A 44,100-nucleotide genomic window follows, 5' to 3' on the forward strand; every position below is an offset into this window, starting at 1 on the left:
TCGCCACGGCGGGCGGCTGGAACCTGTACGTCGGCGGCAACGGCGGCGCCACCCCGCGCCACGCCGACCTGCTCGCCCAGGACCTCTCCGACGCCGAACTCGTCCGTCTCATCGACCGGTTCCTGATGTTCTACATCCGCACGGCCGACCGTCTTGAGCGCACCTCGACCTGGCTGGAGCGGATCACCGGCGGCCTGGACCACGTCCGGGACGTCGTGGTGGACGACTCGCTGGGCATCTGCGCGGAGTTGGAGTCGCTGATGACGGCGCACGTCGCCAACTACCGCGACGAGTGGGCCGAGACCATCAACGACCCGGAGAAGCTGTCCCGCTTCGTCTCCTTCGTGAACGCCCCCGACACCCCCGACCCGGTCGTCGGCTTCGTCCCCGAGCGCGACCAGATCAAGCCCGACCTGCCGCTGCTGACCATCGGCACCCGCCCCCTGGAAGGAAGCGCCCAGCGATGACGCTCGCACCCGAGACCACGACGCTCAGGATCCAGCTCAGGCCGACCGCCCCGACCGCCGTTTCCGCCGCTGCCTCCGCCGCCGTCTCCGACGACGACTGGTTCGCGGTCTGCGACCTGTCCGTGCTGATCCCCGGCCGCGGGGTGGCCGCGCTGCTCCCGGACGGGCGTCAGGTGGCGCTCTTCATGGACCGCGCGGGCCGGATGTACGCGATCGACAACCGCGACCCGTTCTCCGGCGCGGCCGTCCTCTCCCGCGGGCTCGTCGGCTCGCACCGGGGCCGCCCGTTCGTCGCCTCCCCCCTCCTGAAGCAGCGCTTCGACCTGGAGTCGGGCCGCTGCCTGGACGACGACACGGTGACGGTGGCGACGTACGAGGTGCGGGCCAGGTAGCCCCCGGCCGGACCTCGCAGGCGCAGGTCACGCGCCCGGGGTCCACGGAACGCAGGCCCATGACCGGAGAGTTACCGTCCGGTCACGTCACGTTCGCATCACGGGTCCGCCGTTCCGCCGCGACACCAGTGGCCTCTCTCATACTTTCGTCCCCTCAAATCCGACTGATCGCCTTTCCATGATCATCCATACGGATATCCACCGAGATCGACGACGATCGACGTACCTCCGAGGGGCTCTTCCCGTGAACCAGTTCCGCAAGCCCGCCGCCGTGGCTCTCACCGCGCTGGCCCTGGCCGCCCTGCCCGTCACCGCCGAGGCGCACGACGGCCTGCACCCGTTCAAGAACTGCACCGAGGCGTACCGGAACGGGTACGCCGACATCCCCAGAGGCGACGACCACTACGGCGACCATCTGGACCGGGACCAGGACGGCGTCGGCTGCGACAAGCCGCCCGCGGACTTCGTCCCCGCGGACGACAAGGGCGGCGCGGACGGCGGGGGTTCAGGCAACTCCGAGGAAGCCTCGCCGCAGCCCTCGTCCGGCCCCTCGGAGCAGCAGGTCACCGACCTGGCCGAGACCGGCGGCAGCGGTGTCACCCCGTACCTCGCGGGCGGCGGTGCCCTCGTGCTCCTCGCGGGCGGCGGCGTGCTGGTCGCGGCGCGCAGGCGCGGCAACTCCGGCTGATCCGGGCCCGGCGCGGCACGCGGAAGGCCCTCCCCCACCCTGAGCACCACGTGGGTACCAAGGGTGAAAGAGGGCCTTCCCGGTGTGCCCGGAGGCGCTCGGTGTCGCTCAGCGGCGGCGGTCGCGGTCGCGGCGGCTCGGCGGTGCCACGGAGACGATCCGGGGGGACGCCGACCGGCTGTCCCGATCCCGGTGGCGGCGCTCTTCCTCCTCGTACTCCCGGTACTCCTCCGGCTGCGCGGACGGGGAGAGGCCGCGCATGGTCCAGTGCGCGTAGCTCCGCTCCATGTCGTCGTGGATGGCGTGCCGCGACGGCAGGTCGCCGGCCCTTTCGCGCTGGCCGACGGGGCGGGTGTCGTAGGGGTCCAACCGCCTGCTGTAGCTGTCGTTCATCGGGTCGTAGGGCGAGCGGACGCTGTACTCCGCCTGGGAGTACACGTTCGGGGCGCGGCGTCCGCGCGTACCCATCTGCGTGATGGGCGCCCCGAGCATGTCGACCCCGCGCCCCGACGCGCCGGACTCGTAGCGCAGGTGCTCCATGTTGGTCTCCTGCGTGCCGGCGAGCATGTTGTCGCGGCGCTGCGGCGTGCCGTGCACCGGGTCTCCGTGGGACCAGGCGGTGTCGCGGTGGAGCCAGCTGTAGTGGCCGGGGTTCCGGTTGCCCGAGGCCCGCACCGCGTCGCCCGCCGACCGGCCCATCAGCGTGTTCTGGTCCGGGTTCCTGCGCCGCGGCACGCCCGCCATGGAGTCGCGGGTGACGTAGCTGACGCCGTTGTCCTCGTAGTCGTCGGGCTCACGGGTGACGGTGACGATGTTCGGGGCGCGCTGCACCGCGGGCGCCGCCGAGGCCGACGCGGTGGCGGTCTCCTGCGTGCCTCCGGAGGCCGAGGCGGTCAGGGGCCGCGCGGAGACGTTCCTCATGCTGGTGGCCCAGGACTCCGCGTCCCGCTCGTCCTTGTCGTTCTTGTTCGAGACGGAGATGCCACCGCCGTTGTCCGTGCCGGCCACGGAACCCTGCTGTTGCTGCCAGGTGTGGCGCAGTTCGTGCAGCATCGTGTGCTCGTCGCCGCCACCGGCGCCGACGACGATGTGCCGGCCCGTCGTGTAGGCGCGGGCGCCCAGCTCGGCCGTCGAACGCTGCGCGTCCGGGCCGTCGTGCACCTGCACGTCACCGAAGCTGGTCCCCATGCCCTGCTCGGCCTTGGCCCGGATCGCCGGATCCACGGGCCGCCCGGCCTTCTGGATGACGCTGAGCACCGACGAACGCTGCACGGGCTCGTTGTGGCCGCAGCCCGAGCCGTGTTCGTGCCGCTCCTCGTCGTGCCTGCGCTGCACCTCGACGAGGCGCGACACCGCGGCGTTCCCCGCCGCGCGCTGCAGGTCGAGGACGGGTGGGACCGGGGCGGCGGAACGCACCGAGCGCTGCACGGCGCTCCGTTGATGGGACGCCGGCTCCCGTTCGTATGCGGGCATGGGCACTCCCTGATGTACAGCGGACAGATATTGCCAACATACCCAACCGCCTCACAGGGGTCGGCGGCAAGGCCGGACGGGGCATTCCTGATGTACGGACAGGGCAGCTCCGAAGACCCGCCGGTCTCCACACATGCCCGGCATTCCGTCCAACTCCGCCGCATCGAGGCGGCGTTGGCGGACGAGCGGAGGCGGCACCCCCGCACAGGGTGCCGCCTCTTCTTCTTTCGTGCCCCGGTGCGTCGGTCCGGCGGTGAGGGTGGGCTGCGGACCGGGCGACCGGAGTTCTGCGGGCCGGAGTCGGGCCGGCCGACGCCGTCCGGCTACCGGTGGTCGCTGCCCTGGGCCGAGGACGCCGCGCGGCCTGCCTCCAGGCGGGCCACCGGGATGCGGAACGGGGAGCAGGAGACGTAGTCGAGTCCCACCTCGTGGAAGAAGTGGACCGACTCCGGGTCGCCGCCGTGCTCGCCGCAGACGCCGAGCTTCAGGTCGGGGCGCGTCTCGCGGCCGGCCTTCACCGCGTCGCGTACGAGCTTGCCGACGCCGTCCCGGTCGATCGTCTCGAACGGGGAGACCCCGAAGATGCCCTTCTCCAGGTACGCCGTGAAGAAGCTGGCCTCCACGTCGTCCCGGCTGAAGCCCCACACCGTCTGGGTGAGGTCGTTCGTGCCGAAGGAGAAGAACTCCGCCGCCTCCGCGATCTGCCCGGCGGTCAGCGCGGCACGCGGCAGTTCGATCATCGTGCCGAGCGCCAGTTTCAGGTCCACGCCGGTCTGCTGCCGTACCTCCGCGATGACCTGTTCGGCCTCGTCACGGACGATCTCCAGCTCCTGGACCGTGCCCACGAGCGGGATCATGATCTCGGCGCGCGGGTCGCCCTTGGCGTCCTTGCGCTCGGCGGCGGCCTCCGCGATGGCCCGTACCTGCATGGTGAACAGGCCCGGGATGACCAGCCCGAGGCGTACGCCGCGCAGGCCGAGCATCGGGTTCTGCTCGTGCAGCCGGTGGACGGCCTGGAGCAGCCGCAGTTCGTTCTCGTGCGGGTCCTTGCGGGCCTCCGCGAGGGCGACCCGCACCGACAGCTCGGTGATGTCCGGCAGGAACTCGTGCAGCGGCGGGTCCAGCAGGCGGATCGTGACGGGCAGGCCGTCCATCGCCTCGAAGAGCTCCACGAAGTCCCGCTTCTGGAGCGGGAGCAGGGCCGTCAGCGACTCCTCGCGCTCGGTGTCCGTGTCCGCGAGGATCAGCCGCTCGACCAGTTCCCGCCGGTCGCCGAGGAACATGTGCTCGGTGCGGCACAGGCCGATGCCCTGGGCGCCGAAGCGGCGGGCGCGCAGCGCGTCCTCGGCGTTGTCCGCGTTGGCCCGTACCCGGAGGCGCCGCTTGCGGTCCGCGAACGCCATGATCCGGTGGACCGCCTCCACCAGTTCGTCGGCGTCGTCGGCGCCCGCGTGCATCCGGCCCTCGAAGTACTCCACGACCGGCGAGGGCACGACGGGCGCCTCTCCCAGGTACACCTTGCCGTTGGAGCCGTCGATGGAGATGACGTCGCCCTCCTCGACGACGTGCCCGCCGGGCACGGTCATCCGGCGCCGCTTGGTGTCGACCTCCAGCTCCTCCGCGCCGCACACGCAGGTCTTGCCCATGCCGCGGGCCACGACGGCAGCGTGGGAGGTCTTGCCGCCGCGCGAGGTGAGGATGCCCTCGGCCGCGATCATGCCGTCGAGGTCGTCGGGGTTGGTCTCCCGGCGGACCAGGATGACCTTCTCGCCGGACCGGGACCACTTCACGGCCGTGTACGAGTCGAAGACCGCCTTGCCGACCGCGGCGCCCGGCGAGGCGGCGATGCCCCGGCCGATCTGCGAGACCCGGCCGGCCGCGGCCTGCGAGTCGTCGAAGCGCGGGAACATCAGCTGGGCGAGCTGGGCGCCGGTGACGCGCTGGAGCGCCTCGGCCTCGTCGATCAGGCCCTGGTCCACGAGCTGGGTGGCGATGCGGAAGGCGGCGCCGGCCGTCCGCTTGCCGACGCGGGTCTGGAGCATCCACAGCTGCCCGCGCTCGATGGTGAACTCGATGTCGCAGAGGTCCCGGTAGTGGTTCTCCAGCGTCTTCATGATCTGCATCAGCTGGTCGTACGACGCCTTGTCGATCCGCTCCAGCTCGGCGAGCGGGACGGTGTTGCGGATGCCCGCGACGACGTCCTCGCCCTGCGCGTTCTGCAGGTAGTCGCCGTACACGCCCTGGTGCCCCGAGGCCGGGTCCCTGGTGAAGGCGACACCGGTGCCGGAGTCGGGGCCCAGGTTCCCGAAGACCATGGAACACACGTTGACGGCCGTGCCCAGGTCGTGCGGGATGCGCTCCTGGCGGCGGTAGAGCTTGGCCCGCTCGGTGTTCCAGGAGTCGAAGACCGCGTGGATGGCGAGGTCCATCTGCTCGCGCGGGTCCTGCGGGAAGTCCCGCCCCGCCTCGGTCTTGACGATCTTCTTGAACTTGGTGACGAGCTTCTTCAGGTCGGCCGCTTCGAGGTCGGTGTCGACCGAGACCTTCTTGGCGCGCTTGGCCGCCTCCAGCGCGTCCTCGAAGAGCTCGCCGTCGACGCCGAGGACCGTCTTGCCGAACATCTGGATGAGCCTGCGGTACGAGTCCCACGCGAAGCGGTCGTCGCCGGCCTGCTTGGCGAGGCCCTGCACGGACGTGTCGGAGAGGCCGATGTTCAGGACGGTGTCCATCATGCCGGGCATGGAGAACTTGGCGCCGGAGCGGACCGAGACGAGGAGGGGGTCGTCGGCCTGGCCGAGCTTCTTGGCCATCTTCGCTTCGAGGGCGTCGAGGTGTGCACTCACCTCGTCACGCAGTGCCGCCGGCTCGTCGCCGCTGTCGAGGTAGGTCTTGCAGGCCTCGGTGGTGATGGTGAAGCCCGGAGGGACGGGAAGGCCCAGGTTGGTCATCTCGGCGAGGTTGGCACCCTTGCCGCCGAGCAGGTCCTTCAGTTCCTTGTTTCCCTCCGTGAAGTCATAAACGAACTTCACGCCCTCGACGCCGATTTCGCCGCTCTCAGCTACGTGGGGATCTTTGTTTTCCGACACGGGTCTCGACTCCTCGAGGACGCGGTGGCTGCCCTGACGACGGGGAACATACCCAGATCGAAGGCACCTGGGTACGTCCACTTACGCGTCATACGGCTGTAACCACCCGTCCGCCAGCAGATCGAAAGTCAAGGAAAGGTAAGGCACACAGCCGTACAGCGTTCACTTCTTGAAGGAATCAACGCACGTAGACACCACGAAGCGCTCACCTGAGCGCACTTCAGCACGCATGAGTTCACGTCGTAAACGAGAAAAGGATGGCACTGAGTGCCACCCTTTGGAGAAGTGCAATCGAGCAAGATCCGCTCATCTGAGCGAAACACCGATCAAGCGTGGCGAGAATCACCCCGTGCGCCACGCCAGGATTTCACCATGCGGACCGCGCCCCCCGAACGGAAACACGACCGTCACACCGCCCGGCATCGGGCCCGACCGGCCATGCGACACAACGCGAGCGGGCCGTGCCGGTACGTCGCAGCCCGTCGCGTAGGGCTCCTGCAAAAAAGCCGAACCTCCCGTCCCACGGCCGTACACCCGGAAGGCGACGGGCTCGACGTACCGGCACGGCCCCGACCCCGAAGAACCACACGGAGCAGACCTCGCACGACGCCACGCGACCTCACACGACCTCGCGCGGACGTCACACGACCTCACACGCCCAGGGCGAGCAACCGCTCCTCGACCCGCTCGGGCGCGTACAGATGCTCCACGACCAACGCACCCGCCCCGACCAGACCCGCCCGTTCACCGAGCCGCGACGTGACCACGTCCAAGTGAGCGGTGGAGCGGGGAAGCGCACGCTGGTAGAGCAGTTCGCGCACACCGGTGAGGAACGCGGTTCCGGCCAGATCTCCGGCGATCATCAGGACACCGGGGTTGAGCAGGGTCACCACGGTCGCCAGGACGTCACCGACCTGCCGCCCCGCCTCCCGCGCGAACGCGGCCGCGCCGGGGTGCCCCGAGGTGAGCAGATCGCGCACATCTGAGCCCGACGCCGCCGGAACCCCCGACTCCGCCAGCCTGCGCGCCACCGCGCCCCCGCTGGCGACGGCGGCGAGACAGCCGAACGACCCGCATCTGCACAGCGCGTCGGCGCCCTCCGGGACCCGGATGTGCCCGATGTCCCCGGCCCCTCCGTCGACCCCCCGGAAGATCGTGCCGCCGACGACCACGCCCGCGCCGATACCGGTGGAGACCTTCACCAGGACGAAGGCCGAGCAGTCGGGGTGGGCGGTGCGCTGCTCCCCGTACGCCATGAGGTTGGCGTCGTTGTCGACGAGGACCGGAACCGGCCCCGCGCCCGTGTGCTCGGTGAAGGCGCGGGTGAGGCGGCCCCTTATGTCGTAGCCGTCCCAGCCGGGCATGATCGGCGGCTGGACGACCCGGCCGGTGTCGGTGTCCACGGGACCCGGCACGGCGAGCCCGATGCCGCACACCTCCTGCGCCCGGTGCCCGGCCTTCTCCAGCAGTTCGGCGAACCAGCGGCCCAGCTCGCCGAGCACCACGTCGGGGCCGTCCTCCACGAGCAGCGGCCCGGCGTGCTCGGCCAGCAGCTCACCGGTCAGGGACAGCACGGCAGCACGCGCGTGCCGGGTGTCGAGGTCGGCGGCCAGGACCACGGCATGGGAATCGTCGAACTCCAGGCTGACCGAGGGGCGTCCGCCGAGCGGCGAGTCCACCGGACCCGCCGCGCCCTCGCGCAGCCAGCCGGCCCGGAAGAGCCGGTCGAGCCGCTGCCCGACCGTGGCCCGGGACAACCCGGTGACCTGCTGCAACGCCCCGCGTGTGGTGGCGCGTCCGCTGCGCACCAGCTCCAGCAGATCGCCGGAACTCGCCTGGCTCCCGGTCTTCCCGGCCTTCCCGGTCCGTGTGGTCATTCCACTACTCCCTGTGGTTCCGGTCGTGCGAACCCCTTGCGCTCACCAACTCTGCATTACATATTGAGTTTTGCGTGTTAAATAGACGTAACCCTACGGTAGCTACTGCCGAACTGGTCGGCCGCTTGTCTTCGGGGAGATCTGAGTGGATCGCACAACCCAGCTCACCGCCCGCCGCACTGTGCACCTGGATCCCGTACGCACCTCACCACCACCGCCCTTTTCCGGCCACGGTGAGAACGGCCAGGTCGGAGCGGCCGTATACGATCCGGTCCCCCGGGCGGAGCCGCTGCACCTCAGAGCGGCCCAGGTACTGGAGAACAACTGGACGGGCGCGTCCACGGTGCCCTCACGCAGTCTGTACCCGCACCAGTGGTCCTGGGACTCCGCGTTCATCGCGATCGGGCTGCGCCATCTGTCGCCGCTGCGGGCCCAGACGGAACTGGAGACGCTGCTCGACGGGCAGTGGGGCGACGGCCGGATCCCGCACATCGTGTTCAACCCCTCCGTCCCGCTCGACGCGTACTTCCCGAGCCCCGACTTCTGGCGCTCCTCGACCGCGGGGCGCGCCGCGGGCGCCCCCGGCACCGTACAGACCTCCGGCATCGTGCAGCCACCGGTGCACGCGCTCGCCGTGTGGCTGGTGCACTCCGCCGACCCGGGGCTGTCGCGGTCGCGGTCCTTCCTGGCCCGGATGTATCCGCGCCTCGCGGCCTGGCACCGCTATCTGCTGCACGGCAGGGACCTGGGCGGCGGGGGTCTCGCCTCGGTGGTCCACCCCTGGGAGCAGGGCATGGACAACGCCCCGAGCTGGGACGCGCCGCTGTCCCGCGTCACGCCGGCCCCGGCCCGCTCCTTCCGGCGCGCGGACCTGGACCACGGCGCCGCCGAGGACCGGCCGACGGACCTGGACTACGGCAGATACGTACGCCTGGCGACGGACTACCGGGACGGCGGGTACGCGGACGGAGCGGCCGGTACCGGTCGCGGTGGCGGAACCGGAACCGGCGGTCCGGGCGGCTTCGCCGTGGAGGACCCGGCGTTCAACGCCCTGCTGATCGCCTCCGAGCACGCGCTCGCGCGCATCGCCGGGGAGCTGGGCGCCACGGGCACCGCCCGGCACGCGCGCGCGGAGCGGCTGACGGCGGCGCTGGTGGAGCGGCTGTGGGAGCCGGCCGAGGGCATGTTCTTCTGCCGGGACGTGCGCACGGACGAGCTGATCCCCGAGCGCGGGGTCTCCGGGCTCGTCCCGCTGATCCTGCCCTCCCTCCCCCGGGAGACGGCCGCGACGCTCGTACGGACCCTGCTGGGGCCGCACTTCGGGCTCGGGGACACCACCCGGCTCGTACCGAGCTACGACCTGACCGGGCACGCCTTCGACCCGCACCGGTACTGGCGCGGCCCGGCCTGGTTCAACACCAACTGGCTGGTGGAGCGGGGGCTGCGGATGCACGGGGAGCACGCCCGCGCGGGGAAGCTGCGCGGCGCCCTGCTGGAGACGGCGGACGCCTCCGGGTTCGCCGAGTACGTGGATCCGTACACCGGTGAGGCCTGCGGGGCGCTCGGCTTCAGCTGGACGGCGGCACTGACGCTGGACCTGCTGCACGAGATGCCCGACGCGATGCACGGGACGGACAGCAGCTCCACACACGGCACCGACAGCTCGACGCACGGCACGACGGAAGAGTTCGGCGAGGGCTCCGAGGAAGGGGACCTGCGATGACGGACCGGCATCATCTGCTCGTACACGGCGGGACGTTCGCCACCGTGGACGACGGCGGGGACATCAGCGGGGTGCGCGGGGGCAGTTCGCACGCGGCCGCCCCCGACGGGCTGTTCGTGCGCGACGCCCGGCACCTGAGCCGCTGGCAGCTGACCGTCGACGGGGCGGTGCCGGAGGCGCTGTCGCCGGTCGCGGACGGGGACACGGCCCGCTGCGTGCTCGTACCGCGCGGCGGCCGGCAGGAGCCGCCCGCCCACACCCTCTTCCGCGAACAGGCCGTCGCGGACGGCTCGTTCGTCGAGTCGCTGCGGATCACCAGCAACCGCCCGGTGCCCACGACGATCCGGATCGCCCTCACCGCGGACGCCGACTTCACCGACCAGTTCGAGCTGCGCTCCGACCACCGGACGTACGCGAAGACCGGCGCGGTCCGCTCCCGTCAAGTCCTCGACGACGGTGTGGAGTTCAGCTATCAGCGCGGTGAGTGGCGGTCCTGTACGACGGTCACCTCCGAGCCCGCGCCGGACGGCGTCGAGGAGACCGGCACGGGTGCGCGGCGCCTCGTGTGGGCCTTCGACCTCGCACCGCACGGCTCGGCCGAGCTGGCCCTCCGGGTGGCGGCGCGTCCGCACGGTATGCCGCGCCCGGAGGTGCCCCTCGACCCGGCCGCCGCGAACGCCCGGCTGCGCGCGCTGGAGGAGGAGTTCACGCAGGGCGTGCCGCTCCCGGCGAGCTGGCCCGAGCTGGGCGCCGCGTGCGCTCGGGGGCTGGCCGACCTGGCCGTCCTCCAGGTGCCGGCGACGGGGCCCGACGGGGAGGAACTGCGGGTCCCGGCGGCCGGGGTCCCGTGGTTCCTCACGCTGCTCGGCCGGGACGCCCTCCTCACCTCGCTCTTCGCGCTCCCCTACCGCCCGCAGCTGGCCGCCGCGACGCTGCCCGCGCTCGCCGCGGCCCAGGCGACCGAGGTCGGGGTGGGCGCGGTCTCCCAGCCGGGCAAGATCGTGCACGAGGTGCGGCACGGGGAGCTGGCCCACTTCGGGCAGGTGCCGTACGGGCGGTACTACGGCTCGGTCGACGCGACACCGCTGTTCCTCGTCCTGCTCGGCGCGTACGTCGAGCAGACCGGTGACACGGCGCTCGCCCGGCGTCTTGAGCCGAACGCCCGCGCGGCGATCGGCTGGATGCTGGACCACGGCGGGCTGACCTCGCGCGGGTATCTCGTCTACCGCGCGGACGAGGGCGGGCTCGCCAACCAGAACTGGAAGGACTCCCCCGGCGCGATCTGTTCCAGCGACGGCAGCCGGCCGGCCGGGCCGGTGATGGCGGCGGGCGCGCAGGGGTACGCGTACGACGCGTTGCGGCGTACGGCGCATCTGTCGCGGACGGTGTGGGGCGACGAGGTGTACGCGGCGCTGCTCGAACAGGCCGCGGGGGATCTGCGGGACCGGTTCCAGCGGGACTTCTGGATGGCGGACCACGCGTTTCCCGCGCTCGCGCTGGACGGCGACGGGAACCATGTGGACGCGCTCGCCTCCGACGCGGGGCATCTGCTGTGGTCCGGGCTGCTGGACAAGGAGTACGGGGAGTTGGTGGGGCGGCGGCTGCTGGAGCCGGACTTCTTCTCGGGGTGGGGTGTGCGGACGGTGGCTTCGGGGCAGCCCGCGTATCATCCGCTGTCGTATCACCGGGGGTCGGTGTGGCCGCATGACAACGCGCTGATCACGTTGGGGCTCGCGCGGTACGGGTTGCACGACGAGGCTCGTACGGTCGCGCGGGGGCTGGTCGATGCGGCGGCTGTCGCGGGGCATCGGCTGCCGGAGGTTCTTGCGGGGTATGGGCGGGGGGTGCATGCGGAGCCTGTGCCGTATCCGCATGCGTGTGTGCGGGAGTCTCGGTCTGCGGCTGCGCCGCTGGCGTTGCTCACTGCGGTGGGGGGTGTGTGAGGGGCGTTGTGGGGTGGGGTGGGGTGGGGTGCGTTGTGGGGTGCGGGCCGGTGGGGGCTGGGCGCGCAGTTCCCCGCGCCCCTAAAAGATTGCGCCGTTCCCCGCGCCCCTGAGGACAAAAGCTTGCGCCGTTCCCCCGCGGCCCTGGTGGGACGGGTGGGGCTCCGTTTGTGTGGTGGGGCCCCACCCGGGGGGATCAGACTGCCAGTACTCGGATCGAGGGGTGTTCCTCTGTGTTCAGGTAGAGCTTTTCCCGGGTGCCTTCCTGTTCCAGTTCCAAGACCAGGCGGTAGCGGTAGAGGCCGGGCCTCGCGGTGCTCAGGACCGTGCCGGCCCAGTAGTAGTAGACCGGGGTGAACTTGTCGCGCATCCGGTCCGGGGCCCCGTAGATCTTCAGCTCGGTGAAGATCTTGCGTTCCGCCACGTCCTCCTCGTCACCGGACTCCGTGTCCAGGAAGACGATGCTGTTGATCTTTGGCATGGGCGGCCAGGTGTTGTCGATCCGCTTGTCCATGTCGATGGGCCGCACGATCCAGTTCAGTACCTGGCCCTGCTTGCAGAACGTCTGGAGGCGGTTGGTGCCCTGCCCGTCGCCGCCGATGCTGTTGTCCATCATGAACATCGACTCGCGCAGCGAACCGGTCTGCGTCGCCCGCTCCATGTCGATCAGGGTGACGATGTTGAGCTGGACCGAGTTCAGCTGGCCGGGGTTCTGCTTCTGCTCGACGGCGCTGTCGACCGTACTGGTACTCATAACTCCTCCTGGAATCAGCCGACGAGGCTCGGGGACAGCGTGGTGGCGAGCGGCTCGTCCCGCGAGCCGAGCCTGAACCTGACCTGGTAGAAGGTGTCCTCGGGGACGTCCTTCTTCACCGTCCCGATCCAGTACGCGACATCGGTGCCGGGATAGACCCTGCGCTCCGGCTCGACCAGCTCGTGGTCGATGTCGATGCCGTCGATCGCCGTGTACGCCTCGCACTCCAGGGCGAGCACCGACCACAGGACCTGGTCGCCGACGCGGACCCGGGTGCGCAGTTCCTCGGTGCCGAAGCCCGTGGACCCGCCGGCCTTGTTGGTGTCGTAGAAGTACAGGTTGCCGTGCACGGTGCCGGTGGCCAGCGCCCCCACGCAGTCCACCACGGCGGTGATCGAGATCGGCCGCCTGGCCGTGCCGTTGTCCGTCTCGCTGGTCATCTACCGCTCCTCCTCCACACCACCGGGCTGCTGCGCACCGGGCTGCTGGACGTACTCCGCTCCCTGCGCGGGCGCCCCGATCGGCAGCAGGCCCAGGCCCGTGCCGGTGAAGCCGTTGAACTTGGGCTCGGTGGTCACCTTGAGCGCGGACTCGCAGGTCATGTTCACCGGCTCCCAGAGCGCCTCGCTGCCCCGCTGCACCAGCCGGTGGAGCTGGACGCGCATCGAGTAGGTGTAGGTGCCGGGCCGGGACGAGTCGACCGTGGCGGACCAGTACCAGCCGTCGGTGACCAGGTCGGGGGAGCCGTACTCCGCGGGGTACATGATCTTCTCGTCGACGGCCTGGCCGTAGATGTCGGTGATCACCGGGGCGGGGTAGCTGTAGGCCCCCGCCGAGGCGTCGGTGACGACCTCTCCGGTGACGGAGATGACCTTCTGCCCCGAGAGCCGGCCGGTGGTGCGCCGGGTGGTCTTCACCCGGGTGCCGACCGCCTTGCGGATCTGGTTCAGGTCGGTCTGCGGGTCGGACGCGTCGGGCTTGGCGGCGAGAGCGTCCAGGTCCTCCAGCGCCTGGATGTCGCTCTGCCGGGCCCGGTCGCTCTCGTAGCCGCGCGGCACCGTCGGCGGTACGGAACCCAGGCTGTACGGGAGCCAGTTGAGCACCTGCTCCGTGGCCTGGGAGCCGTCGCGCCAGTAGGCGCCGTGGATCGCGGTCACCAGGTTGCCGGTGCCCTGCCCCTCGGATCCGTGCAGCTTCATGTTGTCGAACAGATAGATGTTGTCCTGCAGCGTGTTGGCCTCCAGCGCGTTGCCGATGTCCACGAGCACGATGATCGCCAGCTGTTGAGCCATGCTTCCACCTCGTCGTTCCGGGTTGTCTCCTGTCGGTCCGGGCCCGCTCTCGCGCTCATACGCCCAGCAGCGCCGGCGAGTCGACGTGCAGCACGCTGTTCCCGCCCTCGTACATCTGGAGTTCCAGGCGGTACTTGTAGGGCGTCCCGGCGGGCAGGGACGGCGGGACCACTCCGGCCCAGTGCGCCAGGTCGAGCTTGTCGCCGTCGCCGGCCACCGAGCCGCGGACCGCGGGGGTCTCCGTGCCGTCCGGGCCCAGGAACGTGATGCCCTTGATCTCGACGGGCGTCTGGAGGTCGACGGCGAGGGCCGACCACTGGACGACCTGTCCGGGGTGAACCGCGGTGCGCAGGTGCGGTGTGCCCTGGCCGGTGCTCTCCTCGCCGCTGTTGTCCACCATGCAGAGATTGCCGTTGAGCAGGGTGTCTCCGGAGAGTGCGCCGATGACGTCGACCACGGCGATGATGTTCACTTGCGGTTTGTAGGCCACTCTTCTCCTCCTGCGTTGTGTTTCCGGGTCCGGGTGGTGCACGGGGTGAGGGTGTCGGTGTCCGCGCTGAAGGTGCCCGCGCCGCGGGTGCGCCGGGATCGCGCCGAGGGTGCGAGGGGGCGGCCGGTCAGCCCTGGTCGCGGACCAGCGGCACCTTGCCGACCGAGGTGCGCTCGATCTCGGGCGAGTGACGCGGTACGAACCTGACCTCCAGGCGGTACCCCGTCTTCATGATCGACGCGGGGTTGGCCTCACCGTCGTTGAACAGGGACAGGGACCGCGGCAGGGCGTTGACGAGCACGCGCTGCAGTCCGGGCGGCCCGAGCATGGAATCGGTGCGGTAGGTCAGGCCGACCACGTCGTCCACGGCCGCGTACAGGGTGATGAGCCGTTCCTCGCGCCGGTTGACGAACTGGATCTCGTGAGCGACCTTGTCCAGGTCCACCACGCGTTCCGCCTTCAGTTCCTCGCGCAGCGCCTCGTAGGCGCGCACCGCGGAGTACTGGCTGTCGTTGAGGTGCAGGATGTCGCCGGTGCGCCCGGTGAACTCGAACTGCTGGGCCTTGGGCCCTGGGCCGTCCAGGCGGGGCCTGCGGATCATGCGGTCGCCCAGCTTCAGCCGCAGCAGCGGAGCCTCGTGGGCGTGCAGCCGGGTGACGACGAGTTCGCCCTCCGTGCCCTCGGGGACCCAGCGGCCGTTCTCGTCGACGATCTCGATGAGGTGCAGGCCCGGTACCGCGGTGAGGACGGGGCTGGACTCGGCCAGTTGCAGCCCGATGGTCTCCGCCTGGGTGGCGGCGAAGTAGCTGAGTATCGCCACGTTCGGGTAGAGCGCCTTGAGTTCGGCGCGGTTGCGCTGGGACAGCACACCGCTGCCGTAGAGCGCGACGCGGAAGCTCTCCTTGGCCCGCTGGCTCATGCCCTTGCCCAGTTCGGCGAGGATGGCGATGCCCGCCGAGATCCCCATCAGCGCCTTGGGGCCCCGGTAGGAGAAGACGTGCTCCAGGACGGGGGCGGTGACGGGGCCGGCTCCGATGTAGTTGACGCCGGGCACGCTCTGCAGCACTCCGCCGACCATCGTGCCGCTGCTCCACATCTGGTAGTCGGCGAGCGTGGTGAGCAGCCACTTGGGGTCCTCGCCCGCGAGGTGGCCGCCGATCTGGTAGGTGCCGAGGAAGCGGCCCGCCACCGCGTAGGTGTCGGCCAGTTCGCGCAGCGAGTACACGGTCTCCAGGGGGCTGCCGCTGCTGGTCCCGCCGCTGGCCACGACCTCGAAGCCGCCGCGGTCGTGCGGGACGACCATGCCGTGCCGGGAGCCCATGTAGAAGTCGCGCTGGGTCTCCTTGTCGGACAGCGGTATGCGCTGCCAGGCCTCGTAGCTCTCCGGGGGCCGGCGCACCCCGGCGTTCTCCAGGCGTTCGCGCCAGAGGGGATTCAGCCGAACCGTGTGGATCATCTGTTGCAGCCGGCGCAGCACCAGGGCGTCCTGGATCTCGTGGGAGATCTCGCTGTAGGGCTGCCCGCAGACGCGTTCACATTCACGCATCTTGCTCGCGAACGACGGCAGTTGAGCCACGGCCTCGGGGGTCGGCGGCGCCATCTCCCAGTCCGGGACGAGCCAGTTCACCAGGCCGTGGAGATCGGTGGGGGGCACGGGTGCCACTCGTGTGTCGGTCACTGTCCCCGTCCCGCCTTCCGTATCTCGCCGAGCAGCATCCGGAAGTGCTCGGTCGTGATCTGGTGGTTCATCATGACCACGCGCAGAGCGGCCACTCCGTCCACATCCACCTTGGATATGAAGAATTTACCGCCGTGTTTGATTCGATTCCTGATGTTCACCTGGAATTTCGCCACCTTGTCCTCGGCGAGCCATTCAGGCCGATAGCGAAAGCAGATGATGTTGGCCTCGGGGCGGTGCAGCGTCTCGAAGTCGTCCTGTTCTTCGAGAATCGCGTGCGCGTCTCGTGTCAGCCGGCACAGATACTCGATCTTCTCGGCGAAGAGCGCCTTTCCGTACATCGCCCACAACACCCACAGCGTCATTATCATGGGGCGCTTCGTGCATTCGAAGTTCTTGTCCCCGCTGTCGAGCGCCGTGTAGACGTCGGGCTGTTCGTCGAACACGTAGCTCGCGGTCTGCCGGAACGCGTCACGGCTGTGCTCGGCGTTCCGGTAGAAGAGCAGGGTGCACGGGGCCGGCACGAACATCAGCTTGTGCGCGTCCCAGGCCAGCGAGTCGACCTGGTCGATCCCGCGCAGCGTGTGCCGCAGTTCGTCGGAGAGCAGCAGGCTCGCGCCGTGCGCGCCGTCCACGTGCAGCCAGAGGCCGCGGTCGCGGGTGACGGCGGCCAGTTCGTCGAGCCGGTCGAAGGCGCCCACCGGTGTCGTACCCGCCGACGCGACCAGGCAGAAGACGCCCAGGCCCTGGCGTTCGGCCGCGTCGAGGGTGGGCGCCACCCGGGAGACGTCGATACGGCGTGCGGCGTCGAGCGGCAGGCGGACGATGCGGTCCTCGCCGATTCCGAGGATGCCGGCGGCGCGCGCGACGCTGTAGTGGACGTCGGCGCCGACCGCGACAGCGGGCCTTGCGGGGCCCGTCAGCTCCGAGCCACCGCGGGCCCAGACACCGGGAAACGCCCTGTTGCGGGCCGTGAGCAGGGCCGTGAGGTTGGCCAGGGAGCCACCGGAGGTGGTCACCATGGCGAAGGTGCCGGGCCTGAAGCCGATGAACCTGTTCAGTTCGTCGGCCATGATGCGCTCGACGACGCTGGGCAGCTGACCTGCCTCGTAGAAGGACGAGGGCTGGTTGACGACGGAGCTGACGAAGTCGATGACTCCGGAGAGCGGGACCACGCCCGAGAACTGGCGGCCCATGTAGCCGGGCGAGTGGACCTGGATCCCGGTCCTGATGTACAGGTCGACGATCTCCGAGAGCTTCGCCTCGTCGAACATGGCGGGTTTCTCGTGTTCGGTGGTCATCAACGCCCTGGCCCTGCGGGTCAGCTGCGAGGGGTCGGCGAGTTCAAGGCCGCGGATCGATTCGTCGGCCAGATGCTTCTCCAGCTTGGCCAACACGGATTCGGTGCTTTCCCGGAACAGTTGCACATCGAATGCATCGATCAGTGATCCGTTCTGAGGTAATTCTGTCACGCGGGCCTCCCTCGTACATTCCTTGGCCACTAAATGGTTGGAAGCGCAACGGAACTCGAACGAGCAGGGAGCGGCAGAACGGACCCATCGTAGGACCTTGTGACACGTGAACACACAATTCCTCTTCGACTGTCCAAAACTGGTTAACCTTCCTGACAGTCCGCCGGAACGCCCGTCACACACGTGCCGAGCACGGACAGACCGGCCGGTACCTTACGTCAATTCCAGGCCGCGGAGAACTCATCGTTCCGGTGTATACAGCATTGATCGGCGTTGTGGACACCGCAGGCGACCGCCGCACCGGCGTCCGTCACCACGCTCCGGAGGCGGGGTCGTTTCCGGCCATACGGAGGTTCTGGAATCCCTCGGCGGCGACAGCGCGACTCAGTGATCGTGACGCTTCTAGCAAGGCGCCCTTCAAGCCAAAGCCATCACATCTTGTCCACCGATTCGAGACACCTCTCCCCCATGCGGAAGGGGCCCCGGCACACGCCGGGGCCCCTCGTGGACAGCGGGACGAACAGGGGTCGGACGGCGGGATCAGCCGCCGGCCCCCTGGTGCCCGGCGTCGGTCGCCGCCGCGAAGTCCGGGCGGCCGAGCGGCGCCTTGGCGCGGACGGCGCCGATCCACTCGGCGGTCGTCGCCGTGTAGGCGAAGAACGACTGCATGACCACCAGCACCGCGTGGTGGATCTCGGCGGCGGACAGGCTGCCCGCCCTGTTGGCCAGGGCCAGCGCGCCGGTCGCGTCGGAGAGGACCTCGACGCGGTAGCCGAGCTGGACGGCGTGCCGGGCGGTCGACTCGTCGCAGGTCTGCGTCATGTAGCCGACGAGGGTGAGCGTGTCGACGCCCGCCCTGCGCAGCCACTGGTCGAGGTCGGTGCCGATGAAGGACGAGGGCAGGCTCTTCTCCACGTGGTGGTCGTGCGGCCGGGAGCCCACCACGTCGTGCAGGGCGAAGCCGTGCGTGCCCCGCGCGAAGAGGGGAGCACCGGCCGGGGCGGCGTGCTGGACGACCACGACCGGGACGCCTTCCTGGGCGGCCGTGTCGAGGGCCGCGGCGATGTTCACCAGGCTGAGCGCCGGCGCCGGGTAGCCGATCGGCAGACCGCCCGTGATGTATTCGTTCTGGACGTCTATGACCACGAGGGCACGTTTCATGACGGGGTTTCCCTCCAGCGGGGCTGCGGGTGATGCGGGTGAGCTGTGGGGCGTCCGGTGCATCGGCCCCGGACGCCCGGGGACATGGACACGGACATGGACACGGACACGGGCGCTGCGATCTGCCGAGGGACCGCCGGGCGGCGCGCCCCCGCGCGGCGCGCCTCACGGAGCACGGATCCACCACGCCCGTCCGGCCGTTCGCGGCCGGACGGGCGGACGCCGTCGGCCCGGCGCGGGCTTCACCTGCGCGGGCCTCACCGGCCCGCCCCCGTCCCGGTGGCCCGCACGAACGCCTCGAACAGGGCCTGTTGAGCGGGGTCGTGCCGGGCGGTGTGCTCGGGATGCCACTGCACACCGGCGAACCAGGCCCGTCGGTGCGGAAGTTCCAGCGCCTCCCGGGTGCCGTCGTCCGCCCGCGCGGTGACCTTGAGCCCCGCTCCCACCCGGTCCACGTGCTGGCGGTGGAAACAGGACGCCGTCACCACCTGGGCGCCCATGCTCAGTTCGAGCAGGGTCGCGGGCTGCACCGTCACCTGGTGGACGAGGTTGTGGTGCTGGCGCCGCCAGCCCGCCAGATGCTGCTGCAGCGTGCCGCCGAGGGCCACGTTGACGGTCTGGAGGCCCCGGCAGATCGCCAGCAGCGGCAGCTCCGTACGCAGTACGTGGTGGGCCACCGCCAGATCGAAGCCGTCCTGTTCGGCCTCGGCGTCGTACGCGCTGCCGTGCGTCGGTGTGTTCCCCCAGCGGCCGGGCGGCAGTTCGTCGCCGCCCGGGAGCAGGACGCCGTCGAACCGGGCCAGCCGGCCGGCGACGAGCGCGGGGTCGGAGCTTCCGTCGGGGGCGTGGGGGTGGAGGGCGACGGGTTCGCCGCCCGCCCGCCAGACGGCTTCGACCAGGGCACGGGCGACGATCTCCGCGGAGTGGCGCAGGGCCGAGGTCGAGGTGGCGAAACGTGCGGGGATGGCGATGAGGGGACGTGGGGGACGGGTCACAGGCGTTCCTCCGGGGAGGGGCGGTACGGCGTACGGCGGTTCAGGTCACGGCGGGTCCTTCTCGGAGGTCGCGGAGGCGGCGGAGGCCGCGGAGTCGGCGGCGGCCGGGCGCGCGGGCACCGGCTCCGTCGGACGGACCAGGTGCGCGGCGGCGCCCAGGAGCCAGACGGCGGGAACGGTCAGCGCCAGCCAGGTGGCGGTGGTCCGGTCGCCGCCGATGAGGGTGGTCAGGTTGGCCAGTACGAGCCAGATGGCCCCGGCGATGCCCAGGGCGCCCAGGGCGGGCGCGGCGGTGGTGTGCCACAGCCGCCGGTCCAGGCGGGCGCGGCGGAAGAAGACGACCACGGACACCGACGTCAGGAAGTACAGGAGCATGATCGCCAGGACGGCGACGCCGCTGAACCAGGAGAACAGCGTCACGACCGGATCCCGGCCGGCCAGTGCGAACGGCACGACCAGCAGCACCGCGATCGCCGTCTGGACGGCGCCGGCCGCCCAGGGGGCGCCGCGCCGGTTCACCCTGCGCAGGGCCCGTGGGAGGCGGCGCTCCCGGCCCAGGGAGAACAGATAGCGGTTGGCGGAGTTGTGGAAGGCGAGGATGCCCGCGAAGAGGGACGTGGCGAGCAGCACGGGCAGCAGGTCACCGGCCCAGCCGCCGAACAGGTCGGCGATCGGCCGGAAGACGAACGCCGACGAGTCCCCGTCCGCCAGGGCCCGCCCGGCCTCCGCGGCGGCCCGCGAGGCGCCGTGGGCGGAGACCACCATCCAGGAGGTGAGCACGAAGAACGCGGTGATCAGCGTGATGGAGAGGTACGTGGCCCGGGGCACGGTCCGCTCCGGAGCGCGGGCCTCCTCGCCGTAGACGGCGGTGGCCTCGAAGCCGAACATGGACGCGACGGCGAACATCACGGCCACCCCGGGAGCGCCGTCGAGCACGGTGTGCGGGGAGAAACTCGCGGCGGCGTCGAGCCCTTCGGGACCTCCGCCGCGCACCAGTGTGACGAGCGCGAACACCAGCAGGATCCCGGTCTCGGCGACCACGAAGACGGCCAGTACCCGGGCGCCCATGTCGATGCCCGCCACCCCGAGCAGCTGCACCAGCGCCATGGCGAGCAGCGCCCACACCCACCACGGCAGGTCGATGTCCGTGTGCGTGCGCAGCAGTTGCGCGACCGTCGCTCCGTAGAGCCCGTACATCGCGGCCTGGATGGTGCAGTACGCGAAGAGGGCGACGGCGGCGGCGCCGGTCCCCGCGGTGGGGCCCAGCCCCTTGCCGATGTACGTGTAGAACGCGCCGGGGGCGACGACGTGCCGGCTCATCGCGACGAAGCCCACGGAGAACAGCAGGACGACGGCGCCCGCGGCGACGTACGCGGCGGGGACGCCCGGTCCGTTGCCGAGCGCGACGGACAGCGGCACGGCGCCGGCGACACCGGTCAGCGGGGCCTGCGCCGACAGCACGAGGAAGAGGATGCCGACGACCCCCAGGGCGTCGGGCTTCAGCCGGTGGGTGGTGGTGGTGACGGGGCTGTGGGGTGCGGTGTCGGGCATCCCGGCTCCTCGGTTGGTCGGTGGTACGCCGCCGCTCCACCGGCCCGGCTCCGGTGCCTCATCGGCCGGCGCCGCCCGCGGCGGTGCGGCAGCCCCATGAGCCGCACCGCCGCGTCCCTGACGGCGCCTCGGACAGCGTGGCGTACGGCAGCGCGTGGCGCCGGGCGCCGGTCACGACGGCATGCCGTACCCGCGCTGTCCGTGGTCCTGGCACGTGTTCCTGTCGACAACGGCCTTCATCGAACGGTCCTCCCGAGGTGCGAAGCCTCAGAGCGAGGAGAGAGCGAGCTGCGAAGGGGCGGGGGGACCCCTGCCTCGCACCGTGATTCGTTTGGTACCAAACAACATAGGCGCGTGCCTGCGCCCGGTCAATCCCCACCGTCCTGCCCCGAGTTGGGTCGCCGTACTTGCGGGAGGGCGGCGGACGTCCCTACCGTCGACATACCGTTTGACATCAAACAAACGGCGGGCTGCAGCAGCCCCCGGGCCGCCCGGCGGCCCCGTTCCCATCTGCCCGAGGAGGCAGCGGTGAGCGCACACGACCTCTCCCGGACCCGAGAGCACGCCGAACGGCTCGCCGGGCAAGGCATCGACGTGGTCCGGGTGGTCTACCCCGACCTGCTCGGCACGGACCGGGCCCGTGACGTACTGCTCGACCATCTGCCCACGGCCTGCGCACACGGGCTCGCCTTCTGCCGGGCCGTCTACCACACCACCCCGCGCGGCGACGTGGTGCCGGTCACCGGCGGTCTGGAGGCAGGGCTGCCCGACATGCTGGTGCGGCCCGACCTCAGCACCCTGACCCCGCTGCCCTGGGAACCGGGGGTGGCCTCCTGCCTGGGCGACGTCACCGACGCCCGGACCGGCGCCCCCACCCCCGAGTCCCCCCGTGACCTGCTGCGCGCCGTGCTCGCCCGGTGCGCCGAGCACGGGCTCGACCCGGTGGCCGGGCCCGAACTGGAGTACTTCCTCTGCGAGTCGGCCCCGGGGTCGCCCGGCGGCTGGCGCCGCTACAGCACGGCCGCGGGCACCGTCTACACGGCGGGACTGCGCGCCGACCCGGAGAACCACCTGCTGCGCACCCTGCGTTCCCTGCGCGACCTGCGCATCGGTGTCACCACCGGAAACCACGAGTTCGACGGCTCGCAGTTCGAGATCAACCTCTCCCACTCCACGGCGCTGGACGCCGCCGACCGGGCCTTCCGGCTGAAGTCCGCCGTCAAGGAACTCGCCCGCGCGGAGGGCCGGATCGCCACCTTCATGGCCAAGCCCTTCAACGACGCCGGCGGCTCCGGCTTCCATCTCCACCTGTCGTGCGCCGACGGCGACGGGGGCAACGCCTTCGACGACCCCGAGGGCCGGTACGGTCTGTCGGCCACCGCGCTGCACGCCGTGGCGGGGCTGCTCGCGCACGCCCCGGCGCTCGCGGCGCTGCTGAACCCCACGGTCAACTCGTACAAGCGGTTCGGCCCCGACACGCTGGCCCCGTGGCTGATCGACTGGGGCCTGGACAACCGCAGCGCCATGGTCCGCGTACCGCCCGAGCGCGGCGGCGGCGCCCGGCTCGAACTCCGGCTCGGGGACGCCGCCGCCAACCCGTACCTGCTGGTCGCCGCCGCGAGCGCGGCCGTCCTGCTCGGTGTCATGGACGCCCAGGAGCCGCCCGCCCCGCTCCAGGGGTACGGCTACGACACCGCCGGAGCGGCCCTGCTGCCCGCGAACCTGCCCGCCGCGCTCGACGCGCTGGAGGCCGACACCGACCTCACCCGGCTCCTGGGCAAGGAGTTCGTCTCCGCGTACGTGACCTACAAGCGCGACGAGGTCGGCCGCTTCCACCAGCACGTCACCGACTGGGAGTTCGCCGAGTACGCGGACCACCTGTGATCCGCCCCGCCGGCCCCGCTCCCGCACACCCGCCCCGCACCCGCCCGGCCCTCGCACCTCCGCCCCTCGCACCCTCAAGGAGACCTTGATGGCGGCACCCGACCCGATCGAACCCCTCCCCCTCGACGACGTCGACCTCACCGACCTCGACGGCTTCACCGACGAGCTGACGCCCTGGCGCATGTTCCACACCCTGCGCCACCAGGACCCGGTCCACTGGCAGCCCGAGGCCGCGCCGCACTCCGGGTTCTGGGCGCTGACCCGGCACCGGGACATCGTCGCCGTCGACCGGGACCCGGACACCTTCACCTCGACCCGGTTCGTCAACCTGGAGGAGCTGGACGACGACCAGATCGCCCGGCGCGCCTCGATCCTGGAGCTCGACGGCACCCGTCACCGCGCGCTGCGCGGGCTGCTGCAACGGCAGTTCGGGCACCGGGTCATCAGCCGGTACACCGACTTCCTGCGCGGGCTGACCGCCCGCACCCTGGACGCCGCGCTGCCGCTGGGCACGTTCGACTTCGTCACCCACGTCGCGGCCGACTTCCCGATCAACGTGCTCGCCCGGCTCCTCGACGTGCCGCCCGAGGACAACCGCCGTCTCATCGACTGGGGCAACCGCCTCATCGGCAACACCGACCCGGACTACGCGGACGTCCTGCTCGGCAGCCCGGAGAGCGAGCGCTACCGCGATCTGCCGTTCCGCTCCCCCGCCGCCGCCGAGGTGTTCGCGTACGGACGGGAACTGGCGCGGCAGCGGCGCGGCGGGACCGGCGGCGACCTGGTCTCCCGGCTCGTGAACGAGACACCCCGCGACGGGGTGCCGCTGACCGAGCAGGACTTCGACAACTACTTCCTGCTCCTGGTCGTCGCGGGCAACGAGACGACCCGCCACGCCATCAGCCACACCATGCTGGCCCTCACCCAGCACCCCGACCAGCTGGACCTGCTCCGCCGGGACCCGGCCCTGATCCCCGTCGCCGTCGAGGAGTTCCTGCGCTGGGCCTCCCCCGTCTACCACTTCCGGCGTACCGCGACCCGTGACACCGAGCTGGGCGGCACCCGCGTCAAGGAGGGCGACAAGGTCGTCATGTGGTACGCCTCGGGCAACCGCGACGAGTCCGTCTTCCCCGATCCCTACGCCTTCGACGTGACACGCACCCCCAACGACCATGTGACCTTCGGCAAGACGAGCCCGCACCTGTGTCTGGGCAACCTGCTCGCCCGCACCGAGATCCGCGTCATGTTCGAGGAACTGATCCCGCGGCTCGCGGACATCCGCCTCAGCGGTCCGGTCCGCCGGGTCCGCTCCAACTTCGTCAACGGCATCAAGGACCTGCCCGTGACGGTCACGCTCACCTGACCGCCCGCCCGGCCGGGCGGCGGCGAAGGACCGGTCCGTGCGCGCCCCCGTAGGATTCGGAGCCGTACGACCGTGAGTCGGCAGTGACCACGGCCCTGTGACGATGCGAGGGAGCGCCCGTGCCCAGCCAGCGGTCCATCAGCGCGGCGGAGAGACTCGCGGAGGAGAAACTCGGCGGTATGGCCGTCCGGCGGGAGCAGATGGCGGCCGTGGCCAACATCTACCGGGCCGCGTCCGCCGTACGCCAGCATCTGGAGAACTCCGTACTGCGCGGCTCGGACCTGACCTGGACCGGCTTCGTCGTGCTGTGGGTGGTGTGGGTCTGGGGCGAGTCCGAGACGCGGCGCGTCGCCGAGGAGGCCGGCATCTCGAAGGGCACCCTGACCGGTGTGGCCCGCACCCTCCAGTCACGCGGTCTGCTGCGGCGCACCGGCCATCCCAGCGACGGGCGGCTGGTGCTGCTCTCGCTCACCGAGGAGGGCGAGGACTTCATGCGCACGGTGTTCCCGGCCTTCAACGAGGAGGAGGCGTTCGTCACCTCGCGGCTGAGCGACACCGAGTGCCGCACCCTCGCCGACGGGCTGCGTCAGGTGGTGCTCCAGGTCGAGGAGGGCGGCGAGGACCGGCGCCGGTCCCTGCTGAACGGCGAGGCGGCCACGCCCCGCCGCAGCGGCCGCCGCGCCCGAGGCTGACGCCCCCGACCCGCCGCTCCCCACGGCCCGTTTCCCCACGGCACCGTTTCGCACAGCCCGTTCCCCACGGGCGGTTCCCCACGGCCCGTTCCTCACGGCCGTTTCAGGCGGCCCGATCCCCACGAGCCGACCCCCACGGCCCGCCCCCCACGAGCCGTTTCCGGCGGCCCGATCCCCCGCGGCCGTCTCAGGCGGCCCCGTGTGCCGCTCCCACCAGCGCGTCGAAGAGGCGCTGCTGGGCCGGGTCCTCGGCCGCGGTGTCCTCCGGATGCCACTGCACGGCCATGAACCGGCCGTCGCCGCCCGCGAGTTCGACCGCCTCGACCGTGCCGTCACCGGCGCGGCCGGTGACCCGGAGCCCCTCCCCCAGCCGGTCCACCCGCTGATGGTGGTGGCAGGACGCCTCGGTCTTGTCGGTACCGGTGACCCGGGCCACCACCGACCCCGGGACCAGGAAGACGGGGTGCAGGACGTGGCGGTGCGCGTGCTCGGGGCGGCTCATGTCCTGGTGCAGGGTGCCGCCCAGCGCCGTGTTGACCACCTGGAGGCCGCGGCAGACCGCCAGCAGCGGCACCTCGTGCGCGAGGGCCTGCCGGGCGAGTTCCAGGTCGAACCCGTCCTGCTCGTCGTCCACGGCGTCGATACCACCCGCTCCGTCCGCGGTCCGGTACGTACCCGGGCTCGCCCCGTAGCGGTGCGGCGCCACGTCGCCGCCGCCGGGGAGCAGGAGCCCGTCGAAGCGGGCCAGCCGCGTGGCGACCTCGGCGGGGTCGGCGGCGCCGCCGGGCGCGTACGGATGCACGGTGCCCGGCTCGCCACCCGCCCGCCAGACCGCCTCGGCCAGTGCGCGAGCGGTGACCTCCGCCGGGTGTCTCAGGACCGAGGAGGTCGCGGAGAAGCGGGCGGGAATCGCTATCAGCGGGCGGGGGCTCACAACTGGATCCAGGTCGTCTTCAGTTCGGTGTACTTCTCCAGGGCGTGGACGGACTTGTCGCGTCCGTTGCCCGACTGCTTCACACCGCCGAAGGGCACGGTCAGATCGCCCTCCTCGTAGCAGTTGACCCACACCGTGCCGGCCCGCAGCGCGCGGGAGACCCGGTGGGCGGTGGACAGGTCGGACGTCCACAGGCCGGCCGCCAGTCCGTACTCGGTGGCGTTGGCGAGAGCGACCGCCTCGTCGAGATCCTCGAAGGTCAGGACGGACAGGACGGGCCCGAAGATCTCCTCGCGGGCCGGCGGGCTGTCCGGCGCGACCCGGTCGAAGACGGTCGGTTCGAGATAGGAACCGCCGGACCCGGTCAGGGTGCGGGTGCCGCCGGTACGCAGCCGGGCACCGCTGTCGACCGCGGTGCGGACATGGCCGAGTACGCGTGCGAGGTGGTCCTCGCCGGCCAGGGCGCCCATCTCGGTGGCCGGGTCGAGGGGGTCGCCCACCCGCAGCGCGCGGGCGTGCGCCACGACAGCGTCGGTGACCTGGCCTGCGACGGAGGCGTGGACCAGCAGCCGGGAGGGCGCGGTGCACATCTCGCCCTGGTTGAAGAAGATGCCCCAGGCGGCCGTGGCCGCGGCCTTCTCCAGGTCGGGGGCGTCGGGCAGCACGATGTTGGGCGACTTGCCGCCCAGTTCGAGCCAGACGCGCTTGAGGTTGGAGTCGGCCGCGTAACGCAGGAAGTGCCGGCCGACGGCCGTGGACCCGGTGAAGGCCAGCACGTCGACGTCGGGGTGCCGGCCGAGGGCCCGCCCGGCCACCGGGCCTTCGCCGTTGACGACGTTGAGCACGCCCGGCGGCAGTCCGGCCCGCAGGGCGACGCGTCCCAGCAGGGCGGCCGACAGGGGCGCGCGTTCGGAGGGCTTGAGGACGACCGCGCACCCGGCGGCCAGCGCCGGGGCGATCTTCCAGCCGGCCAGTGTCAGCGGGAAGTTCCAGGGGACGACCGCGCCGACGACGCCGGTGGGCTCCCGGGTGACGAGCGCGAGGGCGTCCGGCGCGGTGTGCGGCACCTCGTCGGTGAGTTTGCCGGCGAGCTGGCCGTACCAGCGGAAGGTGTCGACGACGGCCCGGAGTTCGATGTCGTGGGCGTCGGTGACGGTCTTGCCCATCTCCAGGCTGACGGTGAGCGCCAGTTCGGCCCGGCTCTCCTCCAGCAGGCCGGCGAGGCGGATCAGGACCCGGCCGCGTTCGGCGGGGGCCAGCCGGGGCCAGGGCCCGTGGTCGAAGGCGCGGCGTGCGGCGGCGACGGCGGCGTCCACCTCGGCGGGGCCCGCGTCGGCGACCTCGGCCAGCGCCCGGCCGTCGCGGGGCGAGACCGCGGCGAAGGTGGCGCCGCCGCCGGGTTCCTCCGCGCCGTCGATCAGATGCGTACCGACCGGGTGGAGCGCCTTCGCACGGCGGAGCCATTCCTCGTGGGTGACGGCGTTCGCGGCGTCCTGAGCGGCGACGGTCATGGGGTCCTCCTCCGGAGCACCTCGGTGGGGTGGGTTCGGATCAGCGTTTCGGCGGCCTGACGCCGCGGAACTCCCAGTCGCCGCCGAGCGCGGTGGACAGCACCTCCTCGGACTCGGTCGGCTGGGCTCCGAGGTCCGCGCGCACGGCGGTGGGGCCCCGTACGACATGGTTGGTGAGCCGGCCCAGGCCCTCGGCCTCGACCTCCACCACGTCACCGGGCTGCACGGGCCGGGAGTTGGCCGGCGTGCCGGACAGCAGGACGTCTCCGGCGTACAGCGTGATGGTGCGGGCGATGTCGGCGACGAGGTAGTGCATGTCCCACGTCATCTCGTCGGTGGAACCGTCCTGGACGACCTTGCCGTTGACGTACGTCCGCAGGCGTTTGCCGTGGAAGTCCCAGTCGGTGACGAGACCGGGGCCGAGCGGGCAGAGGGTGTCGGAGCCCTTGACGCGGAGCATGGATCCCGCGTCGGTGTCGCGGAAGTCGTGCAGGCCGTAGTCGTTGGCCACGGTGTAGCCGGCGATGCACCGCCCCGCCTCCGCCCGGGAGACGTTGCGCGTGGTCCTGCCGATGACGATGGCGATCTCGCCCTCGTAGTTGAGCCACTTGCAGCCCTCGGGCCGGACGACCGCGCCCCGGTGGGAGTTGAGCGCCGAGGTCGGCTTGTGGAAGTAGGTGGGGGCGGCCGGCAGCCCGACGCCGAACTCGTCGACCCGGCTGCGGTGGTTGAGGTGGACCGCGATCACCTTGGACGGGACGACCGGCGGCAGGTGCGTCGCGTCCTCGGCCCGGACCCGGCGCCCGTCCCCGGCGACCAGCTCGTCGCCGTCGCGGACGGTCTCCACGGCTGCGCCGTCGAGGAGGACGCGGCGGTACTCGGCCATGACGGAACCTCTCTGTGGGCTGGCTCGCTAGACGCTGTCGTGGCGCGCTCCGGTGCCCGTCCAGCCGTCCGCCGGGCGGTCGAACCAGAGGTGGACCTGACCGGTGCCGATGGAGTTCTCGTACGCGCCGTACTGGCGGGCCCCGGCGGCGCACGCCCGCTCGCCGAGCGCCCCGGCCATCATCAGGTAGTGGGAGAACCTCGCTTCGGGCTTGTACGCCCAGAAGTCGTCCATGTGGTCGAGGACCTGGTCGTGGCGGCCCTCCTTGAACCAGGCGATGCGCTCGTGGTCGGCCGCCCGTGCCTCGGGGGTGAAGATGTGGGCCGGGTCGCTCATCTCGTGGGCGCGCAGTTCCCGCAGCGGCCAGAAGGTGTGGGACAGGGCACCGGAGGCGATCAGGAGCACCCGGCGCCCCGGGGTGGCGGCGATGCCGTCGGCCAGCGCGCGGCCCAGCCGCAGATGGTCGTCCATGTCACCGGTCTGGCAGACGCCGATGGTGATCCAGCGTTTGTCCGGCAGCCCCTCGCCGAGGAACTTCCAGAGGTTGATCGTGGCGTAGTAGATCGGCAGGTACGCGTCGTCGATGGCGGTGATCCAGGTGCCGTGCCGGTCGGCGAACGAGGCGATGTGGTGGGCGAGTTCGGGATCGCCCGGGAAGTCGTAGGGCATCCGGCACATCCCGCGCGGCAGTTCCTCGGAGGTGAAGAGGCCGGCGCGCCGCGCGTGGGCGCTGACGACGAACTCGACGGTGGTCGCCCAGTGCGAGTCGAGGACGACGACGGTGTCGTAGTCGTCGCGCTCGAAGACCTCCTCGCGGAGCTGCCGCAGGCCGGTGACGAGGGTGGTCTCCTTGCCCTCGTTGAGCTCCAGCCGGTCGGCCTCGGGCAGCACGATGGTGGGGACATGGGCGAGGAGCCCCGCCCCGACGACCTCACCCATGACGTGTCCGTCCGTTCCGGTCCGTCGATCCGTTCCGGTCCGTCGGTCCGTTCCGCTCCGTCCAGCCGTTCGGTGCGGTGACAGTGTTCTTCAGGTCGCAGTAGAAGTCGAAGCTCCAGGTGCCGCCCTCACGGCCGACGCCCGACTGACGGGAGCCGCCGAAGGGCGCCCGCAGGTCGCGGACGAAGAAGCAGTTGACCCAGACCGTGCCCGCCACGAGCTGCGCGGTGACGCGCCGGGCGCGCTCGTGGTCGCCGGTGGCGACGACGGCCGCGAGGCCGAAGCGGGTGCCGTTGGCCAGCCGCACGGCCTCGTCCTCGGTGGTGAAGGTCTGGAGGGTCAGGACGGGCCCGAAGACCTCCTCCTGGACGATCTCGGAGTCCTGGGCGACATCGGTGAGGAGGGTCGGCGCGTAGTACCACCCCTCGCCGGTTCCGTCGCCGGTTCCGTCACCGGTCCCGTCGCCTGTCCCGTCGCCGGTCCTCTCGCGCGGGTGAGCGCCGATGACCGCGCGGGCACCGGCGTCCAGCGCCCGCCGTACGAACCCGTCGACCTTCTCCAACTGGCGCGGGTGGACGAGGGGCCCGAGGTCGGTGGCCTCGTCCCGCGGGTCGCCCTGCGTCAGCCGGGCCGCCCGGTCGGTGAGGCGGCGGGTGAACTCCTCGGCGACCGGCTCCTCGACCAGGAGGCGGGTGGCCGCGAGGCAGACCTGGCCCGCGTTGTCGTACTGCTCCACCGCGAGGTCGACGGCCAGGTCGAGGTCGGCGTCGGCGAAGACCAGCAGCGGGGACTTGCCGCCGAGTTCGAGGCTGAGCGGGGTGAGGTGGGCGGCGGCGCGCGCGGCGATGCGCCGGGCCGTGGGCACCGAACCGGTGAAGCTGACGCGGCGTACGTCAGGGTGCGTGACGAGTGGGTCGCCGACCTCGGAGCCGTAGCCCTGGACGACGTTGAGGACACCGGGGGGCAGTCCGGCCGCGGTGGCGATGTCGGCGAGCAGCGAGGCGGTGAGCGGGGACCACTCGGAGGGTTTCAGGATCACCGTGTTCCCGGCGGCGAGCGCCGGGGCGGCCTTCCAGGTGGCCAGCATCAGCGGGGCATTCCACGGGGTGATCAGCAGGCACGGCCCGGCGGGGTCCCAGCTGATGTGCTGGGTGTGCCCGCGGATCTCCAGCTCCTGGTGCTCCTCGTGCTCCAGTTTCGTCAACTGGTCGGCGAAGAAGCGGAAGTTGTGGGCGACGCGCGGCATCACGCCCCGGCGGTGGGAGCGCAGGAGAGCGCCGTTGTCGGTGGTCTCGACGGCGGCGAGTTCTTCGAGCCGTTTCTCCACACCGTCGGCGATCGCCCCGAGGAGGCGGGCGCGTTCGGCGCGCGGGGTGGCGGCCCAGCCCGGGAAGGCGGCCTTCGCGGCGGCGACGGCCGCGGCGGCCTCCGTCGCGGTGCCGCGGGCGATCTCGCCGAGGGGTGCGCCGTCGATGGGTGAGACGTCGGTGAAGGTCCCGGCGGAGGCGACCCGTTCGCCGCCGATGAGGTGCCGGGTGTCGACGGCGACTCCGGCGACGGTGACGAGGTGTTCGCGCACGGCGCCGGGGTCGGTGTTATCGGAGGCGGTGTTACCGGAGTTGGTGTTGCCGGGGCTGATGTTGCCGGTGCTGGGGTTCATGTCGATGGGGCTCCTGCTGTCGATGCGTCGGCGCCGGAGGTGCCCGACTCCAGCAGGCGGCCCCCGTCCCACACCACGCCGACCTGCCGGTAGTACGCGGCGATCGGCTCCCGGATCACCAGCCGGGCCAGTTCCTCGGTGGGTGCCTCGAACAGATCCAGTTCGGCGTCGCCCCGCCAGGGCGGGCCGCCTTCGAAGGAGGTGGCCGCGGACTCGATCAGTTCGTCGAGCGCCAGCCCCTTGCCCTTCTCGACGGAGGGCAGCCAGCGGTGGTGGGCCATGGGATGGGCGTTGACGAACCCGTTGGTCTCGGAGGGCTCGCGCAGGGTGACGACCGCCTGGGCCAGGCGCCGGTCGGCGGCGGCGAGGGTGGCTCCGAACCGGGCACCGGACTCGATGCGCGGGGCGGGCCCGTAGGGGTGCGGCCGGGTCTGGTGGATGGACCCGAGCTTCTTCGGATAGCCCTGGTGCAGACCGCGGGCGAGCGCGAAGTCCTTGTCCACCCAGATGTAGACGCAGCGCGTGTACGTCCGTCCGCGGTACGCGCACCGGACGACCGCGAACGCCTCCGCGTACTGGGCCCGCACCGGGTCGAGCAGTTCCCGCCCCGAGGCGGCGCAGGACTGCCAGTCGGCCCAGATCAGCGCGACGGCGCCGGGGTCCTCGTCGGCGAGTTCCAGCGGCTCGGGCAGCAGCTCCCGTACCCGGGCGGGGTCCGTGCGGTACTCGACGGTGAGCAGGTCGCCGGAGTAGCGCCACGGCGGCGGGGGGATGAGCGAGGCGGCACCGGTCGCCGTCTTCGGGTGGAAGTATCCGCGCAGACTGGTCACGGGAGTTCCTCACGTGGTGCGGCGTCGACGGCGGCGCCGGCGTCGGTGCCGACGGCTCCGTCGAAGGCGGTCTGTCCGAGGAGTCGGGCGCGATGACGCGCGGCGGCGGCCCCCGCGGCCCGGCCGCCGAGGGAGACGACACCGACGAGGCGTCCGTCGCGGTGGTACCCGGCCAGGAAGTCGCCGTCGGGGTCACCGCCGGGGTCGCCGTCCAGGACGCGCACATCGTCCTTGCCGAGGACGGGGGCGCCGAAGGACTGCAGCCGGAAGTCGTGCTGGTCGCTCCAGAAGGTCGGCAGGGGCGCGAACGGGGCGAGCGCGAGGGCGGTTCCGGTCAGGTGCGCGGCGAGCACCCTGGCGGCGTGTTTGGCGGTGTCGGCCGGGATGGACCAGTGCTCGACGCGGCGGGCGACGGTGTCGTACCGGGCGTTGGGAAAGCGCGCGACGTCGCCGACCGCGACCACGTCCGGACGGCCGCCGACCCGCAGGTGCTCGTCCGTCAGTACGCCGTCGGTGAGGTCGAGGCCGTTGCCCGCCAGCCATTCGGTGTTGGCGACGGAGCCCACCGACTCCACCACGACGTCGGCGGCGAGGGTCGTGCCGTCGGCCAGGACCACCCCGGTGACCCGGTCGTCCCCCTCGAACCCGGTCACCCGCACACCGAGCACGAACCGGACACCGCGCCGCTCGTGCCGGTCGAGCAGCGCCCGCGCGAGCAGGTCGCCGAGCGGCCCGATCATGGGCAGCGGCAGCGGGTCGACGGCTGTGACCTGGGCGGCTCCGAGGGCCAGGGCGGTCGCGGCCACCTCACAGCCGATGAATCCGGCACCGATCACGACGACGCGGGCGCCCGGCCGGATCAGCGCCTCGCGCAGGCCCTGGGCGTCGGCCAGGGTGCGCACGGTGTGCCGTCCGTGGACGGGGCCGGGGCAGGGCAGCCGCCGGGGCCGCATACCGGTGGCGACGACCAGACCGCGGTACGGCAGCCGCTCGCCGTCGTCGAGCTCGACGGTGCGCCGGTCGAGGTCGGCGCCGACCACCCGGGTGCCCAGGCGCCACCGCACGTCCGAGACGCTGGCGCGGGGCCGGAGGGCGAGCGAGGCGAAGGAGGCGTCGCCGGCCAGCGCCTCCTTGGACAGGGGCGGCCGGTTGTAGGGCATGTGGGGTTCGTCCCCGACGAGCACGACCGGCCCGTGCCAGCCCGCGGCGCGCAACTGCTCGGCGGCGCGCAGCCCGGCCATGGAGGCGCCGGCCACGACGACGGGTGTGCTCGTGGCGGATGCGCTCACGCCTCAGCCCCGATCCGGATGGCCTGGAGCGGGCAGACGTCGGCGGCCTCCTCGACCTCCTCGCGCAACGTGTCGTCCACGTCGGAGAGATGGGCGAGATGTCCGTCGTCGTCGAAGCGGAAGACGTCAGGAGCGGCGAAGACGCACTGGCCGTGGTCCTGGCACTTGTTCATGTCGACGACGACCTTCATGGGCGGTCCTCCAGATGACCAGATCCCGGAGGGCGGGCCCGGCCGAGGTGACCGGTCGGGGCCGCCCCCTCCCCCCATTTCATTTGACCCCAAACAAAATAGAAAGCAACGAGCCCGAGGTCAAGAGAACGAACACCGCCGGCTCGCACGACTTCCAGAAGACACAAGAGACGCCACACACCTTGAGGAGCAGGCGCCACGAGCCACCCCCTCAGGGGCGCGGGGAACTGCGCAATCTTTTAGCTTTCAGGCACGCGACAAACAACCCACACCCCAGAAACACGGGCCACAGGCCACCCCCTCAGGGGCGCGGGGAACTGCGCAATCTTTTAGCTTTCAGGCACGCAAGAAACAACCCACACCCCACAAACACCGGCCACAGGCCACCCCCTCAGGGGCGCGGGGAACTGCGCAATCTTTTGCCTTGCAGAAGCACGGCGAACTGCACACCCAGGCCCGCACCGGCACCGGCACCGGCACCGGCAGGACACGTCACCCCCCAGACGTGTCCAACTCCGCATCCGCACTGACCCCCGCACAGTCGTACGGATCCTTCAGCCACCCGTCCGGCAGGACAACCCGCCCGTTCCCCGACGTCCGCCCACGAGGCCCGTCCGCCCCCTCCGGCCAAGGCTGGTCGAGCTCCAACTCACTCAGCCCGTCCGCCAGTTCGGCGAGCGACGAGGTGACCGCCAGCCGCCTGCGCATCTCGGACCCGACGGAGAAACCCTTCAGATACCAGGCCACGTGCTTACGGAAGTCGATGACCCCGCGCGCCTCGTCCCCGATCCACTCCCCGAGCAGGGTCGCGTGCCGGACCATCACCCCCGCCACCTCACGAAGGCCGGGCCGCCCGTACTCACCCACCCGCCCCTCGAACGCGGCGACCAGGTCGCTGAACAGCCACGGCCGCCCGAGGCAGCCCCGGCCCACGACAACCCCGTCGCAGCCGGTCTCCCGCACCATCCGCAGCGCGTCGTCCGCGGACCAGATGTCGCCGTTCCCCAGCACGGGAATCTCCGGGACGTGCTCCTTCAGCCGGGCGATGGCGTCCCAGTCGGCCGTCCCGCCGTAGTGCTGCGCGGCCGTGCGCCCGTGCAGCGCGATCGCCGTGACGCCCTCCTCGACCGCGATCCGCCCGGCGTCGAGGAAGGTGATGTGGTCGTCGTCGATGCCCTTGCGCATCTTCATGGTGACCGGCAGGTCCCCCGCCCCGGACACCGCCTCGCGCAGGATCGCCCGCAGCAGAGGCCGCTTGTACGGGAGGGCCGAGCCGCCGCCCTTGCGGGTCACCTTCGGGACCGGGCAGCCGAAGTTCAGGTCGATGTGGTCGGCCAGACCCTCCTCCGCGATCATACGGACGGCCTTGCCGACGGTCGCGGGGTCGACGCCGTACAGCTGGATCGACCGCGGGGTCTCCGACGCGTCGAAGCGGATCAGCTGCATCGTCTTCTCGTTGCGCTCGACCAGCGCACGCGTGGTGATCATCTCGCTGACGAACAGCCCTTTGCCCCCGCTGAACTCCCGGCACAGGGTGCGGAACGGCGCGTTCGTGATGCCCGCCATGGGGGCGAGCACGACGGGCGGCTGGACGGTGTGCGGACCGATCCGCAGGGCGGTGTTCACCGTGGACGTGAGCGTGGGCATTCTCCCATTGTCGCGCACGCGGACCGGTGCCCCGGAGGCCACCGGCGAGGGCCCCTGCGAAGGCACCGGCGAGGGCCCCGACCGGGGGTCATTAGTTAGGCACACTACCGAAACGGGCGTAGGCTTGTCGCCATGCCTGAGCTCAGCCCCCGCCGGCGTCGGCTGGTGCTCGCGATCTGCTGTATGAGTCTGCTGATCGTGAGCCTGGACAACACCGTCCTCAATGTCGCGCTCCCCGCCATGCAGAAGGACCTGCACACCGACCTGGCGGGCATGCAGTGGACGATCGACGCGTACACGCTGGTGCTCGCCTCGCTGCTGATGCTCGCGGGCTCGACGGCCGACCGCATCGGCCGCCGGAAGGTCTTCATGGCGGGCCTGGTCGTCTTCACCGCCGGCTCGGTCCTCTGCTCGGTCGCGCCCAACCTCGAATCGCTGGTCGCCTTCCGCATGATCCAGGCGGTCGGCGGCTCGATGCTCAACCCGGTCGCCATGTCGATCATCACCAACACCTTCACGGACCCGCGTGAGCGCGCCCGCGCGATCGGGGTCTGGGGTGCCGTGATCGGCATATCCATGGCCGCCGGTCCGCTGATCGGCGGCCTCCTGGTGGACTCGGTCGGCTGGCGCTCGATCTTCTGGCTCAACCTGCCGGTGGGCCTGGCCGCGCTGCTGCTCACGCTGCGGTACGTGCCCGAGTCCCGCGCGCCGAAGGCCCGCCGGCCCGACCCGGTCGGCCAGCTCCTGGTGATCGCGCTGCTCGGCTCGCTCACGTACGCGATCATCGAGGCGCCCAGTTCCGGTACCGCGCTGGTCCTGGCCTTCGGCGGCGTCGCGCTCGTGGCCCTGGTCACCCTCCTGTGGTACGAGCGACGGCGCGACGAGCCCCTGATCGACCTGCGGTTCTTCCGGTCGGCACCGTTCAGCGGGGCCACGGTGGTGGCGGTGAGCGCGTTCGCGGCGCTGGGCGGGTTCCTCTTCCTGTCGACGCTCTACCTCCAGAACGTCCGGGGCCTGAGCGCGCTGCACGCGGGCCTGTGGATGCTCCCCATGGCGGCCATGACCTTCGTCTGCGCGCCGCTGTCCGGGCGGCTGGTGGGCAACCGCGGGCCCCGCCTGTCGCTGCTCGTCGCCGGTACGGCGATGACGGTGAGCGGGGTGCTGTTCGCCGCGTTCGAGGCGGAGACGGCGAACGTGACGCTCGTCGTCGGGTACGTGCTGTTCGGGCTCGGCTTCGGTTTCGTGAACGCGCCGATCACGAACACGGCGGTCTCCGGGATGCCGCGGGCGCAGGCGGGGGTGGCCGCCGCGGTGGCGTCCACGAGCCGCCAGATCGGGCAGACGCTGGGGGTGGCGGTGATCGGCGCGGTGCTCGCCTCCGGCGTGGGCGCGACGTCGTACCGGGCGTCGTTCGTCTCGGCCGCGCGCCCCGCGTGGTGGATCATCGCGGGCTGCGGGCTGGCGGTCCTGGTGGTGGGCGCGCTGTCGAGCGGCCGCTGGGCCAGAGCCACGGCGACCCGCACAGCGGCCCGCCTGTCACCCCCGGCCAACGAGAGCCCCTTGAACGACCCGGACAACAGTTTGCACAGTTCCCCGCGCCCCTAAAAACAGACCTACACCCCCCAGGGGCGCGAGGAACTGCGCACCCAGCCCAGAACAACGGCCACCCGAAACACAACCCCGACCACCCACCCCCCTCAGGGGCGCGGGGAACTGCGCGCTCAGCCCAAGGACAGCGACCACCCGAAACACACCCTCAACCACCCACCCCCTCAGGGGCGCGAGGAACTGCGCACCCAGCCCAGGACGGCGGTCACCCGACACACAACCCCGACCACCCACGCACCCCAGGGGCGCGAGGAACTGCGCACCCAGGCGTCGACGGGCCGCCACGCCCGGCAGAACCACCCGGCAGACCCGCAATGCGCGGAATGCGCACAGAACTCACCACCCATCACCCCCCGTTGATGTTGTTCTTGCTGCACACTCCTTAGCGCGCGCAAGCGGAGCGCTACCACACAGGAGGCGTCATGCTGCAGATCAATACCAGCAAAGTGAGCCGCTGGGACCAACACGGCCGCGAGCACGTCGTACAAGTGCAACGCACAGGCGTGCAGCGGACGATCAGATGCGACACGTGCGGCTGGCGCAAGGCCGCACAGTTCCTGCCCTGGCTGAAGGCCGAGGAACACCTCGCGGAGGCCCACCAGGCGACGGTGGACCCGACGGAGTCCTGAGAGACCTCCCCGTTCAGGCGCGCAGACCGCGCAGCACCAGGTCCACGACCGCCTCGAACTCGCCCTCGATCCCGGGCTGTTCCCACTCCTGGGCATGGCACGGGTCGTGGAAGCGGTCCGTGGCGTGGAAGAGGGCGAGGGCGGCGGTGGCCGGGTCGGCGGCGGCGAAGGCGCCCGAGTCGACGCCGGACCGGATGATCGTCGTCAGCTGAGCGGTCAGGGTGGCGATGTGCTCGCCGACCGCCGCGCCGCTCTCCCCGGTCAGCACCCGGTACGTCGCGAACAGCTCGGGGTCGTCGCCCGCTTTGCGGCGCTTGGCGGTGAACAGCGCCGCGAGCCAGTCGCGCAGGCGGGCCTCCGGGTCGCGGTCCTGCGCGACGATCCCGGACAGCGTGTCCGACGTACGGTCCAGCCAGCGCTTGGTGACCGCCTCCCGCAGCGCCGCCTTCGTACGGAAGTGCCGGTAGACGCTGCCGTGGCTGACACCGAGCGCACGGGCCACGTCCACCACGGTCGCCTTCGCGGGGCCGTGGCGGCGCAGCACCTCCTCGGTCACTTCGAGGATGCGCTCGGCGGTCAGGATCTCGGTGGTCGCCATGACGATGACCGTACCGGCGGCGGTGTCAGTGCTCGCTGTCGAGGTATGCCATCTGCGCGGACGGGTAGCGGTCGCCCGCCGCGGCCCCGGCCGGGACGACGCCCTCGATGGCGGTGAGGTCGGCGGCGTCGAGCGCCACGTCGAGCGCCCCGAGCGCCTCCGTCAGCCGCTCACGGGTCCGCGCGCCCACCAGCGGCACGATGTCCTCGCCGCGCGACAGCGCCCAGGCGATCGCGATCTGCGCGACGGACACGCCCTTCTGCTCGGCGATCTTCCGCAGCGCGTCGACGAGATCCAGGTTGTGCTGGAGGTTGTCGCCCTGGAAGCGGGGGCTGTGGGCCCGGAAGTCGTTGGCGGCGAGCTGCCGGTCCCGGGTGAAGTGCCCGGAGATCAGGCCGCGCGACAGCACGCCGTACGCGGTGACGCCGATGCCCAGTTCACGGGCGGCCGGCAGGATCTCGTCCTCGATGCCGCGCGAGATGAGGGAGTACTCGATCTGCAGATCCGAGATCGGGGCGGTGGCCGCCGCCCTGCGCAGCGTCTGCGCGCCGACCTCGCTGAGGCCGATGTGCCGTACGTGGCCCTTCTCGACGAGTTCGGCGATCGCGCCGACGGTCTCCTCGATGGGGACGTCCGGGTCGACGCGCGCGATCCGGTACACGTCGATGTGGTCGACGCCGAGCCGCTGGAGCGAGTACGCGGCGAAGTTGCGCACGGCGGCGGGCCGCCCGTCCTGGCCGGCCCAGCCGCCGTCCGGGTCACGCAGGGCGCCGAACTTCACGCTGACCAGTGCCTGTTCGCGCCGCGCGGCCGGGGCGCCGCGCAGCGCCTCGCCGATCAGCATCTCGTTGTGGCCCATGCCGTAGAAGTCGCCGGTGTCGAGCAGGGTGACGCCCGCTTCGAGGGCGGCGTGCACGGTGGCGACGGCCTCGGCCCGGTCGGCGTCGCCGTACAGCGCGGACATGCCCATGCAGCCGAGCCCGAGGGCGGAGACCTGGGGCCCGGTGGTTCCGAGGGAACGGGTACGCATCTGAAACTCCCTGACCGTCGACAAGAATGTCCACCCACCCTGACATGACAGCTGACAGATTTCAATATCTGTCAGCTGTCATGTGTCAGCTTCGGCCTCGCCGCACACAAAAGCCTCGGGCCCCCTCGCGAAACGAGGGGGCCCGAGGCTTTCCGCCTTCAGGGGCGCGGGGAACTGCGCGACAGGCCACAGCGGACCCGCACCACCCGGACAACGGCACCAGCCGGGCAGACGCCCGGCCGCACAAGAACTAGCAACCGGCGAGCCGGCTCGCCAGATACCCCTCGATCTGGTCGAGGGACACCCGCTCCTGCTTCATCGAGTCCCGCTCACGCACAGTCACCGCGTTGTCGTCGAGCGTGTCGAAGTCCACGGTCACACAGAACGGCGTCCCGATCTCGTCCTGCCGCCGGTACCGGCGGCCGATGGCGCCCGCGTCGTCGAAGTCGATGTTCCAGTTCTGCCGGAGCGCCGTCGCGAGCCCCTTCGCCTTCGGGGACAGCTCCGGGTTGCGCGACAGCGGCAGCACCGCGACCTTCACCGGCGCCAGCCGCGGGTCGAGCCGCAGCACGGTCCGCTTCTCCATCTTGCCCTTGGCGTTGGGCGCCTCGTCCTCGACATAGGCGTCGAGCAGGAACGCCAGCATCGCGCGGCCGACACCCGCCGCCGGCTCGATGACGTACGGCGTCCAGCGCTCGCCGGCCTCCTGGTCGAAGTAGGTCAGGTCCTGGCCGGAGGCCTTGGCGTGCGCGGACAGGTCGTAGTCCGTGCGGTTGGCGACGCCCTCCAGCTCACCCCACTCGTTGCCGCCGAACTGGAAGCGGTACTCGATGTCGGCGGTGCGCTTGGAGTAGTGCGAGAGCTTCTCGGCCGGGTGGTCGTACCAGCGCATGTTGCCCTCGCGCAGGCCCAGGCCGGTGTACCAGTTCCAGCGCTCCTGCATCCAGAACTCCTGCCACTTCTCGTCCTCGCCCGGCTTGACGAAGAACTCCATCTCCATCTGCTCGAACTCGCGGGTCCGGAAGATGAAGTTGCCGGGCGTGATCTCGTTGCGGAAGGACTTGCCCATCTGCGCGATGCCGAACGGCGGCTTGCGGCGCGAGGTCTGCTGGACCTGGGCGAAGTTGGTGAAGATGCCCTGCGCGGTCTCGGGGCGCAGGTAGGCGATGGAGCCGCTGTCCTGCGTGGGGCCCAGGTGCGTGGAGAGCAGTCCGGAGAACTGCTTGGGCTCGGTGAACGTGCCCTTGTTGCCGCAGTTGGGGCAGTTGAGGTCGGCGAGGCCGTTCTCGGGGGCGCGGTTGTGCTTGGCCTCGTACGCCTCTTCCAGGTGGTCGGCGCGGTACCGCTTGTGGCACGAGGTGCACTCGGTGAGCGGGTCGCTGAAGGTGGCGACGTGACCGGAGGCCACCCAGGTCTCGGTCGCCAGGATCACGGACGAGTCGAGACCGACGACGTCCTCGCGCGACGTCACCATGTAGCGCCACCACTGACGCTTGATGTTCTCCTTGAGCTCGACACCCAGCGGCCCGTAGTCCCAGGCGGCGCGCTGGCCGCCGTAGATCTCACTGGACGGGTAGACGAAGCCACGGCGCTTGCTCAGGCTGACGATGGTGTCGATCTTGTCGGCGGCCACGGTGCTCTCTTCATTACGACGACGGGCGACGAAGCGGTCGCTGCTTCACAGCGGGTGCCGCTTCACAGCGGTTGCTGCTTCACAGCGATTACCTCAGGGCGATTGCTGCAGAGCGAATGCTTCAGATTACCGGCGGCCCCGCCCCCCGGATCAAATCGGTTGGGGTCCTGACGGGACGCCGGTACCCAGCCGGTACCCCGCCGGCCGTCACACCCGTCACATACCGGGATGAAGCCCAGATCACAGGGCAGCTTATTGACAATCGTTTCCACACCAGCTGAAAATGACTGTCATGAACGTACGACGACGCCTCGCCGCCTCCCGAATAAACACAGCCGGGATCGCGGTGGCGGCGACCACCGCCCTCGCCCTCGGCTCCCTCTCCGCCTGCTCGTCCGACTCCAGCGCGGCCGACAGCGACGGCGGTGGCAAGCTCGACGTCGTGGCGTCGTTCTATCCGCTGCAGTTCCTCGCCGAGCAGATAGGCAAGGACCACGTCAGCGTCAGCACCCTGACCGAGCCCGGCCAGGAGCCGCACGACCTGGAGATCAGCGCCAAGCAGACCGCGCAGCTCCAGGAGTCGGACGTGGCGCTCTACCTGAAGAACCTCCAGCCCTCCGTCGACGACGCGATCGCCCAGTCCGAGGTGAAGGCGAAGGTCGACGCGGCCGGCCTGACCAGCCTGGAGAAGCACGGCAACGAGGTCGGCGGCCACGCGGCCGAGCACGACGACGAGCACGGCCACGAGGACGAGGAGGGCGAGGGCTCCGGCCTCGACCCGCACATCTGGCTCGACCCCGTGAAGTACGCCGAGGTCGCCGAGGGCGTGGGCAAGGCCTTCGAGAAAGCCGACCCGGACAACGCCGCGGCCTACCAGGCCAACACCGCCGCCCTGGTGAAGAAGCTGGACGGCCTCGACACCCGCTTCGAGGACGGCCTCAAGGACACCAAGAACAAGGTCTTCATCACCACGCACGCCGCCTTCGGCTATCTCGCCGAGCGCTACGGCCTCACCGAGGAGGCCATCAACGGCCTGGACCCGGAGAGCGAGCCCAGCGCCAACCGCGTCAAGGACCTTGAGAAGATGGCGAAGGCCGACGGTGTCTCCACGGTCTTCTACGAGACCCTCGTCAGCGACAAGACCGCGAAGACCATCGCCGCGGACGCGGACCTGAAGACGGATGTGCTCGACCCCATCGAGGGCATCACGGAGAAGTCCAAGGGCGACGACTACATCCAGGTCATGGATGCCAACCTCAAGGCCCTGCAGACGGCTCTGGGTGCGAAGTGACCGAGTGACGTGAAATGAGCGCGACATGATCAGCCTCCGGAGGACGTCGGCATGACGACCGAGCCCGACATCGAGCCCGCCATCGGCACCGGCACCGAGCCCGGCGCACCGGACACCGCCCCGGCGGTCGTCTCCCTGCGCGGTGTGACGGCCGAGCTCGGCGCACGCCCCGTCCTGCGTGGCATCGACCTCACCGTGCACCGCGGTGAGGTCGTCGCGCTGCTCGGCGCCAACGGCTCCGGCAAGTCGACGGCCATCCGCACGGTCATCGGCCAGGTCCCGGCCACGGGCGGCGAGATAGAACTGTTCGGCACCCCCCGGCGCCGCTTCCGCGACTGGGCGCGCGTGGGCTACGTACCGCAGCGCACCACCGCGGCCGGCGGCGTACCGGCCACGGTGACCGAGGTGGTGTCCTCCGGGCGGCTGTCCCGCGCCCGCTTCGGCATCCTGCGCAAGGCCGACCACGAGGCCGTACGGCACGCCCTGGAGCTGGTGGGCCTGGCCGACCGCGCCAAGGACTCCGTGAACGCCCTCTCCGGCGGCCAGCACCAGCGCGTCCTCATCGCCCGCGCCCTCGCCTCCCGGCCCGAACTGCTGATCATGGACGAGCCGATGGCCGGCGTGGACCTGGCGAGCCAGGAGGTGCTTGCGGCGACCTTGCGGGAGCAGGTCGCGGCGGGCACCTCCGTCCTGCTGGTCCTGCACGAACTGGGCCCGCTTGAGCCGCTGATCGACCGCGCGGTCGTGCTGCGCGACGGCTGCGTGCTGCACGACGGCCCGCCCCCGCGCGCCCTCGGCCAGCACGCGCTGCCCGGCCACGACCACGTACACCCCCACGCGGCTCACGACGCCGAACCGATCCGGACGGGACTGCTGAGCTGATCGCCATGAACCTCGAAATCCTCGATTACGCCTTCATGCAGCGGGCCCTGCTCGCCGCCGTCCTCGTCGGCATCACCGCGCCCGCCGTCGGCATCTACCTGGTGCAGCGCCGCCAGGCCCTGCTGGGCGACGGCATCGGCCATGTCGCGATGACCGGCGTCGGCCTCGGCTTCCTGCTCTCCTGGTCCCCGGTGTGGATGGCGACGGCCGTCTCCGTGGTCGGCGCGGTCCTGATGGAGCTGATCCGCTGGTACGGGAAGACGCGCGGCGACATCGCGCTGGCGATGCTCTTCTACGGGGGCATGGCGGGCGGCGTGATGTTCATCAACCTCGCGCCCGGCGGCTCCAACGCCAACCTGACCTCGTACCTCTTCGGCTCGCTCTCGACGGTCTCCGAGTCGGACGTGACGGCGATCTGCCTGCTGGCGGCCTTCGTGGTCCTCGTCACTGTCGGACTGCGCCGGCAGCTGTTCGCGGTCAGCCAGGACGAGGAGTTCGCCCGGGTGACCGGGCTGCCCGTGCGCGCCCTGAACCTGCTCACGGCGATCACCGCGGCGGTCACCGTCACGGTCGCCATGCGGGTCGTCGGCCTGCTGCTGGTCTCCGCCCTGATGGTGGTGCCGGTGGCCGCCGCGCAGCAGCTCACCCGCAGTTTCGCGGCCACCTTCGCGATCTCGGTGGCCCTCGGGGTCAGCGTGACCATCGGCGGCACGGTGACCTCGTACTACCAGGACGTACCGCCCGGCGCGACGATCGTCCTGCTCACCATCGGCGCGTTCGTGCTGCTCACCGTGTTGGCGACCCCGCTGGCCCGGCGCCGGGCGCGGGCCGCCGCGCTGGTCGCGGCGCGGGAGGCGGGCGATCCGGCGGAGTGCGCCATTCCTGCCACCCGCACCCCCACCGGCACACCGGTCGGCAAGACCGGCGTCTGACCGCGCCCTGCTCGGGCTGGCACAATGGCCCGGCACAGCCGCAGACGTTTGGAGGCAACGGTGACGACTGCTGGACCGCCCGTTCGGGGCCGTTCCACCCGGCAGCGTGCCGCCGTGGCGGCGGCGCTCGACGAGGTCGAAGAGTTCCGTAGCGCGCAGGATCTGCACGACATGCTCAAGCACAAGGGCGACTCGGTCGGGCTGACCACGGTGTACCGCACGCTGCAGTCCCTCGCGGACGCCGGTGAGGTCGACGTGCTGCGCACGTCGGACGGCGAGTCCGTGTACCGACGGTGTGTGAGCGGTGATCACCACCACCACCTGGTGTGCCGGGTGTGCGGCAAGGCCGTCGAGGTGGAGGGGCCCGCGGTGGAGAAGTGGGCCGAGGCGATCGCGGCGGAGCACGGGTATGTGAGCGTGGCGCACACGGTGGAGATCTTCGGCACCTGCGCGGACTGCGCTGCGCGCGGCCAGGCAGCCGACAACTGACCGTTGGCCCGGGGGTGCGGGCCGGCGCCCCCGCGGGGGCTGACCGCTCGCCCCGGGTGCGGGCCCGGTGGGGGCGAGAGGGCTAGGTCGTTTCTGATGGCTCTTGGACGGTGTCTCGGAGCCAGATGACGATCGCGGTG

38 protein-coding genes (1 of these 38 only partly in view) are annotated in these 44,100 nt (G+C 71.2%); 14 read left to right on the plus strand and 24 right to left on the minus strand.

The features are described 5' to 3' along the window. From nirB to ACLVWQ_RS12985, 3 genes are all read left to right on the plus strand, one after another. On the plus strand, positions 1 to 467 hold the 3' portion of the coding sequence (gene nirB, locus ACLVWQ_RS12975; protein WP_414108616.1) for a nitrite reductase large subunit NirB. It extends 2,170 nt beyond the left edge of the window; the window shows 467 of its 2,637 coding nt (coding positions 2,171–2,637); its start codon lies beyond the left edge, outside the window; the stop codon is at positions 465 to 467. Beyond that, complete coding sequence (gene nirD / locus ACLVWQ_RS12980; RefSeq protein ID WP_414108617.1) at positions 464 to 859, plus strand: nitrite reductase small subunit NirD; 396 nt, start codon at positions 464 to 466, stop codon at positions 857 to 859. The genes nirB and nirD overlap by 4 nt, the downstream gene beginning before the upstream one ends. A 244-nt stretch (positions 860 to 1,103) precedes the next feature. Further along, complete coding sequence (locus ACLVWQ_RS12985) at positions 1,104 to 1,547, plus strand: LAETG motif-containing sortase-dependent surface protein (protein ID WP_414108618.1); 444 nt, start codon at positions 1,104 to 1,106, stop codon at positions 1,545 to 1,547. 108 nt (positions 1,548 to 1,655) lie between these two features. Here the strand turns inward: ACLVWQ_RS12985 and ACLVWQ_RS12990 are convergent, their stop codons facing one another. The 3 genes from ACLVWQ_RS12990 to ACLVWQ_RS13000 form a co-directional block, all read right to left on the minus strand. After that, the gene (locus tag ACLVWQ_RS12990) at positions 1,656 to 3,020 is read right to left on the minus strand and encodes a DUF4157 domain-containing protein (protein ID WP_414108619.1); all 1,365 of its coding nucleotides are present in this window, start codon (positions 3,018 to 3,020) and stop codon (positions 1,656 to 1,658) included. A 323-nt stretch (positions 3,021 to 3,343) separates the two neighbouring features. Beyond that, positions 3,344 to 6,106: a pyruvate, phosphate dikinase gene (ppdK, locus tag ACLVWQ_RS12995; RefSeq protein ID WP_414108621.1), complete on the minus strand. Its 2,763-nt coding sequence runs from the start codon at positions 6,104 to 6,106 to the stop codon at positions 3,344 to 3,346. Between the two features lie 650 nt (positions 6,107 to 6,756). Next, on the minus strand, positions 6,757 to 7,983 hold the full coding sequence (locus ACLVWQ_RS13000; protein ID WP_414108622.1) for an ROK family protein: 1,227 nt from the start codon (positions 7,981 to 7,983) through the stop codon (positions 6,757 to 6,759). 145 nt (positions 7,984 to 8,128) lie between these two features. Here ACLVWQ_RS13000 and ACLVWQ_RS13005 point away from each other — a divergent pair, with 145 nt between their 5' ends. Both ACLVWQ_RS13005 and ACLVWQ_RS13010 read left to right on the plus strand, forming a co-directional pair. Beyond that, complete coding sequence (locus ACLVWQ_RS13005; protein ID WP_414108624.1) at positions 8,129 to 9,706, plus strand: MGH1-like glycoside hydrolase domain-containing protein; 1,578 nt, start codon at positions 8,129 to 8,131, stop codon at positions 9,704 to 9,706. Continuing rightward, positions 9,703 to 11,649, plus strand: coding sequence for a glycogen debranching N-terminal domain-containing protein (locus tag ACLVWQ_RS13010; protein WP_414108625.1), 1,947 nt, complete (start codon positions 9,703 to 9,705; stop codon positions 11,647 to 11,649). Before ACLVWQ_RS13005 ends, ACLVWQ_RS13010 begins: the two co-directional genes overlap by 4 nt. Before the next feature lie 196 nt (positions 11,650 to 11,845). Here ACLVWQ_RS13010 and ACLVWQ_RS13015 read toward each other — a convergent pair whose 3' ends face one another. From ACLVWQ_RS13015 to ACLVWQ_RS13055, 9 genes are all read right to left on the minus strand, one after another. Then, on the minus strand, positions 11,846 to 12,403 hold the full coding sequence (locus ACLVWQ_RS13015) for a hypothetical protein (protein WP_414108627.1): 558 nt from the start codon (positions 12,401 to 12,403) through the stop codon (positions 11,846 to 11,848). 14 nt (positions 12,404 to 12,417) lie between these two features. Then, the gene (locus tag ACLVWQ_RS13020) at positions 12,418 to 12,843 is read right to left on the minus strand and encodes a hypothetical protein (protein WP_414108628.1); all 426 of its coding nucleotides are present in this window, start codon (positions 12,841 to 12,843) and stop codon (positions 12,418 to 12,420) included. Continuing rightward, positions 12,844 to 13,695 carry a hypothetical protein gene (locus ACLVWQ_RS13025; RefSeq protein ID WP_414108629.1) on the minus strand — a complete coding sequence of 284 codons (852 nt, stop codon included), beginning with the start codon at positions 13,693 to 13,695 and terminating at the stop codon, positions 12,844 to 12,846. Positions 13,696 to 13,750: 55 nt separating this feature from the next. Then, positions 13,751 to 14,167: a hypothetical protein gene (locus tag ACLVWQ_RS13030; RefSeq protein WP_414108630.1), complete on the minus strand. Its 417-nt coding sequence runs from the start codon at positions 14,165 to 14,167 to the stop codon at positions 13,751 to 13,753. Between the two features lie 145 nt (positions 14,168 to 14,312). Then, positions 14,313 to 15,863: a hypothetical protein gene (locus ACLVWQ_RS13035; protein ID WP_414108631.1), complete on the minus strand. Its 1,551-nt coding sequence runs from the start codon at positions 15,861 to 15,863 to the stop codon at positions 14,313 to 14,315. Next, complete coding sequence (locus tag ACLVWQ_RS13040) at positions 15,860 to 17,260, minus strand: pyridoxal phosphate-dependent decarboxylase family protein (RefSeq protein ID WP_414108632.1); 1,401 nt, start codon at positions 17,258 to 17,260, stop codon at positions 15,860 to 15,862. Before ACLVWQ_RS13040 ends, ACLVWQ_RS13035 begins: the two co-directional genes overlap by 4 nt. Positions 17,261 to 17,875: 615 nt before the next feature. Further along, complete coding sequence (locus ACLVWQ_RS13045) at positions 17,876 to 18,496, minus strand: cysteine hydrolase family protein (protein ID WP_414108633.1); 621 nt, start codon at positions 18,494 to 18,496, stop codon at positions 17,876 to 17,878. A gap of 257 nt (positions 18,497 to 18,753) precedes the next feature. Continuing rightward, positions 18,754 to 19,491: a gamma-glutamyl-gamma-aminobutyrate hydrolase family protein gene (locus tag ACLVWQ_RS13050; RefSeq protein ID WP_414108635.1), complete on the minus strand. Its 738-nt coding sequence runs from the start codon at positions 19,489 to 19,491 to the stop codon at positions 18,754 to 18,756. Positions 19,492 to 19,536: 45 nt separating this feature from the next. Then, complete coding sequence (locus ACLVWQ_RS13055; RefSeq protein ID WP_414108637.1) at positions 19,537 to 21,042, minus strand: APC family permease; 1,506 nt, start codon at positions 21,040 to 21,042, stop codon at positions 19,537 to 19,539. Positions 21,043 to 21,570: 528 nt separating this feature from the next. On the opposite strand from ACLVWQ_RS13055, the gene ACLVWQ_RS13060 reads away from it, so the two are divergent. The 3 genes from ACLVWQ_RS13060 to ACLVWQ_RS13070 all read left to right on the plus strand — a co-directional run bounded on the left by ACLVWQ_RS13060 (position 21,571) and on the right by ACLVWQ_RS13070 (position 24,981). Next, complete coding sequence (locus tag ACLVWQ_RS13060; protein WP_414108638.1) at positions 21,571 to 22,926, plus strand: glutamine synthetase family protein; 1,356 nt, start codon at positions 21,571 to 21,573, stop codon at positions 22,924 to 22,926. Positions 22,927 to 23,014: 88 nt separating this feature from the next. Continuing rightward, complete coding sequence (locus ACLVWQ_RS13065) at positions 23,015 to 24,289, plus strand: cytochrome P450 (RefSeq protein WP_414108640.1); 1,275 nt, start codon at positions 23,015 to 23,017, stop codon at positions 24,287 to 24,289. Between the two features lie 119 nt (positions 24,290 to 24,408). Then, positions 24,409 to 24,981: a MarR family winged helix-turn-helix transcriptional regulator gene (locus tag ACLVWQ_RS13070; protein WP_414108641.1), complete on the plus strand. Its 573-nt coding sequence runs from the start codon at positions 24,409 to 24,411 to the stop codon at positions 24,979 to 24,981. Between the two features lie 187 nt (positions 24,982 to 25,168). On the opposite strand, the gene ACLVWQ_RS13075 is transcribed toward ACLVWQ_RS13070, so the two are convergent. From ACLVWQ_RS13075 to dusB, 9 genes are all read right to left on the minus strand, one after another. Beyond that, entirely contained in the window at positions 25,169 to 25,915 is a 747-nt protein-coding gene (locus ACLVWQ_RS13075) for a gamma-glutamyl-gamma-aminobutyrate hydrolase family protein (RefSeq protein WP_414108642.1), read from the minus strand. Beyond that, entirely contained in the window at positions 25,912 to 27,426 is a 1,515-nt protein-coding gene (locus ACLVWQ_RS13080; RefSeq protein ID WP_414108643.1) for an aldehyde dehydrogenase, read from the minus strand. The genes ACLVWQ_RS13075 and ACLVWQ_RS13080 overlap by 4 nt, the downstream gene beginning before the upstream one ends. A 40-nt stretch (positions 27,427 to 27,466) precedes the next feature. Next, positions 27,467 to 28,312, minus strand: a complete 846-nt coding sequence (locus ACLVWQ_RS13085) for a fumarylacetoacetate hydrolase family protein (RefSeq protein WP_414108644.1) — start codon at positions 28,310 to 28,312, stop codon at positions 27,467 to 27,469. 27 nt (positions 28,313 to 28,339) lie between these two features. Beyond that, positions 28,340 to 29,251, minus strand: a complete 912-nt coding sequence (locus tag ACLVWQ_RS13090) for a 3,4-dihydroxyphenylacetate 2,3-dioxygenase (protein WP_414108645.1) — start codon at positions 29,249 to 29,251, stop codon at positions 28,340 to 28,342. Then, complete coding sequence (locus ACLVWQ_RS13095; RefSeq protein ID WP_414108665.1) at positions 29,244 to 30,830, minus strand: aldehyde dehydrogenase; 1,587 nt, start codon at positions 30,828 to 30,830, stop codon at positions 29,244 to 29,246. The genes ACLVWQ_RS13090 and ACLVWQ_RS13095 overlap by 8 nt, the downstream gene beginning before the upstream one ends. Positions 30,831 to 30,907: 77 nt before the next feature. Continuing rightward, on the minus strand, positions 30,908 to 31,741 hold the full coding sequence (locus ACLVWQ_RS13100; protein WP_414108646.1) for an acetoacetate decarboxylase family protein: 834 nt from the start codon (positions 31,739 to 31,741) through the stop codon (positions 30,908 to 30,910). Then, complete coding sequence (locus ACLVWQ_RS13105; RefSeq protein ID WP_414108648.1) at positions 31,738 to 33,030, minus strand: NAD(P)/FAD-dependent oxidoreductase; 1,293 nt, start codon at positions 33,028 to 33,030, stop codon at positions 31,738 to 31,740. Before ACLVWQ_RS13105 ends, ACLVWQ_RS13100 begins: the two co-directional genes overlap by 4 nt. Beyond that, the gene (locus tag ACLVWQ_RS13110; protein ID WP_414108649.1) at positions 33,027 to 33,221 is read right to left on the minus strand and encodes a ferredoxin; all 195 of its coding nucleotides are present in this window, start codon (positions 33,219 to 33,221) and stop codon (positions 33,027 to 33,029) included. The genes ACLVWQ_RS13105 and ACLVWQ_RS13110 overlap by 4 nt, the downstream gene beginning before the upstream one ends. 492 nt (positions 33,222 to 33,713) lie before the next feature. Further along, positions 33,714 to 34,868 (minus strand): tRNA dihydrouridine synthase DusB, encoded by a 1,155-nt coding sequence (gene dusB, locus ACLVWQ_RS13115; RefSeq protein WP_414108650.1) that lies wholly within the window; start codon positions 34,866 to 34,868, stop codon positions 33,714 to 33,716. A 132-nt stretch (positions 34,869 to 35,000) separates the two neighbouring features. Here dusB and ACLVWQ_RS13120 point away from each other — a divergent pair, with 132 nt between their 5' ends. Beyond that, the gene (locus ACLVWQ_RS13120; protein WP_414108651.1) at positions 35,001 to 36,473 is read left to right on the plus strand and encodes an MFS transporter; all 1,473 of its coding nucleotides are present in this window, start codon (positions 35,001 to 35,003) and stop codon (positions 36,471 to 36,473) included. Between the two features lie 425 nt (positions 36,474 to 36,898). Continuing rightward, positions 36,899 to 37,105, plus strand: a complete 207-nt coding sequence (locus ACLVWQ_RS13125; RefSeq protein WP_414108652.1) for a hypothetical protein — start codon at positions 36,899 to 36,901, stop codon at positions 37,103 to 37,105. Between the two features lie 13 nt (positions 37,106 to 37,118). Here the strand turns inward: ACLVWQ_RS13125 and ACLVWQ_RS13130 are convergent, their stop codons facing one another. The 3 genes from ACLVWQ_RS13130 to ACLVWQ_RS13140 all read right to left on the minus strand — a co-directional run bounded on the left by ACLVWQ_RS13130 (position 37,119) and on the right by ACLVWQ_RS13140 (position 40,366). After that, on the minus strand, positions 37,119 to 37,703 hold the full coding sequence (locus ACLVWQ_RS13130) for a TetR/AcrR family transcriptional regulator (RefSeq protein ID WP_414108653.1): 585 nt from the start codon (positions 37,701 to 37,703) through the stop codon (positions 37,119 to 37,121). A 25-nt stretch (positions 37,704 to 37,728) separates the two neighbouring features. Continuing rightward, positions 37,729 to 38,733: an aldo/keto reductase gene (locus tag ACLVWQ_RS13135; protein ID WP_414108654.1), complete on the minus strand. Its 1,005-nt coding sequence runs from the start codon at positions 38,731 to 38,733 to the stop codon at positions 37,729 to 37,731. Positions 38,734 to 38,983: 250 nt separating this feature from the next. After that, positions 38,984 to 40,366 carry a glycine--tRNA ligase gene (locus tag ACLVWQ_RS13140; RefSeq protein ID WP_414108655.1) on the minus strand — a complete coding sequence of 461 codons (1,383 nt, stop codon included), beginning with the start codon at positions 40,364 to 40,366 and terminating at the stop codon, positions 38,984 to 38,986. Positions 40,367 to 40,658: 292 nt separating this feature from the next. On the opposite strand from ACLVWQ_RS13140, the gene ACLVWQ_RS13145 reads away from it, so the two are divergent. Genes ACLVWQ_RS13145 through ACLVWQ_RS13160 form a run of 4 tightly spaced genes read left to right on the plus strand, consistent with a single transcriptional unit; the run spans position 40,659 to position 43,960 of the window. Next, on the plus strand, positions 40,659 to 41,657 hold the full coding sequence (locus ACLVWQ_RS13145) for a metal ABC transporter substrate-binding protein (RefSeq protein WP_414108656.1): 999 nt from the start codon (positions 40,659 to 40,661) through the stop codon (positions 41,655 to 41,657). A gap of 51 nt (positions 41,658 to 41,708) precedes the next feature. Further along, positions 41,709 to 42,539: a metal ABC transporter ATP-binding protein gene (locus tag ACLVWQ_RS13150; protein ID WP_414108657.1), complete on the plus strand. Its 831-nt coding sequence runs from the start codon at positions 41,709 to 41,711 to the stop codon at positions 42,537 to 42,539. A 5-nt stretch (positions 42,540 to 42,544) separates the two neighbouring features. Then, positions 42,545 to 43,471 carry a metal ABC transporter permease gene (locus ACLVWQ_RS13155; RefSeq protein ID WP_414108659.1) on the plus strand — a complete coding sequence of 309 codons (927 nt, stop codon included), beginning with the start codon at positions 42,545 to 42,547 and terminating at the stop codon, positions 43,469 to 43,471. A gap of 60 nt (positions 43,472 to 43,531) precedes the next feature. Further along, on the plus strand, positions 43,532 to 43,960 hold the full coding sequence (locus ACLVWQ_RS13160; protein ID WP_414108660.1) for a Fur family transcriptional regulator: 429 nt from the start codon (positions 43,532 to 43,534) through the stop codon (positions 43,958 to 43,960). The last annotated feature ends 140 nt before the right edge of the window (positions 43,961 to 44,100 follow it).

This window comes from Streptomyces sp. CWNU-52B (assembly GCF_047444975.1).
Taxonomy (GTDB): Bacteria; Actinomycetota; Actinomycetes; order Streptomycetales; family Streptomycetaceae; genus Streptomyces.

What these genes read in the sequence shown, in the direction of transcription:
- ACLVWQ_RS13015 (WP_414108627.1), bottom strand. Translation starts at nt 12,403, where the DNA reads ATGAGTACCAGTACGGTCGACAGCGCCGTCGAGCAGAAGCAGAACCCC.
- ACLVWQ_RS13045 (WP_414108633.1), bottom strand. Translation starts at nt 18,496, where the DNA reads ATGAAACGTGCCCTCGTGGTCATAGACGTCCAGAACGAATACATCACG.
- ACLVWQ_RS13090 (WP_414108645.1), bottom strand. Translation starts at nt 29,251, where the DNA reads ATGGGTGAGGTCGTCGGGGCGGGGCTCCTCGCCCATGTCCCCACCATC.
- dusB (WP_414108650.1), bottom strand. Translation starts at nt 34,868, where the DNA reads ATGCCCACGCTCACGTCCACGGTGAACACCGCCCTGCGGATCGGTCCG.
- ACLVWQ_RS13130 (WP_414108653.1), bottom strand. Translation starts at nt 37,703, where the DNA reads ATGGCGACCACCGAGATCCTGACCGCCGAGCGCATCCTCGAAGTGACC.
- ACLVWQ_RS13010 (WP_414108625.1), top strand. Translation starts at nt 9,703, where the DNA reads ATGACGGACCGGCATCATCTGCTCGTACACGGCGGGACGTTCGCCACC.
- ACLVWQ_RS13150 (WP_414108657.1), top strand. Translation starts at nt 41,709, where the DNA reads ATGACGACCGAGCCCGACATCGAGCCCGCCATCGGCACCGGCACCGAG.
- ACLVWQ_RS13120 (WP_414108651.1), top strand. Translation starts at nt 35,001, where the DNA reads ATGCCTGAGCTCAGCCCCCGCCGGCGTCGGCTGGTGCTCGCGATCTGC.
- ACLVWQ_RS13065 (WP_414108640.1), top strand. Translation starts at nt 23,015, where the DNA reads ATGGCGGCACCCGACCCGATCGAACCCCTCCCCCTCGACGACGTCGAC.
- ACLVWQ_RS13110 (WP_414108649.1), bottom strand. Translation starts at nt 33,221, where the DNA reads ATGAAGGTCGTCGTCGACATGAACAAGTGCCAGGACCACGGCCAGTGC.
- ACLVWQ_RS13085 (WP_414108644.1), bottom strand. Translation starts at nt 28,312, where the DNA reads ATGGCCGAGTACCGCCGCGTCCTCCTCGACGGCGCAGCCGTGGAGACC.
- ACLVWQ_RS13125 (WP_414108652.1), top strand. Translation starts at nt 36,899, where the DNA reads ATGCTGCAGATCAATACCAGCAAAGTGAGCCGCTGGGACCAACACGGC.
- nirD (WP_414108617.1), top strand. Translation starts at nt 464, where the DNA reads ATGACGCTCGCACCCGAGACCACGACGCTCAGGATCCAGCTCAGGCCG.
- ACLVWQ_RS12990 (WP_414108619.1), bottom strand. Translation starts at nt 3,020, where the DNA reads ATGCCCGCATACGAACGGGAGCCGGCGTCCCATCAACGGAGCGCCGTG.
- ACLVWQ_RS13020 (WP_414108628.1), bottom strand. Translation starts at nt 12,843, where the DNA reads ATGACCAGCGAGACGGACAACGGCACGGCCAGGCGGCCGATCTCGATC.
- ACLVWQ_RS13000 (WP_414108622.1), bottom strand. Translation starts at nt 7,983, where the DNA reads ATGACCACACGGACCGGGAAGGCCGGGAAGACCGGGAGCCAGGCGAGT.
- ACLVWQ_RS13055 (WP_414108637.1), bottom strand. Translation starts at nt 21,042, where the DNA reads ATGCCCGACACCGCACCCCACAGCCCCGTCACCACCACCACCCACCGG.
- ACLVWQ_RS13155 (WP_414108659.1), top strand. Translation starts at nt 42,545, where the DNA reads ATGAACCTCGAAATCCTCGATTACGCCTTCATGCAGCGGGCCCTGCTC.
- ACLVWQ_RS13145 (WP_414108656.1), top strand. Translation starts at nt 40,659, where the DNA reads ATGAACGTACGACGACGCCTCGCCGCCTCCCGAATAAACACAGCCGGG.
- ACLVWQ_RS13080 (WP_414108643.1), bottom strand. Translation starts at nt 27,426, where the DNA reads ATGACCGTCGCCGCTCAGGACGCCGCGAACGCCGTCACCCACGAGGAA.
- ACLVWQ_RS13135 (WP_414108654.1), bottom strand. Translation starts at nt 38,733, where the DNA reads ATGCGTACCCGTTCCCTCGGAACCACCGGGCCCCAGGTCTCCGCCCTC.
- ACLVWQ_RS13025 (WP_414108629.1), bottom strand. Translation starts at nt 13,695, where the DNA reads ATGGCTCAACAGCTGGCGATCATCGTGCTCGTGGACATCGGCAACGCG.